At 53.5% G+C, this 57,671-nt stretch carries 42 protein-coding genes (1 of these 42 running past the window's edge); 28 read left to right on the plus strand and 14 right to left on the minus strand.

The genetic code is table 11. The annotated features are described in order from the left end of the window. Positions 1–455 precede the first annotated feature (455 nt). On the plus strand, positions 456–2,810 hold the full coding sequence (locus NTU47_12260) for a 6-phosphogluconolactonase (GenBank protein ID MCX6134578.1): 2,355 nt from the start codon (positions 456–458) through the stop codon (positions 2,808–2,810). Positions 2,811–2,903: 93 nt separating this feature from the next. Here NTU47_12260 and NTU47_12265 read toward each other — a convergent pair whose 3' ends face one another. Beyond that, positions 2,904–3,317 (minus strand): DUF3788 family protein, encoded by a 414-nt coding sequence (locus tag NTU47_12265; protein ID MCX6134579.1) that lies wholly within the window; start codon positions 3,315–3,317, stop codon positions 2,904–2,906. 19 nt (positions 3,318–3,336) lie between these two features. Between NTU47_12265 and NTU47_12270 the strand changes: the two genes are divergently transcribed. Further along, on the plus strand, positions 3,337–3,465 hold the full coding sequence (locus NTU47_12270) for a hypothetical protein (GenBank protein MCX6134580.1): 129 nt from the start codon (positions 3,337–3,339) through the stop codon (positions 3,463–3,465). Positions 3,466–3,614: 149 nt separating this feature from the next. On the opposite strand, the gene NTU47_12275 is transcribed toward NTU47_12270, so the two are convergent. After that, positions 3,615–6,863, minus strand: coding sequence for a PDZ domain-containing protein (locus NTU47_12275; GenBank protein ID MCX6134581.1), 3,249 nt, complete (start codon positions 6,861–6,863; stop codon positions 3,615–3,617). A 246-nt stretch (positions 6,864–7,109) separates the two neighbouring features. Next, positions 7,110–9,551, minus strand: coding sequence for a hypothetical protein (locus NTU47_12280; protein ID MCX6134582.1), 2,442 nt, complete (start codon positions 9,549–9,551; stop codon positions 7,110–7,112). Between the two features lie 393 nt (positions 9,552–9,944). On the opposite strand from NTU47_12280, the gene NTU47_12285 reads away from it, so the two are divergent. Continuing rightward, on the plus strand, positions 9,945–10,445 hold the full coding sequence (locus NTU47_12285; GenBank protein MCX6134583.1) for a hypothetical protein: 501 nt from the start codon (positions 9,945–9,947) through the stop codon (positions 10,443–10,445). 673 nt (positions 10,446–11,118) lie between these two features. Here NTU47_12285 and NTU47_12290 read toward each other — a convergent pair. The 9 genes from NTU47_12290 to NTU47_12330 all read right to left on the minus strand — a co-directional run bounded on the left by NTU47_12290 (position 11,119) and on the right by NTU47_12330 (position 22,584). Beyond that, the gene (locus tag NTU47_12290; GenBank protein ID MCX6134584.1) at positions 11,119–12,036 is read right to left on the minus strand and encodes a sulfatase-like hydrolase/transferase; all 918 of its coding nucleotides are present in this window, start codon (positions 12,034–12,036) and stop codon (positions 11,119–11,121) included. A gap of 69 nt (positions 12,037–12,105) precedes the next feature. Beyond that, positions 12,106–13,020 carry a tartrate-resistant acid phosphatase type 5 family protein gene (locus tag NTU47_12295; GenBank protein MCX6134585.1) on the minus strand — a complete coding sequence of 305 codons (915 nt, stop codon included), beginning with the start codon at positions 13,018–13,020 and terminating at the stop codon, positions 12,106–12,108. Positions 13,021–13,140: 120 nt separating this feature from the next. Then, complete coding sequence (locus NTU47_12300; protein ID MCX6134586.1) at positions 13,141–13,425, minus strand: putative quinol monooxygenase; 285 nt, start codon at positions 13,423–13,425, stop codon at positions 13,141–13,143. A gap of 77 nt (positions 13,426–13,502) precedes the next feature. Next, positions 13,503–14,774 carry a hypothetical protein gene (locus tag NTU47_12305; GenBank protein ID MCX6134587.1) on the minus strand — a complete coding sequence of 424 codons (1,272 nt, stop codon included), beginning with the start codon at positions 14,772–14,774 and terminating at the stop codon, positions 13,503–13,505. A gap of 176 nt (positions 14,775–14,950) precedes the next feature. After that, the gene (locus NTU47_12310) at positions 14,951–16,006 is read right to left on the minus strand and encodes a YncE family protein (GenBank protein ID MCX6134588.1); all 1,056 of its coding nucleotides are present in this window, start codon (positions 16,004–16,006) and stop codon (positions 14,951–14,953) included. A gap of 136 nt (positions 16,007–16,142) precedes the next feature. After that, positions 16,143–17,177 (minus strand): tyrosine-protein phosphatase, encoded by a 1,035-nt coding sequence (locus NTU47_12315; protein MCX6134589.1) that lies wholly within the window; start codon positions 17,175–17,177, stop codon positions 16,143–16,145. 103 nt (positions 17,178–17,280) lie between these two features. Then, on the minus strand, positions 17,281–18,396 hold the full coding sequence (locus NTU47_12320; GenBank protein MCX6134590.1) for a phytase: 1,116 nt from the start codon (positions 18,394–18,396) through the stop codon (positions 17,281–17,283). A gap of 108 nt (positions 18,397–18,504) precedes the next feature. Continuing rightward, on the minus strand, positions 18,505–21,321 hold the full coding sequence (locus NTU47_12325; GenBank protein ID MCX6134591.1) for a TonB-dependent receptor: 2,817 nt from the start codon (positions 21,319–21,321) through the stop codon (positions 18,505–18,507). A gap of 183 nt (positions 21,322–21,504) precedes the next feature. Continuing rightward, the gene (locus NTU47_12330; protein MCX6134592.1) at positions 21,505–22,584 is read right to left on the minus strand and encodes a GntR family transcriptional regulator; all 1,080 of its coding nucleotides are present in this window, start codon (positions 22,582–22,584) and stop codon (positions 21,505–21,507) included. 248 nt (positions 22,585–22,832) lie between these two features. On the opposite strand from NTU47_12330, the gene NTU47_12335 reads away from it, so the two are divergent. The 22 genes from NTU47_12335 (at position 22,833) to NTU47_12440 (ending at position 50,500) form a co-directional block, all read left to right on the plus strand. Next, positions 22,833–23,876, plus strand: coding sequence for an alcohol dehydrogenase catalytic domain-containing protein (locus tag NTU47_12335; protein ID MCX6134593.1), 1,044 nt, complete (start codon positions 22,833–22,835; stop codon positions 23,874–23,876). A 48-nt stretch (positions 23,877–23,924) separates the two neighbouring features. Then, positions 23,925–25,277, plus strand: a complete 1,353-nt coding sequence (locus NTU47_12340) for an MFS transporter (protein MCX6134594.1) — start codon at positions 23,925–23,927, stop codon at positions 25,275–25,277. A gap of 16 nt (positions 25,278–25,293) precedes the next feature. Next, the gene (locus tag NTU47_12345) at positions 25,294–26,202 is read left to right on the plus strand and encodes a PfkB family carbohydrate kinase (protein MCX6134595.1); all 909 of its coding nucleotides are present in this window, start codon (positions 25,294–25,296) and stop codon (positions 26,200–26,202) included. A gap of 20 nt (positions 26,203–26,222) precedes the next feature. Further along, on the plus strand, positions 26,223–27,413 hold the full coding sequence (locus tag NTU47_12350; protein MCX6134596.1) for a metallophosphoesterase: 1,191 nt from the start codon (positions 26,223–26,225) through the stop codon (positions 27,411–27,413). A 129-nt stretch (positions 27,414–27,542) separates the two neighbouring features. Further along, positions 27,543–28,733, plus strand: coding sequence for a metallophosphoesterase (locus NTU47_12355; protein ID MCX6134597.1), 1,191 nt, complete (start codon positions 27,543–27,545; stop codon positions 28,731–28,733). Positions 28,734–28,807: 74 nt separating this feature from the next. Beyond that, on the plus strand, positions 28,808–29,821 hold the full coding sequence (locus NTU47_12360) for a Gfo/Idh/MocA family oxidoreductase (protein ID MCX6134598.1): 1,014 nt from the start codon (positions 28,808–28,810) through the stop codon (positions 29,819–29,821). A gap of 40 nt (positions 29,822–29,861) precedes the next feature. Further along, positions 29,862–31,049, plus strand: coding sequence for a scyllo-inosose 3-dehydrogenase (gene iolM, locus NTU47_12365; GenBank protein MCX6134599.1), 1,188 nt, complete (start codon positions 29,862–29,864; stop codon positions 31,047–31,049). A 21-nt stretch (positions 31,050–31,070) separates the two neighbouring features. After that, a complete protein-coding gene (iolN, locus tag NTU47_12370; protein ID MCX6134600.1) occupies positions 31,071–32,165 on the plus strand; it encodes a 3-dehydro-scyllo-inosose hydrolase in 1,095 nt (364 codons plus the stop codon). Between the two features lie 4 nt (positions 32,166–32,169). Next, positions 32,170–32,967 carry a 5-keto-L-gluconate epimerase gene (gene iolO / locus NTU47_12375; GenBank protein MCX6134601.1) on the plus strand — a complete coding sequence of 266 codons (798 nt, stop codon included), beginning with the start codon at positions 32,170–32,172 and terminating at the stop codon, positions 32,965–32,967. A gap of 59 nt (positions 32,968–33,026) precedes the next feature. Beyond that, the gene (locus NTU47_12380; GenBank protein ID MCX6134602.1) at positions 33,027–34,574 is read left to right on the plus strand and encodes a sugar ABC transporter ATP-binding protein; all 1,548 of its coding nucleotides are present in this window, start codon (positions 33,027–33,029) and stop codon (positions 34,572–34,574) included. 87 nt (positions 34,575–34,661) lie between these two features. After that, positions 34,662–35,636: a ribose ABC transporter permease gene (gene rbsC, locus NTU47_12385; protein ID MCX6134603.1), complete on the plus strand. Its 975-nt coding sequence runs from the start codon at positions 34,662–34,664 to the stop codon at positions 35,634–35,636. Next, positions 35,633–36,577: a sugar ABC transporter substrate-binding protein gene (locus NTU47_12390; GenBank protein MCX6134604.1), complete on the plus strand. Its 945-nt coding sequence runs from the start codon at positions 35,633–35,635 to the stop codon at positions 36,575–36,577. The genes rbsC and NTU47_12390 overlap by 4 nt, the downstream gene beginning before the upstream one ends. Positions 36,578–36,949: 372 nt before the next feature. Further along, on the plus strand, positions 36,950–37,987 hold the full coding sequence (locus NTU47_12395; GenBank protein MCX6134605.1) for a hypothetical protein: 1,038 nt from the start codon (positions 36,950–36,952) through the stop codon (positions 37,985–37,987). Between the two features lie 221 nt (positions 37,988–38,208). Next, complete coding sequence (locus tag NTU47_12400; protein ID MCX6134606.1) at positions 38,209–38,724, plus strand: PepSY-like domain-containing protein; 516 nt, start codon at positions 38,209–38,211, stop codon at positions 38,722–38,724. Positions 38,725–38,833: 109 nt separating this feature from the next. Further along, on the plus strand, positions 38,834–40,117 hold the full coding sequence (locus NTU47_12405; GenBank protein ID MCX6134607.1) for a TolC family protein: 1,284 nt from the start codon (positions 38,834–38,836) through the stop codon (positions 40,115–40,117). Between the two features lie 15 nt (positions 40,118–40,132). After that, positions 40,133–41,131, plus strand: coding sequence for an efflux RND transporter periplasmic adaptor subunit (locus NTU47_12410; GenBank protein MCX6134608.1), 999 nt, complete (start codon positions 40,133–40,135; stop codon positions 41,129–41,131). An 8-nt stretch (positions 41,132–41,139) separates the two neighbouring features. Next, positions 41,140–44,190 (plus strand): efflux RND transporter permease subunit, encoded by a 3,051-nt coding sequence (locus NTU47_12415; GenBank protein MCX6134609.1) that lies wholly within the window; start codon positions 41,140–41,142, stop codon positions 44,188–44,190. A 145-nt stretch (positions 44,191–44,335) separates the two neighbouring features. Next, positions 44,336–47,098, plus strand: coding sequence for an anaerobic glycerol-3-phosphate dehydrogenase subunit C (locus NTU47_12420; GenBank protein ID MCX6134610.1), 2,763 nt, complete (start codon positions 44,336–44,338; stop codon positions 47,096–47,098). Between the two features lie 180 nt (positions 47,099–47,278). Further along, on the plus strand, positions 47,279–48,058 hold the full coding sequence (locus tag NTU47_12425; GenBank protein MCX6134611.1) for a polysaccharide deacetylase family protein: 780 nt from the start codon (positions 47,279–47,281) through the stop codon (positions 48,056–48,058). A 9-nt stretch (positions 48,059–48,067) separates the two neighbouring features. Further along, positions 48,068–49,081 carry a Gfo/Idh/MocA family oxidoreductase gene (locus NTU47_12430; protein ID MCX6134612.1) on the plus strand — a complete coding sequence of 338 codons (1,014 nt, stop codon included), beginning with the start codon at positions 48,068–48,070 and terminating at the stop codon, positions 49,079–49,081. Between the two features lie 72 nt (positions 49,082–49,153). Then, positions 49,154–49,588 (plus strand): PspC domain-containing protein, encoded by a 435-nt coding sequence (locus NTU47_12435; protein ID MCX6134613.1) that lies wholly within the window; start codon positions 49,154–49,156, stop codon positions 49,586–49,588. Positions 49,589–49,600: 12 nt separating this feature from the next. Beyond that, positions 49,601–50,500 (plus strand): DUF5668 domain-containing protein, encoded by a 900-nt coding sequence (locus NTU47_12440; protein ID MCX6134614.1) that lies wholly within the window; start codon positions 49,601–49,603, stop codon positions 50,498–50,500. A gap of 25 nt (positions 50,501–50,525) precedes the next feature. Here the strand turns inward: NTU47_12440 and NTU47_12445 are convergent, their stop codons facing one another. Further along, a complete protein-coding gene (locus NTU47_12445; protein MCX6134615.1) occupies positions 50,526–50,750 on the minus strand; it encodes a hypothetical protein in 225 nt (74 codons plus the stop codon). A gap of 143 nt (positions 50,751–50,893) precedes the next feature. Beyond that, positions 50,894–51,940, minus strand: coding sequence for a lipopolysaccharide heptosyltransferase II (gene waaF, locus NTU47_12450; protein MCX6134616.1), 1,047 nt, complete (start codon positions 51,938–51,940; stop codon positions 50,894–50,896). A gap of 66 nt (positions 51,941–52,006) precedes the next feature. Here waaF and NTU47_12455 point away from each other — a divergent pair, with 66 nt between their 5' ends. The 3 genes from NTU47_12455 to NTU47_12465 all read left to right on the plus strand — a co-directional run. Further along, positions 52,007–53,512 (plus strand): magnesium chelatase, encoded by a 1,506-nt coding sequence (locus tag NTU47_12455; GenBank protein MCX6134617.1) that lies wholly within the window; start codon positions 52,007–52,009, stop codon positions 53,510–53,512. Between the two features lie 99 nt (positions 53,513–53,611). Next, positions 53,612–54,715 carry a VWA domain-containing protein gene (locus NTU47_12460; protein MCX6134618.1) on the plus strand — a complete coding sequence of 368 codons (1,104 nt, stop codon included), beginning with the start codon at positions 53,612–53,614 and terminating at the stop codon, positions 54,713–54,715. A gap of 218 nt (positions 54,716–54,933) precedes the next feature. Beyond that, positions 54,934–57,671, plus strand: the 5' portion of a protein-coding gene (locus NTU47_12465; protein ID MCX6134619.1) for a histidine kinase. Its footprint extends 637 nt past the window's final position; the window shows 2,738 of its 3,375 coding nt (coding positions 1–2,738); it begins with the start codon at positions 54,934–54,936; its stop codon lies beyond the right edge, outside the window.

The following is a 57,671-nucleotide window of genomic DNA, read 5'->3' on the forward strand; positions in this document are numbered from 1 at the left end:
ATTCGGAGGACAGCCTGAAATCGATCTTCCTGATCTTCGTGATGTACTTCACCTACTGCCAGTTCTGGATTTACGTCGTCCTCAAAGCAGTCTACGTGGAGAAGTTCCGGAAAGAAAAGGGATTTTGGGACAAGACGATTCGGTTTGACGCCAAGCCGCAGTGAGATCAAGCTCCGCAGTTTCACGGTCTTGGAGACGAGCAAACAAAACCGTAAATTTGGATAGAATCTACCTCAAGATCACCCGGCAATCACATTTGGATCAGTCCCGTCAGGGACGAAATGTCAATGGATTGACAAACGAGCCATGTTCTGTGAACTCCGTAAGGAGTGACATACACATCTATTGAAAGAACATGCGAGACGGGATACCAGAACAAGTCCAGACCGGAGAGCGGTCAGGACCGCATCACCAGACTTTTGAACAAGAGATATCCAGAGGAGCAATACGAGACGATGAAAACGTACGATGGAAGTTCCACTGTGGAGGCTGTCGAGCTGGAACGCAGCGGCAGGAAGCAGTACTGGTACCAGCCGACGGAGAAGATCCGGATCATTGAAGTCGAGAATTTTCCACTGCTCGGAAAGCTGACCGCACTCCGGTTCATCGAATGGGTTCTCAAGAATCCGGGCGGGGTCATATCCCTCCCGACGGGAAAAACGCCCGAGCACTTCATCAAGTGGGTCTCTCGGATTCTTTCCAAGTGGCAATCGAAGGAGATCCAGGCGCTGCTCGCCGAACACGGCATCGACAGCACAACGCGTCCCGACATGAAGAGCCTCAGCTTCGTGCAGATCGACGAGTTCTATCCCATGGACTCACAGCAGCACAACAGCTTCAACCACTACGTCAGGAAATACTACTTCAAAAACTTCGGCCTCTCCCCGGAGAAGGCTCTGTTGATCGACGCAACGTCGCTCGGGATTCCCGACGGACAGACGATGGAAAGCGTGTTCCCCGACGGGGTTGTGGACCTTTCCCTCCGTGTTCGGCAGACACACACGGAGCTCGAAGCGCTCCAGCGTGATGTCATCAGCCGCGTCGATCTGTTTTGCATGGAATACGAGCGCAAAATCCGCACATTGGGGGGAATCGGATTCTTCCTCGGCGGCATCGGTCCGGACGGTCACATCGCGTTCAACGTCCGGGGATCGAGCATCTATTCCGTCACACGGCTCACTGCGACCAACTACGAAACACAGGCAGCAGCCTCTACGGACCTGGGCGGGATCGAGATATCCAGGAAACGCCTCGTCATCACGATCGGACTCACGACCATCACCTACAATCCCACCGCGACGGTGCTGATTATTGCGGCAGGGGACGCCAAGGCCTCGATCGTCAGCAAGGCCATCCAGGAGCCGAGACATCCTGAGAATCCGGCTTCGGTCTTGCAGGATCTCGAACATGCCAGGTTCTATCTCACAAAAGGGGCAGCGAGCAGACTGAGCGAGCGGACTTTTATTGATTTCTGCGCCCGGCCCACCATCAACAAACGCCAGTCGGACGAGGTCGTAATTTCACTCGCAATTTCCCGCAACAAAGCACTCGACGAACTGACAAAGAGTGATTTCGCGGCTGACCGCTTCGCGCAGGAGCTTCTCAAGAAGACCGGCAAATCGCACGAAGAGCTGGCGGTCGCGGCACGGACCCGGCTGATCAACAAACTCGAAAAGGGACTCCAGCCCATCACAAAGACCACGTTCCTTCATACCGAGCCGCACCACGACGATATCATGCTCGGATATCTCGCGTACCTTTCCCACCTGGTGCGCGACCCGAACAACAAGCACCTCTTCGCAAACATGACGTCGGGCTTTACCGCGGTCTCGAACCACTATTTCCTGACCATCATCCGAAAACTCCGGAAGCATCTCGAAGAGAAGCACTTTGCGGTTTTGCTGGAAGACGGGTATTTCGATCCAAAAGACTACGCCAAGAAGACGGAGGAAATGTACCTCTTCCTCGACGGCACCGCGGCGCTTGTTCAGGAACGGAAGGATGAAGCCGAGGCGCGACGCGCACTGAGGAATTTCGTCGAAGTGTACGGAACATCGGATATCAGAGCCCTCAAGCTGCGCGCCCGGAACATGGAAGAGTATCTGATGACGCAGTATCCCGGCGCGAAGGACCCGCCGGACGTTCAGACGCTGAAGGGCATGCTGAGGGAGTGGGAAGTCGAGCTCCTCTGGGCCCACTTCGGCATCGAACCTTCAGCCATCTATGCAATGCGGCTGGGATTCTATCAGGGAGATGTCTTCTCTGAAGAACCCGAAGTGAACCGGGATGTCATTCCGCTCTTCGACCTCATCAAGAAGACGAAGCCCAATGTTATCTCGGTCGCGTTCGACCCCGAAGGGAGCGGACCGGATACGCACTACAAAGTTTTGCAGGCGATTGCGGAAGCAGTGAGGCTGTACCAGGAAGAGAGCAAAGATTCTTCCCTCCGCATCTGGGGGTACCGGAACGTGTGGTACAGGTTCAAACCATGCGAAGCGGATGTCATCATTCCGGTCTCGTTGAACACGATGTCGTTGATGCACTCGTCGTTCATGAACTGCTTCGGCTCCCAGAGTGCTGCGTCATTCCCGAGCCATGAACACGACGGTCCCTTTTCTGAGTTGGCTCAGAAGATCCAGGTCGAACAGTACGCGATGATCAAGACCTGCCTCGGCAAGGAGTTCTTCCTCCAGCATCCGCACCCCCGCCTGCGCGGTGCGCGTGGTCTCATTTTTCTCAAGGACATGGCGCTGGACGAGTTCTATACGAGAGTGCGCGAACTGAAGAAGCTTACAGAAGCAAAGAGCTGATAATGGCCAATGGTCAATGACGAATGGACAATGAACGGGACCGGCATTGTCAATTGACAATTGATCGTTCGCAATTGACCATTCACAATTATGTCAGTTTTCAATCTTCGTTTTCAGAAGCCTGAGAATTGTGGCAACTTCGAAATTGCTCTTGTTGAATTCAATCAGCGTCCCTTCCGGATACTTCCTGGCGCTCTTGAGCATCCTGCCTACATAGGTTGGAAACGCGCCTTTTTTGATCTCCTCAACGGCCCGAGTTCCAAAGACCATCTTGAACGAAAAATCGCGGTTCTTGGGGAGGAGATAGAAAAGTCGCCTTTTCTTCTTCAGGCAGATCAGATACCATCCCGACGTTTTCGAGAACTTCCATTCAAAACTGATTCCTTGATGTTCGAATTGGAGCGATATGATCGTCTCTTCGAACAGCGTGTACGAACGGCCCAGTCTCTTCCTGAGTTCACCGTCGCTTGGATGCTTCGTGTCGTTCATGAAAACATCAGTGGGCATAATGGGAGCCTTCTCCCTGATGGCTGGCGCACACAACCTTGATGCAGTGAATAATGTCATCCTGAGGGAGCGTTTTGATCTGGGACTCACCTTGTTCGCGACTGAAGGATCTGAACCAATGGGCGGCCAGCGCGTGGAGCCGCTGTAATCCAGATCCTTCGCTTCGTCCTTCGACTTCCACGAGTTGACGCCAGAAGGTCGCTCAGGACATTGCTCAGGATGACCGTCCTTTTTTTCGTTTACTCGGATCCTACGCAAACCCAGCAAAGAGCAGGTCAACAGGATCTCGTTTCCTGCTTACCTCTTTTCGTACGGCGGCTGCTTTGGCGGCACAAACGGTTTCGCGTTCAGCAGTTTCATCACTTCCTCTATACCCCGCTCGAGCTGCGGATCAATTCCCTTCGCCAGCTCCGCAGGATCGTCCTTCACTTCGATGTCCGGATCAACACCGTGTCCTTCCTTGAACCACGTCCCATCCGGGTTGTACATCCGGAATGTCGGCACGGAAACATTGCCGCCATCAACCAACGCCGGGGCTCCGGTGATACCGATCAGTCCGCCCCACGTGCGCATCCCGATGAGGGGCCCTAATCCTGCTTTGCGGAAGTAATCCGGGAACGCGTCTCCTCCCGATCCGCTCCATCCGTTGATGAGCATGACCTTGGGTCCGAAGTTCGCATAGACGGGCCATTGCCAGTTCTTGCCGTCACGGACAGCCCAGAACGCGAGGGGCTTGCGGTTCAGCAGCTCGATGAAACGATCGGGAATCTGACCGCCGCTGTTGAAGCGCTCGTCGACTATCAACCCCTCTTTGTTAAACTGAGCGGCGAATTGGCGGACCAATTCCGTCTGACCGTCGGTGCCTGTGCTCGGTACATAGATATACCCGATGCGGCCGTTCGTCGCATCCTGCACGCGCTTTCTGTTCATTTCAATCCACGCGAGATGGCGTAGACGCGTTTCATCCGCGATTGTCTGCACCAGCACTCTGCGTGCGCCGTCCAGGGTCGGCTTTGAGTTGACTGTTAACTCGATGGCTTTGTTGTCGAGACCGGAAAATGCAGCCCACGGCGCCTTCGTCACATCGATGGGAAGGCCATTCACTGCGAGCACATAATCTCCCGCGTGAACATTGACGGCCGGTTGTGCCAGCGGTGAGCGCACCTCGGTATCCCATGGAGCGCCTGCGATAATGTTCTTGATCCGATATGCCCCGTTGGCAAGCTCCCAGTCAACACCCAGGTAGCCGAAGCTGCGGACGTCGCCGTCATCAATGTCCCCGCCTCCGCGGTAGGTGTGGGATGAATTCAGCTCCGACATCAGCTCGCCGATGACGAAATTGACGTCCCATCTGGTTACGGCGTTGTCAAGCATCCTGCCGTAGCGCGCCCGCATATCGCTCCAGTCAACGCCGTGCATGGTGGGATCATAGAAGAAGTCCCGATCGAACCGCCAGACGTCGGTGAAGATCTGCTTCCATTCCCCCCTGGGATCCACAACCATTTCGAGCTGCGATGTCGGCATCTTCTTGTCGAGTTTCTGGTTTTCTCCCACGTCGACAATCGAATAGCTTCCAGACTTCCCAACCAGGATTTTCTTTCCATCAGCGCTCACATCAAACATATCAACATCATCCAGGACGGTCTTCTCTTCGCGCTTGTCGAGATCGTAGTACAACAGTGACCTCTTCTTGTCGGCAGAGCCGGTGTTGGGCGTCCGAACGAAGAGAATCTTCCCGGAAATCGCGTGAATGCTTCCGAAATTGCCCGCTGCGGGGGGAAGAACAACGACACGCCGCTCAAATCCGGCAAGCGTCACCTTTGTCTCCTTCGATTTCTCATCCTTCTTCACCTTCTCCTTGTCTTTCTCCTTTGGTTCCTCCTTCTTCGGCTCTTCTTTCTTCACCAGCGTCGAGTCGTTGCGCGGCGCGAGCGGGGACGGGGTCTCATCGGACAGTGTTGCGACTGCGAGATTTGTTGTGTTCGGATAAATCCAGGTATTGTCCACGTCGGAGTACATCGGATTCAGCGTGCGACCCGTCAGGAAGAACAGGTACTTCCCGTCGGGATCAAACGACGGATTTGAGTCCTGATAGTATCCCGAGGTGACCTGCGCGGCTTTCTCCTCCTTCGTATCGAAGAGGAAGATCGCGTGGCTTCTATTCTCCAGCTCGCGGCCGTACGCCAGCCAGCGGCTGTCGGGCGACCAGCTGACTTCGAATCCATTCAGCGCCCCCTGATAGTAGTACATCTGCTTGTCCACCTGAATCGTCTTGTTCTTCTCGATATCAAAGACCTGAATTTTCATTGCATTGTCTATGAATGCTACCATCTTGCTGTTGGGCGACCAGGAGAGACTGTACCGGAACCCGGGGCCATAGGAGGTAAGCTTCTTCTCGGAACCGGGCGTCGTCAGATCAAGAAGCATCAGTTCATATTCCCCCGATTTGTCGCTCCAGTATGCCGCGAACTTTCCGTCGGGAGACCAGGCAGCGGATCGTTCGGCAGAGCCCGGAGTTCTGGTCAGATTAAGAACGGGACCGTATTCCGCAGGGACGGAGAAAACTTCGCCCCGAGCTTCAAAGAGCGCCCGTTTGCCGTCGGGCGCAATGGATGCGCGCTGAATCGCTTTGCTGACATTTTGTGTACGCGGGAGAAGTGTTATTTCATCTGTCACAACCTTGATCGGAACCTCCCTGGTTGTTTCCGCGGCGAGATTCAACACGTACAGCTTCCCCCCCATTTCGAACACAATGTCCGATGGTCCGAGCGACGGAAAGTGAATATCGTATTCCGTGAACTTCGTGATCTGCTTCGTTTGCTTCGTCTGCAGGTTGTACGACCAGATATTCGATCGTGCCTCCGGGCCGCGATCGGAGAGGAAGTAGATGGTTCTCCCGTGCCACATCGGGAACTCATCATTGGCCGGATCCGCGGCAACGACTTCGGAGGTCTTCTTCTCCAGGTCAAACACGATGATGTCCGAAGACCAGCCTCCGCGATACCGTTTCCAGGTTCTGAAGGCCTGCGTCAGCGATGTGTACGCGATGCTCTTTCCATCCGGCGAGAGCGATGCCATTTCGCCGTAGGGGACCGGAAGCTGCTCCGGCATTCCGCCGGCCGGCGATACGCTGAAGAACTGGTTGTACCGCTGACGGCCGCTGTTCATCGAAGAGACAAACAAGAGTTTGCCTCCGTCGGGGTACCAGTCGACGAGGCGATCGTTCATGCCGTGATATGTCACGCGCGTGGGGAGTCCGCCCATCGCGGGGATGGAATAGACTTCCAGATTGCCGTCATAGTTCGCGCTGTAGGCAATCTGCGATCCGTCAGGAGAGAAATGGGGAAAGAGTTCCTGGCCCCTCGGCGAGCTGAGTTTCAGTGCCGTCCCTCCATCCTTTGGAACGACCCACAGGTCACCGGCATACGAAAACACGATTTGCGTCTGGGAGACATCGGGATACTGCAGCATTCTCGCATCCACCTGCGCCATCAGCACAGGCGAGACCAGACAGAGAAGAAACGTCAACACAAGGGAGCGGACCATACTCTGAATCTCCTTGCTAAGTACGTGGAGGGTGAACCATGGTAAGGTGTCGGGAGTTACATTCGTTCGCAGAACTTGTTGCGATGGGACATGATCTTCCAGTACAAACAACTAACTTCTTCATTCATTATTCGGTGTTGGATATTCGAAATTCATGGGAACGAATCTCTTCGATCCAGGCAATGTCCAATATCGCGCAAGGAATGTCGAACGATGAAGTTGGGTACGCGTGAAGCCCGCCTCTACCTACTTCATCAAAACCATTCTTCTCGATTCAATGAAAGCACCCTGTTCGCCACCAACGGGCCGAGCCACGAAACGATAATAGTACACTCCGCTCGGAAGGGCCGAACCATCCCAAAACACTGTGTGACTCCCCGCTGAACGGACTTCGTTCACCAGAGTGGAGATTCCTCGACCGAGAACGTCGAACACCTCCAGTTTCACGAAGCTATGAGCTGACCCTTCGACTCCGCTCAGGGCAGGTAGCTGATAGCTAATAGCTGTTGTTGGATTAAATGGATTCGGATAGTTCTGCAGCAGCGCAAACGTCCGCGGCGTCTCTTCCTTCGCCGTCACCGCAGTCACCGGGTTCAATGTACGGCTCCAACGGACAGCATCAAATCCCAGCACCTGACCGTCACTCGAGCTGACGTCTCCAAGCCGGACAGATCCCCCGCTCCCCTTCGCAAACGAGTACGTTCCAAGTGAAACCCAGGTATCTTTGTGCTCATTCTGGTTGATCGACTTCAGGACCGTTCCTTCATTGCTCGTTATGGAATAGCGCGCATCCGTCGCATTGGGGAATGACGGTATGAACGCAGACACTTCATACTTCCCCTCTTCCGGAAGTACAGGTGTCCACGTGGCAAAACACGCGTCAACGGATGCGACACCGCGGGTGTAGACGAACCACGCGTGTCCCTGATACCCGACGTTCTTGTCTTTCCAGTAACTCATCGAGGAAGGAGCTGCCGTTTGCATCCAGAAGCCGTGACCGAATTGCTGGTCGTCGATGACGGTGTCGCTCGCCGCCAGCGGCTCGTAGCGCGTCGCAATGCACCATGCCACGCCGGTAAGGTTTTGGAAACCGTTGTTATATCCCGGCCAGTCGTAGCTCGAGTTCTTGCCATAGTAATTCTTGTATCCCCGGTTCTTGTTACCCCAGGGGTCGTTGAACACAAATGTATGCGGCTCGGCACCAATTCCATGAGCGAGCACGAGATGGCCTGCGGTCGTCAACATCACGCACATGCTGAAAGGATGGCCGTCAGAAACTTCAGAGAAAGCGATGCTGTACGGTGTTCCTTCTGATTGTACGGCGGTGAAGCCATGATTCCTGAAGTAATCTGCCATCCTCGAATGCGGACTGTACGAGCCATTCCACATGTAACCATAGCCGCCCCAGGATGTTTTGCCGTTTGCGTCGTCCGCCGCCTGTATATACTGCGCCTGACGGAATTGATACTGAGCGCTGACGTAATTTCCCCAATTATTATAGTGGAAGCTCGGTGTTGAACATGAAGTCGGCCACGGCGGAAGCACATTGAAGTACGCAAGCAGCATGATCGCTTGAGTCGGCGCACATGCCCAATCGCCATTGAACCAGTCGGGCGTATCATATGCCTGGTGAACATATGGGATGTCAAGTTGCGATGTGTTGTGCGTTGAACCCTCCAACGAGAAAGGCTTGATGGAAAACCGGCCGGAGGCGGAAAGAGCCGTTTCCTTTACAGTTGTCAGTTTCCGAGGGGCCTTTCCGTTCACAACAAGGTCGGCCTCGCCGATGGATCGCCGTGCGTACGTGTGAAAAACGACCCTGGCTCCACCCTCTGTAAATGAAGGATCCATCTCCGTGATGCCCGGCGTCGATGTGAGCCTCTGCACTTCTGCCCCATCGAAGCTTGAAAGGAAGAGGTCGGTGTTCACCAGCCGCGGACCTTGAAACTCCTTCCGATAGAAGATCACCTCGCGGGAATTTTCCGACCACGATGGATGAGCCCCTTCTCCGAGAACATAGGTCCGGCCTGTCTCAAGCTCGTGGACCCTGACCGCCCCGTTCAGGCTGGAATAGAGAAGTCTGCCGCCATCGGGTGACCAAATGGGATAGTAGTATCCTGTGGTGCCGTCGGTGATTTGTGTCTTCGTCAGAGTTGCGAGGTTGAGAAGCCAGAGTTGATCATCGGCGTCATTGAATACAACCTGACGGCCGTCCGGCGAAATTGGAGCGATGTTGGCATAGGTCCCGAGAGAATACGTCTCTTCTTCTCCGGTGCTCGCAAGCACCAGCTCCTCTCCACGCGTGAAGGCAACACGGCCATCGGCTGTGAAACTCACCTGACCCATCTGATGCCCCGGTGAACTCAGCGTCAGCACAGTTCGGTTCGTGAGATCGAGTACAGCAGGAGTCTGCGAACCGTCCTCATTCACAAGCTTCAAACCCACACGCGTGCGGTCATACGACAGCGTCGTGTAGTTCCCGCATCCCGGAGCGGATACGAGCTCCTCAAGAAGACCATTCTGGACAATATAGAGTGCCGACGCGTAGTTATTCGAACAAAGTGTCCCAAACGGAGTGCTCCTTGGATCTGTGAAGTACCCTTCTCCTTCCCGGGGATCTTGCCCGAAAAGCGATGCAGGGATCAGAAACAACAGGAAGGCCGTGTATCTCAACGTTGACTGAAGCATGGTTCAATATCCTGTTCAATAGAGCGTGGAGTCTTGGTGCGCATGGAAAACGTACGGAGTAAGTCAGCCAAGTTCAACGATCTGTCTCATTTCGATCATTTCACGACGAATGAATTGCCGTCGCTCTTATCCTGAGAACTCCTCACTTGAGGGACAACTTCTTTGTGGATGGAAATCCAAGAACGAACAATCCGGAATAATGGGGCTTTCTGGTGCAGAAGGCTGGAGAACCTGCAGTCTCACTACGATCCACCAGTCTCAGAGTGATACTCCGCTTACAAGGAAATACTGTGAAATTGGGCTCATATGGCATATTCTGTTCTGGCACGCTCCTTGAGATATACTGATACAGATATGAAAACAATCACAAAAAATACTAACTTGGAGTCAACAATGAAGAAGTCAATCGTAGTTATCGCCCTCGTAGTCCTGAGCTTCGCAGTTGCACAAAACGCTATGGCGCAGGCAACGGCTACACAGAATGTCAGTCTGGCTGTCAACGCAGTTTACAAGATTGCGACCTCTGGCAACCCCGGCGCAATGACCATCACCACAGGTACTGCCGGAACGAACGCACTGACCTCAGTCACAGACGCTTCGACCAACTATAGCATCACACAGAATTTCGCTTCCACCGTGAAGATCACAGCAAACCTCGACGCAGCCCTGGCAGCCGGCTACACGCTGCAGATCAACCTGGCGAGCGTCAAGGGAACGAGTGCTGGAAACGTTGATATCTCTGCCACGACCCCGGCCAGTGCGGCGAGTGTTGTGACTGCGATTGCCCTGGGTGCCGATGCAGCCAAGACGATCACCTACACCTTCGGTGCAAACGCTTCCGCCGGCACGCTTGCCTCGACGGCGAAGGTTGTCACGCTGACTCTGACCAACTAAGAGTTCCGCTCCACCAAGTTGCCTCCAAGCTGCACAGAGAGGGTCGTCAAGCTTCATCTGACGCCCTCTTTGTGTTTTTATGCTGCCCCCCAACGGATGTCAACCCTCCGCATAGCTACAGCCTCTTCCTTTTTCACCGGGAAGCTAGTGCTGTGTCTCGGAAGAACCTTGAATAAGTCCACAGCACGACGCAGAGATCTGAGCAGACATCAGCTCAAACTATCACGAAAAGGCACACACCCTTCTGCTCCCCTCTCACAACCCACGTGCTTTCCCACGAGAGGGGACGTGACGTTCTTGTATCGCGCACAAACAGTCCCCTCTGTGTGATGGCCGGCGTGGTGGGGAGAGGGGATGTAAGGGGTGTGTGTTTTGCTTTTTGCTGAGATTTCACGAAAAACTCGATTGGTGATCCTCGGGTTGCATTTTGTGAGGTAAGAAGTTCAACCGTACGACTTATCCAAAGAACATGCGAGACGCGACACTAGAAGTATGTTCCGAAAAGACAGTCGCGTGACCCCTTGGGTTATCTGTGATGCGTCCCGGTTTTCGGCTGCCTGCCGCAAGCGGGGATCCCGTACGATGGGAGAGGCGAAGGACTAAAGGAAGGAATGAGTATTCTATTTCTTCATTCTGCGGGTGTGGTTGCGTAATCGATCTGAGGCGTGCTGCTTCATCGTTGAGGGTTCTTCGATAGTGCAGACTCAAGCACAGACCCCACCGAGTATGGCGTACGGAAACCGAGAAGCTTCCCAACCGTCGGCGCAATATCCACCAGCTTGTGCGCGGACGAATCAACGACTCCCGCCGGCGTGTCGGGTCCGATGACGAGCAGCATGATATGCCTGCAACCTTCGCATCGATCGCCGTGGTCGGTGTAATCTGTGGTGTGGCGGCCATGGTCGTTCGTGACGATCATGGTCGTTTTGTCACGGAAGAGAGAATCTGCCTGAATTGCATTCCAGATCGACGCCACTACGGTGTCTGCCTGACGAATCGCCCCTATATACTTGTCAAAAAACCCTTCGTGCGCCAATGAATCTGCAGCCGGCACGTTCACAATCATAAGTTTGGGATGGTGATTCGCCAGCACGAACGTCGTGTTTTGCAGGGCGACGAGGTTATCATACTCAGACGAGGATTTCTTCACTGACGCCCCATAGTGCGGGCCATATTCTTTGTGTGTGCTGAACGCAAGCATTTGCAGCTTGGACTTGCCCAGCACAACCCAGCACTGATCAACGGGTGCACCCGTTTGCTTCCTGAAATACTCGAACATCGTCGGGTTGTACGGCAATTCGGTCCCATTGTTCTTCAGAGTTTCGCGCGTACCCGCAAGGATACTTGCATGTCCCGAATTGGTCATCGTGGTGCCGTCATTCCAGAATGACGTATAGAGCGTGCCGAGCGGGCGCAACCGATTCCAGATGATCGGTATGTTGGCATGTGTCGAATCGCCAAACGTCTCCGAATACCTGGTACCATCCACAACGACGAGGACGACGAATTGCGTCCGTTGAGCCAGCAGCTGTGAGCAAACAAGGAGCCAGAGTAGGAGAAGTTTGTAGAACCGGGAAACGAGGGATGTCATGGATTTCTTTCTGATGCAAGTTCGCATATCCCCTAAGCTCACAAGCGTAGATCGCTTGATACCACAGGATTATCTACCTGGAGCGGGTGCGGCAATCTTCACGGTATGAAGAATCGTGCTGCTCGTATCAACAAAGCTAACCTGAAGCTGCTGCGCAGTAGCCCGCACGGAAACAAAACCGAGTACGCTCGCCCCGAATACAACATCTTCCCGGCTATGGACTTCCGTTCCGTGATCCGCCCCTCCTCCTAATACAACAAAATCCATCCCATCGCGCTTCAGGTGTTGCAGGAAATGCTGATGCGCTGAGACGTACAATGGAATGTCGTGAGCTTTCAGGATCGGAAGCAGCTCCTCTATCAGCTCTTCTGTGTTGCCCCCCTTGGGCGTCGCTGAATAGACCGGGTGATGACCGACGACAATCGTCCAGCGCGCACGTGAAGCGGTGAGGACAGAATCCAGCCACACGAGTTGTTTCTTCGCGTCCTGTCCGGCCAGGCGATAGACGTTGGGCTCAAGTCTGTACTTCCTGATGAACGGGGAAGTATCCACATGCACGATGAGGAGCGACGTTGTGTCATCGATCAGTTCGTTCCGTGCGTAATACCGGGATGTGAATTTCCAGCGCTTGCTGAATGCGGTGTACCCGAGTTCCCCCTCGACGCTTCCGCGGTAATCATGGTTTCCCAGTGAAGGATACCACGGGATCTGAAGAGCAGGGTGGGAATAGACATCCTCGAATTCGGTCTTCCATCGCGGGTCGGTCGCGCTGGCAATCCCGTTCTCGTGAAAATTGTCCCCCACTGTCACAATAAACCGGGCCTTGATCCGTTCAGCTTCCTTCCCCATCGCGGCAGCCACCGCCTTCTGATCACCTGAGGCCAGTCCTCCCTCATCCCCCACCATGATGAAGCGGACGGAAGGTGTTTGCGTGGTCTGCGACCATGCGCCCGCGAACCCCAGCAGAAGGGTAGCGAACACCATCGGGAGCATCCTCTTTTTCCCTTGAAGGACCATCTTCACCTCATATGCTGCTTGATGAAACAGAGTCAATGAACGGCATTCACACATACGCCGCGGAGCTCGAAATCCCGGGCTCGCTCCTTAGAGAACTTCCGACATACGGTGCACGTCGAGGTCAAACATCCCTTCTATTGGCGCGAAACACTCTTTGAAATGCGCCGACTTCATATGAGCATCCAGGTCGGTCTGGCTTTCCCAATTCTCGAAGAAAATGAAAACTGAGGGATTCTCGTTGTTCTGATAGAGCGTATACTCAACACACCCTTTCTCTTTTCGGGTGGGTTCTACCAGCCTGGAAAGCTGTGTCCGGACTTTTTCCGCCATATCGTTCCTGGCCTTGATTGTTGCGACGACAGTCAACAGCATAGTATGTTCCTCTTGGAAGATGATTCTCAGACGGAATCGTACGCTCCTCTCTGTCCTGCCGATGCTTCACCGGATGGTCAGAAGGCGTACTGCATTCTTAATGTGAAGACGTTGTCCGCAATGTCCTTCTCATAGCCAACAAGAAAAGGCGCGGTTTCATTCTGGACAATTTCGTAGTAACCCGTGAAACTGACATTGGCATCCCAGGTGTAGATCCAGCCTATGGCAAAGGTCGAGTATCTGATGTCTCCCGCCCCGAGGAGCGCCGCCTGTTGCCGCCCAATATGAATTCCTTCCACATCACGATTTGGATCATAGACATCGTACTTCAGGACCAGCCTGTTTGTCTCACCGAGGTTCTGGATGTAGATGAGATAATACCCCATGAAACTCCTGAGATACAAGTTATCCGTTGCCAGGGCAGTCGGAGACGAAGAGCTCATCGGGCTGAATCCGGGCTGCATGCCCGAGATGAATTCACCTCTGAGAAAAAAGCTCCCCAACAGCGGAACGGATGATGTGAGTTCCAAATCGAAACCCATGTAATCCCGGTTTGCCCATTCATCGACCGTGTTGGCGGAACAGAGAACCGGGGAATTGACAGTGTATATGGTCTTACCGGTCGGTTTCTTGACTTTACCAAGATATCCCGATACGCCCAAATCAAGTTCGGCCGGAATCATTGAGAGAGGGTAGTGCACGCCGAGTCTTCCGATAAAATCCTTCTGGTTGTCAACTTCTGGATTGATGCCGTTCCCTGCAAACAGCCCCCCCCTGAAACTGAAATGCGTCAATGGTCCCGACTTCGGTGTTATTTCAATTGCAGCGCCAAGATCAGCATCGTTTGGAAAAAGTGTTTGGAATAACCTCGATCGTTCCGGTGATTCTCTTTTCCCTGAAGAGTAGCCTATCTCGAATCCGAAGGGCCTGTCGAATGCTCCGGCTCGTAGTGCAAACGTTCTCAACCAGGGGTCTTGAAGGTAGGCATAGGCATCTTTCAGGAAGATGTTCTTTGCGTTTGATTCGATTTGAAATACAAACCGGGTTGACTCATTGTCATAGATCGTCTTCAATTGCACTCGTCTGATAAGAAAGCGATTATGCATCCCGGCGGAGAAATTTCCCCCGGCATAGGAGTCGATCCCATCAGTGGCGGCGGATTGGAATTGAGACTGGATGAAACCGGTCATAGTAATCTTCTTGAGCTCGCTCACAACCTTTTTCAAGGCGGCTGCAGATTGTTGAGCGCTGTCAACTGCCGCCGTACCGGATTGTCGGGCAAGAAGGACAGGAACAAGGAGGATGAACAGAAACAGAAGCTTCGCGAACCGGCTAGTATTGACTTTCATGGTTTTCGAATCTCCATACTGAGCCACGGAGCATGAGCCGTGATTCTGCCGCGATAAGTGAAGGTCAACGCATGGTTGTCACGAAGATCCCGGACCCCGACAGTGACGAGCTTATGTTCTGTGAGTGTCCGGGATCAGTGTCAGTCCGTTCGGAGGTCGGCTCGATCTCTACGGATCTATTTCGTTACTTTGAGAACCACAAATGTGTTGGGCAGAATCGGCCCTCTTGGCGCTGGAACTTGGGCAGTCGGAGCCGGCGCCGGTCCAAATTCTGCCGTGGGAAGATACAGCGTATGTGTTTCGGGATCGACCGTAATGGTCTTCGCACCGAGTTGCGTCGCTACTGTTTCCAGCACGGAGAACTTCGACGGCGACTCTTCACGGATGACAGTCATCGTTCCCTCGCCATTTGATGTGAACACCAATCCCGTTCCAGGATCGAATGCACAGCCATCAACCTTGGCGCCGATCGGCAGCGTTGCGATAACCGTGCCGTTATCGGAATCGAGCACGAACATCAATTTATTGTGGCAAACCGAGAACAGGCGATGATGTTCAACATCGATCGCAAGACCTGTGGGTTCGTCACCGCCTTTGAGAGGCCACCGTCCGAAAATCTTCAACGTTGAAGCATTAAAAGCCACGACCTCGTTCTTGTCTTCGAGGTTTACAAAGATATGGCCTTTGCCATCGGTGGCGGAGAATTCAGGCTTTCCGCCCAAAGCGATCGTTGAAATGACCGTTCCTTTCTCGGCATCGATAACGGAAGCATTCTCACTCTGTCCGTTATACACAAACACACGATGAGAAAATGCATCGTACAGAATCGCGTCAGGTTTCTTTCCGACCGGGATTGTACCGGTAACCTGCAGAGTCTTCATGTCAACAACGCTCACCGTCGACGATGTCCCGTTGGTAATGAAACCGCGATTGAATTCATGCGCGATCGCCATCCCATGAACACCCTCAAGTTTCAAGATCTCACCGGTGACCTGATCTGTTTTCGCGTCGATGACAACAAATCTGTCAGCATGCGACACAAACAACCGGTGAGTCCGGGCATCGAATGTCAAGTAGTCCCAGCCTCCCTCGCCACCGACTTTGATTTTCTTGGCGACATGATATCCGGATTTGGTTTGAGCGTGCGCGGTGATCGATCCGACCAAAACAGCGATCATGAGTGCCAGTGTAACGAACCGCCTCTGACATCCGTAGCGTCTATGCGTCGTCATGCTATTGTCCTCTCTAAGTAGTGAAGAACCAGTCATGCGAATGCTCATTGCATTCCTGTGATGAGATACTACCCGCCGGTGAAATGGGGGCGAAAATCCGACAATACGATCCGCTTACCTTCTCTGGGTGCAACCATTATCGCGGCGTCCTAAGCCACGCGCTCCAGAGAAGAGGCTGGCCGTTTGGATTGTTGCGAGCGTAGTCATAGAACGCTCGGACAAACTCGCTGCGGTCTTCGGCAACGCCCGCCTTACCGGCATCATCAGCAGCCGCAAGAAGATCATAGTCACCAATTAGCAATGACTGGCGTTGCACGATATCCACAAGAGAAACTTTGCTTGCATTGCGAAGCATGTCATACAGCGCCATGAACGTGGTTGTTCGGCCTTTTCCGGCCCGGCAATGAAAGTGCGCCCAGGCATCCGCAGGCAATGCCCGAACATTGGTAATGAATCGATCTACCTCTTCGTCCAACGGACGTGAATGATCTGACACTGTGATTCGCTTGTAAGCCGCACCTGATGAGGTGACAACGTCTTTCTCCGTGCCAACACGAGCGACCGTGACATTTTCGACGGGACTCGCCGCATCCCCACCCTTTTTGGTTTTCGAATCACTGAGAGAAAGCGTGCTCCCCACCGGAATTGCTGCAACGCGCACGGCTTCACTGGCCTTTATTTCTTTGTTCGTCTTGCCGACATTAGCCCAGTTGTTCGTTGCATACCAACTGATGGGCTCTCCATTCACGAAAATGTGGTCTTCCTGACGCAGATCGAACACCGTTACCGGCCCGCGTAGCTGCTTCAGCATCAATTTCAGGCTCGCTTCCGTGTATTCACCGCTTCCGGATGCGCGCAATTCCTTCAGTCCCTGCACGTTTGGCGCTTTCCCTTCGGTCGCTTTGATCGGATCATCGCTCGAACGAAAGTTTCTTGGCATTCCAGCCCGGTCCGCAACAGCCACATCCCAAACTAGCAATGGATTGGATGCATCCTCGGGAGCCTTTGGTGGATGCTTCTGTTGAAGACCTGCTTGTTGTTGGGGCGCAACGGCGAGTTGCTTGCCGGCCGTCGTTTGCGCATGCGAAGGCACAATGTTCAACGTGACCGCAATGATTATCGCGGCGCCTACAAACCTCGCGCAAACTCCGCTGCAGCTTTGCTTTTTCATCTTGTCGACCTTTCTAATCAAATAAATAACCGGACATGAGAACGCTTATCGCGCTCCCATGTCAAGTTACGATCGAAAAGTGAAATGGAGATGAAAAGACGCACTACTTTGCTTTCTTGACTCCGTTGGGAGCGATCACCAGGTCGGTTCCTGCAATGTCTGCCCACGAGTAATACTGAAACGTCTTATCATCAGCCATCGCCACAAATAACCCCATTGGGAACTTTGGACCCAATGGTACATTGGTCACATCCGAACCATCGCTGTTCGTCGTCGATACATCAACAACCTTCACTTCCTTCTGATCGTGCGGATTCCCGGGCTCACCTTCACGCTTGTAGATATGGAACTTGTTGGCGCTTTGGTTTGAAACGAGGATGTAGCCTGTTCCATCGTTGACCTCGTATATCGATATCCCTTCGTTATCTTCCAGATATCCTGCGACGCTGATCGTCCCGAGCTGTTTTTCGGCCCCCGGCATATCGGGATCAGCATAGTACTTGCGAACGCAAGACTGCTCGTCAGAATAGTACACGTAGCCGAGTTTGTCGTCAACGGCGATGGATTCGATTTCTTTCTTGCCACTGTAGAGACCAAACGCCCTTACCTTCGTTCCTTTTATGCCTCCCTTGCCGTCATCTTGCAGCAAATACTGCCAGAGATATCCGTCCAGCGGTCCGCTTTTTCTGCTCACAATTGCGTAGATAGCACCGTCTTTGGCCCTTTTGTAGATGGAGATACCCATCGGCCCCCGTTCCTTCTCTCCCGTGAACACATCAATCCCACCGTTGTCAATCGCTTTCATCTCGGGAACCTGGAATATCCGAATCTTATTGGACTCGCGCTCGGTGGCGACTGCGATGTCGACTGGTTTGCCGTTGAGTATCAAGCCGTACTCTACGTCCACATTATTTGGTCGTTTCAGTCCCCTGACTGTCTTTTCCGGAACGATCTTTCCGTCGAGATCAAATACGTACAGAGCACCGTCGGCATTCTTGTCCGTACCGATAATGAGGCTCTTGGCCGGATCAACAGGATTAACCCAAATGGCAGGATCGTCAGTATCCCATTTCACTTGCTCCGTGACGACCACGGGTTTGATAACTTTTTTCTGATCTTGCGGAGTTGGCGTCACCTTGGTGCATCCAAGCACAAACGCTCCCACAACAACTCCGAGAGTGAGAATCCAAATCATCGCATTCTGTTTCGATCGTTTCATCACTGAGTCTCCCTTGATATATGACCTCTGTAGGTGATCCCCCTAATACAGCTTGACCACCGCTGCATCCGGTGGTCAAGCCGAGTGAAACTGTATCGCGCGCCTTGTTTACATCTTGAATTTCAGACCAACGTGCATCCACCACGAGTAGAATTCCTGCTGCAGCGGATGGCTTTCATCACCCTGATAGTATATCATGGGTTCTTTGTTCAGGTTGATCCACTCAAAGTACACTTGCAGCCCTTTGAAGAGGTCCTGGCTCGCTGAGAAGTCCATCTGCATGTGTTCTTTGTAGATTCTGTCGCGTTGCGCATCAATTCCAATGGCCTCAGTGAACTTGCCGTTGTAGCCTATGCTGTAGCGGCCTGAGAAACCATATTTCTCATAGCTGATAACGAAGTTGCCAACGTTTGCTGCCTGACCCGGCAACTCCGACCTCGTCAGACGGTTGCCCACATCCGCCGTGGATTTGGTATAGGCATAGTTAACTGCCACACCCAACCCGTCCAGGAACACTGGCAGGAACCTCAGCTGCGTTTCGAAATTGAATTCGAAACCTACGAGCGAAGAATTTCCGCCGTTCACCGGCTGTGTGAGCCAATATCCGTCATAGGCACCACCGGCTATTTTCGTGGTTTGCGTGAAAATGATGTCGTTCAAATGCTTGTAGAAGACGCCGGCTGTAACCAGGCCGCCCCCCTGGAAATATTGCTCTGCCAGGAGGTCGAGGTTCGTGGCCGTAGTCGGCAACAAGCCCGCATTACCCTGCAATACTATAAGATTGTCGACATCGACCTGTTGATAGGGAACAATGTCGAAAAAGTTTGGACGGGCAAGCGTGTTTGTGTACGACACCCGGACATTGCTCATCGGCGTCAGTTTGTACCGGAATTGCAGCGAAGGCAGGAAATTGTTGTAATTGAGTTTCCCCTCTACCTTCGTCGTCGACAAATACGTGCCGCCCGGACCAAGAAGGATCTTGTTGCTTGAATTTGACACGTCGGTAAACTCATGCCGAACGCCCGCGATGATCATCAAGTCGTCGATGTTCCAGGTGTTCATTGCATAGTAGGCCATCGTATTCTCGTCTGCAGTGAAGCTGGCCCCTTCAGAATTGATGTGGTCCCACGTGTTGTTCTTGGGCATGAATCCGGTGGCTACGTCTTTCAGAGGAGTGAAATACGCCCTGTTCTTGTCGCCATCAATGACACGGCCTACCCTGTAGGTTCCGTCGAGGATAGTGGCCTCATCGCCGATGAAGGGGGTCATGAGCAGATTGCTGGAACCTTTCCAGTTATAGATCCATCGATCCTGATTCTTCACTTTCTCACGAATATGAACCTTGGCGCCAAATTTCAAAGCTGACGGATGATCCGCAAGCTTGAAATCATACTTCGCATTCACTCCACCCATGTAATCCCGGTCCGTTGCGTTGTCGTTGTTGAATTTGATCTGGTCAAACTTGAAGTTGTCGGGATTATATTGATCGAATGTGGTCCCCGTGCTGGTATTCGTATACTGGGGTCTGCTCGGATTGCTCAAATCGAGGGTTAGGTTCGGTGTCGTTATCATGATAAACTGGGGATCGGTTTCATCATGCTTCTTGGTGCCTCCCTCGTTATAGGCGACAGTGTAATCAAGGTTCAGATTTCCCATCTTGTGAATCGCGCCCGCAGAAAGTGCAAAGAGATTCTGTCTCTCGAGGCGATCCTTGAGTGTGGTGTACAATTTTGCTTTTGTGACGCTGGTCGTGGTTGTAAATGTTCCCTTCGAAGGGCGGACATAGAGGCTGCGGCGATATTCGTAGTCATCACGGTTATTGAACATGCCGCGGATGAAGTACGAATTGTTCCCGCTGGGCTGGTAATCGAGATTGCCAGCCACATTGAATCTCTCACGCGATACACGGTAGTTCCTCAAATCTATGTCCGTCAATACTTGATTCGTGGTCACACCACCGATTGTCTTGACATCCCAGGTGGTTTCGAGGTCCCAGTTTTCGCGCTGCCAGCTGTCATAGTTGCCTGTTATTGCTATGCCCAAAACGTTATCCGGGCCGAATTTTGTGCCAACCGTAAAACCACCCTGCCATAAGGTTTTTCCCAGGATGGCGCTGGTGCCCGAGCCTGCGGTGACATTGATAAACGGTTTGTCAGAGTCAAAAGCGCTTTTTGTCTTGATGTTTACAGATCCGCCGACCGCATCACCGTCCATGTCCGGGGTCACAGTTTTCGAAACCTCGATGGAGGCTGCCTGACTGGCCGAGATCACGTCCATGCCGACGTAACGCTGTCCGGCGTCGGGAGCGATGATCTTTTCACCGTTCACGGAAATGGAAGTGAGGCGGGCATCCGTGCCGCGGATTTGAACGTACCGGCCTTCCCCCTGATCGCGCACGATCGAGACACCGGGGATGCGCTGCAGAATCTCAGCGGTGTTCAAATCGGGCAGGCGCTGCATTTGCTCCTGCGAGACTACGTTTAATATATTATCCGAAGTCTTCTGAATATTGAGTGCCTTGTTTTGCCCCACCCGCAACCCGCTGATGACGACACCCGTGAGTTCGACAACGGTGGATTTCATAGCCACATCCTTGGTGAGCGAACTGCCGGCGGAAACTGTGACGGGTACCGTTTGTTCCTCGTACCCGATGTATCGCACGGTCAATTCGTACTCGCCCGCGGGAACGTTGAATATCCGGTACAGTCCATTCCGATCCGTCGAACCACCAAGAGCCGTTCCTTTCAACATCACATTCGCTCCCGGCAGGTATTCCTTTGAATCTGCATCAGTAATTCGACCGTTGATTTGCCCAGTCTGCTGAGCCCAACTTGTGCCCGGCATCATGAAGATACCTGCGAGCACAAGCAGGACGAGGATCCAATGGGGAGAGGTCCTCAAAATCGGTAAGGTGGTTGTAGCCATAATCATTTCCTCCCTGAAGGAATGATAGGTGGTGGGTTCGTGGATGTTGATTGTGTAATTCTGTTTCTCGATTACTCTCTGCAAGAATCTTGAACAGAAATGGCAGGTTGTTGTTTTGTACCACCGGGGCGGGTTTGTCGGATCCGGTGCTCGCCGCGGTGGTGACACGGTGCGACTCGCTCTTTAGACTTGAGCGACAGAATCTCTCTCTATTAAATGCGATGCCAGCACGATGGACTTCGGACCCTCCTTGGAACCGCGAATCCTGGTGCTGATAAGTTTCATGCTTTCCTCGCCCATTTCATAAATGGGCTGGTGCATCGTCGTGAGCGGGAAGTTATGGTAGCCGAGATCATCATAGCCCACGATGGAAAGATCTTCGGGGAAAGAGATTCCCATTGTTCTTGCGACAGCGTAGAACGTGAACGCAATTCTGTCGTGCGCCGCAAAGATGGCGGTGAATTTCTTTTTCTGCTTCAGGATCGACTGTGCATACTTTGTGAACTGTTCATCGTTGAACGGTCCAGGATGACTGACGACAATGGACGGTTCGTACTGAATACCGTGGTCGCTCAGAGCCTTCCGGTATCCATCGAAGCGCAGGCGCTCAGTGCTGACGATGTTGCTGTACACAAACGCAATCTTGCTGTGCCCTTTGTTAATGAGATACGTTGTCATCTTGTACGCGCCGTCAAGATTGTCCGTGGTCACGTGATCGATCTCGAGGTTGGGCACTGAGCGATCGGCGAGCACGACCGGAATATCACGCTCTTTGAATTTCTGAACGATCATCTTGTTCTTCGCGTCCGGTGAGGCGGTCGGAACATAAATGACGCCGCTGACAGAGTTTTCTATCAGCCTGTTCGCGTGAAACTCCGCCTTGATAAAAAGGTCGTCTGAACTACACACCATCAGGCTGTGCTTGCTCTTCGCCGCTTTGTCTTCCACTCCACGAGCGAGTTCAGGGGCATACCCCGACCTGATATCCGGCACGATAATTCCGACGATTGTTTGCTTTTGAGTGGTAATCTGCGGGATCGTAACGAATGTCCCCAGCCCCTTTTTCCGGCTGAGATAGCCCATACCCACGAGGTTCTGAATCGCCTGCCGCACTGTTGCCCGTGCGAGACCCGTGAGCTGCGTGAGTTCCTCTTCAGTGGGTATCCTGTCTTGCGGCTTGAAGATCCCCTCCTGAATCTGTTCGGCGAGCCACGTCTGCAGCTGGAAGTACTGAGGTATCGGGCTATTCTTGTCGACGATCATTCTTCGTTTCTCTTCATTTGTCTAGACAATCATACAAGGTTATATTTCAATTGTCAAGTACTATTTCCACAGGTAAAACGTATTATCGATTATTTGGCCTTTGTTTCCATATTTGGCAATGTTTTCTTTCGTTTTGTGAAGATTACTCTTGACTCGCAAATGTCTCCTTCATATCTTTGTCTAGACAACTAGACAAAGCATCAGCAACAAACGTTCCTACCTATAGCAGAAAGCAACGCGGAGGAAAAATGAACACAATGAAAGCACTTGCGTACAAAGCCATTGGCAAGATCGAACTTGAAGACAGGGCCGTTCCTAAGATCTCAGCACCGAACCAGGTTCTCGTGAAGGTCATCGCCTGCGGGATATGCGGGACGGATGTCAAGATCCTGGAAGGAAAACACGCCGTCGGCGTAAATGCAGTCCTGGGCCACGAATTCGTCGGCACCGTCCAGGAGATCGGCAGCGCAATCACCACGATGAAACCCGGAGACCGCGTTGCAGTCGATAATAGTCTTCGCTGCGGCGTGTGCGAGTTCTGCCGGTCAGGCATGAGCAGCCAGTGCGAATGGCTGAAGGACAAATCCATCGGAATTTTCCAGGATGGAGGATATGCCGAATATTGTGTGCTCCCCGAAAATGCCTGTTACAAAGTGCCGGACTCAATCGATGACATCACCGCTACACAAGTGGAAACACTTGGCACCGTCCTTAACGGAATGAACATCGTGCAAATGCAGCCGTGGGACTCCGTCGTCGTGCTCGGCTTCGGACCGATCGGCTACCTGTTTTCTGCGCTGGCTGATAATGTGGCCGCGCGGGTGATGTGCACCGAGATCGATCCGTTTAGAATCAACGTCGCAAAGCAGCTCGGTGTGCCGGTGTTCAACCCGAACGAGATCGACATCGAGAAACAAGTGAAGACCTTCACAGACGGAAAGGGTGCCGACATCGTTATCGATGCGGTCGGAACTCAGCTCGAGAACGCACTGAACTATGTCGCCCCCGGGGGCAAGGTCCTCGCATTCGGCATGGACAGCAGCGTCAAGGCAACAATCACACCGAACACCATCACGCGGAAAGCAATCAAGGTTCTCGGGTCTTACATAGGTCAGAATACCTGCCTGCCCGCGATCAAGATCCTCCAGTCACACAAACTCAACATGGCTCCCTTCTTCACGGAAGTGATTCGTCTCGAAGATGGTGTGAGCGCTTTTGGAAAGCTGGGTCTCGATTTCGCGACGATGAAGCACATTCCAAAGAAGGCAATGAAGATCGTCATCAAGCCGTAGCAATGTGAATACTAAGGCTTCCTCTTCCTCGAACGACAAGGGGATAACATGAACAGGGTATTGAAGTTCTTTGCTACCGGTCGAGACGCGCCTCTGATCGAAGATCAGACACGTGTGAGTGCTCTTTATAAGAAGCATCGATGGCGGATCATGACGGCGATTACATTCGGCTATGGAATAGCATATACGTGCCGTCTCGCGTTGTCCGTCGTAAAGAAACCATTGATCGATGGCGGGATCTTCAATGCTCAGGAATTAGGACTGATCAGTTCGGCAATCTTCTATTCGTATGCATTTGGCAAACTGACAAACGGGTTTCTTGCAGACCACGCCAATCTCAAGAGGTTCCTCTCCTTCGGCATTTTGATGTCGGCTTTAATAAACATCGCCATGGGCTGGACTCCGTTACTCTGGGTCTGGGTGGTTCTCTGGGCCTTGAACGGCTGGTTTCAAGGGATTGGTGCTCCGTCCGCGATGGTGTCGATAACAAACTGGTTCAGCAACAATGAAAGAGGAAGATGGTATGGGTTCTTCAGTATGGGGCACCCCACCGGCGAGGGGTTGACATACGTTGTCATCGCAGGCCTGGTAACTTTGTTCGGTTGGCGTGCTGGTTTCATGGGCCCCGGACTCACCTGCGTGGCTGTCGCATTCATCATGCATTACCTGCTTCAGGATCGCCCGAAAACACTCGGACTACCTCTTGTGGCGGACTGGAGAAACGACCACGGAGCACCGGTGGTTGACACGGGACAGAAGGCGCCAAGCGTCTGGTCTCTTCAAAAATCCATTTTGAAGTTGCCCTCCATTTGGATTCTTGCCTTGGCGAGCAGCATGATGTACGTGACACGATATGCTGTGGTCAATTGGGGAATTCTCTTCCTGCAGGAGACCAAAGGCTACTCTTTAGTGGAGGCAGGTAGTCTCCTTGGGCTCAATACAATCGCTGGCCTTATCGGAAGCCTCAGCTACGGATACATATCCGACAAATTCTTCCACGCCAAACGTCCCCCTGTGACCCTGATCTGCGGTCTGTTGGAGCTTCTTGCCTTGAGCATCATTTTTCTCTCGCCATTAGCGAGTGTCACGTTGCTGTCATTCGCATTTATCCTCTATGGGTTCTCCATCAGCGGGCTGCTCGTTTCACTCGGCGGGCTGTTTGCCACTGATATAGCACCAAAGAAAGCCGCTGGGGCCGCAATGGGGATCATCGGGGTCTTCAGCTACCTTGGTGCTGCCACGCAGGACCTCATCAGCGGTTACTTCATCGAGAAAGGAACCACGATCGTCGACGGGGTCAGGCACTATGATTTCAGCTCGGCAATCATTTTCTGGGTGGGGGCTTCCGTCCTCTCCCTCATCCTTGCGACATCCCTGTGGAAAGCAAAAGTGAGCGACTAAGAACGAAGGAGTTTTCATGGCAACTGTGAAAAAGAAATATGACATGGTCATTTTCGGCAACTATACGAAGGACACCATCATCACACCGTCAGGTACGCGGTATCTCGACGGCGGAGGGTTCAACTATGGCGCCCATGCAGCGCGGATGCTTGGATTGAACGTCGCCGCGGTGACGCGCCTCGCGAAGGAAGATGAACGGGTTGTCAACAAGCTCAAGAATATCGGTATCGATGTGTTTCCTTTTTATACTCCTTCGTCGACACATATGGTGCTGGAATACCGCTCCGCAAATCCCGACGACAGGATACTTCGCTGCGCAAAGACTGCCGGTTCGTTTACACCGGACCAGTTTGAATCGCTCGAAGCCAGAGCGTTCCTGATGAATGGCTCTATCCGCGGGGAAATCCCGTTGGAGGTTGTGCGCTCGCTTCGAAAAAAAGACGCCCTCCTCGTTGCAGACCTGCAGGGCTTCATACGGATCATCGCACCAGACACCACGCTTCTCCACGCCCCGTGGCCGGAAAAAGAAGAACATCTGAAATTGGTCGATGTGCTCAAGACCGATGCCGTCGAAGCCGAATCACTCACCGACGAATCGGATATCAAGAAGGCCGCTACCGCTCTCGCGAAGATGGGTCCGAAGGAAGTGGTTCTGACGCACAAAGATGGAATCCTTGTGCTGGCAGATGGAATTTTCTACGAGGCGCCGTGGCGAAACAAGAGCTTGATCGGCAGAAGCGGCCGCGGGGATACCTGTATTGCTTCCTACATCACGAAAAGGCTGACGGAACCCCCGGAAGTGGCCATCATCTGGTCCGCCGCTACAACAAGCCTGAAGATGGAAGCCGAAGGCCCGTTCCTCCGCGGTGAGAGTGATGTTCGTGATTTCATGGCGAAAGAGTACCAATCAGTCGGTCTTGCCTAGGTCATTATCCGGAGTCGAAAATGAAAAAAAGGTCTCTTCAGGTTCTATTCATTCTTCTCTTCGTCACCGCCGTTACCGTCCCCGCGCAAGCGCAGAAATCGGCTGACGCGTTCTCGTTTATTATCTCCAGCGATCAGCGGGAGCATGCGACTCCCGCATTCCGGACGCATGAATTCACGCTGGGCGGCTATGAGGCGATCAAGAAGGTTGGCAAAGGATCATTCATGGTTGTGCTTGGCGACCTCGATCCACCCACGGCGACGCGCGAGCTCATCGCGTCGGTGCTCGGCAAGGACTATCTCTGGTATCCCGTGGTTGGCAATCACGATACGGAAGTGGAAGCGAACACCGAGTACCTGCGTTCGATGAACCGGGGCCCCAACGGGCTTCCGTACATACTGCGAAAAGGTCCGGCCGGTTGCGAGGAGACAACATACTCGTTCGACTGGAACAATGTGCACTTTGTCGTCCTCAACGTGTACTTCGACGGAAAGAGCGACAGGGGGGGCGACGGCAATATCGTCCCGGAGCTTCTCGCGTGGCTGGAGAACGATTTGAAGCAGAACAAGAAGCCCCGCGTGTTCGTGATTGGCCACGAGCCTATCTTCCCCTTCCTTGACATCGACAACGGAACCATCCGGCATCTCGCAGACGCACTCGACAAGTATCCGGACAACTCGTTGAAATTTCAGCGCCTGCTGGTCAAATATGGCGTCACGGCATACTTCAGCGGACACACCCATTGCGCATCGTACGCAAACGTCAACGGGTTGTGGTTGATCAATTCAGGCCATCTCTACGGACAAGAAGGAACATTTACTGCCAGCACGCTCTTTCCGCGCCTTGCCGAGGAAGTTACGAAGCAGCGATCCAATGGAATGAGCCTTGCCGACGCGATCAAGGCCTTCTACAAGGCGAACGTCAATGAAATGAAGAAATTCGTTTACTATCTGGGATTCGGAAACGGCAAGTCGTACAAGGATCTTACCGACGAGCAGACGTTGACCAGGTTGTCTGAATACTACGATGAGTGCAGCAAGGGAACCGCGGGAATTGAGAAGTACTCGAAGCTCTTCTGGACCAACACCGAGTGGAGAAAGAGCACGTTTCTTCGCTTGAATGTAACGAAGAACTCCGCAGTCCTTGAGATGTACCGTGACAAAGGCTTCGGCGGCGATTACGCGCTGAGGCTCACGCAGAAGTTGTACTAGTGTATCCGGAGCACTGGTGCTCTCCGGTGCCTTCTTGAACACGACTGTTCGACAGAATGAAGCCGGAAAGATCTGCCGGGCCACGATATCGCTCTATCATCATTCCAGAAACACCAGGGAGTACATACAATGAAAAGGCAAAGTTTCCTGCAGCTGCTGTTGGCAATCTTCGTCGGCAGCCTGTTCCTCTCCTGTTCGTCCACATCTGACAAGGATTTCGCATTCATAATTTCCAGCGACCAGCGCACCCACACAACTGAAGCTTTTCGCACCAAGGACTACACGCTTCCAGGATACGAAGCAATCAAGAAAGTCGGGCAGGGCTCGTTCATGGTCGTGCTTGGAGACATTGACACTCCTTCGGCGACTCGTGACCTGATGGATAAGGTGTTCGGCAAGGACTATCCATGGTATGCCGTACGCGGCAATCACGACAAAGACGATGCTTCGATGGAATATTTGCGATCATTGAACCGGGGAGACAAATCATTCCGGAATCTCGTCAGGAAAGGCCCTTCCAACAGCGAAGAAACCACCTATTCATTTGACTGGAACGATGTCCACTTCGTGGTTCTCAATCTTTTCTATGACGGAAAGAGTGACAATGCAAAAGAAGCAGACGTCATACCCGAGCTTCTGAATTGGCTGGAGGACGACCTCGCCCAGAATAAGAAAGAACACACTATCGTATTCGGCCACAAGCCGCTCGTTTCCGTCCTTGATATGGACAACGGGACTCAGCGTCATGTTGGAGAAGTGCTCGACAAATTCCCGGACCACTCATTGAAATTTCAACAGCTCCTCCTCAAGCATCATGTGACGGCATATGTCAGCGGACATACTCACGCTGCATCGTACGCGAGCATCAATGGTCTATGGCTTCTGAACGACGGTCATATCTACGGCTATGAAGACACGTACACTCCCGAAATACTGTTCAAGGCCATCGCCCAGGCCATTGAAAAAGGAAAGAGCGCCGGCGTCAATCAATCGAAGTCGATAACGGACTTCCTGGAATCCGACAAGAAGGAACTCAAAAACATCATCTATACTCTGAACCCGATACCAGGGAAAGAAGACAGCGACCTCACGGACGCAGAGACCGTGAAGGCCTTGAATGAGTTCTACACCAAGTATCAGAGTAGTGATGCGACAGCAAAAGAGTATACGGCAACATTCTGGAAGAACTGCGGGTGGAGACCAAGTACATTCATGAGAATAAAGATCAGCGGTGGAATCGGCATCGCCGAATTCTACCGGGATCAGAAGTTCACCGGCGACTACACGCTGCGGCAGACGCTGACACTGTTTACAAAGTAGAAAAGATACTTCAACAATTGTTTCACCACGCGGACATTCGTTCAGGGTTCGCCAATCAGAAAAGGGAATACACCGTGAGAAAGAAAATCAACGTTGGTCTTATAGGCGCTGGAAGACTTGGAACCATGTATGCCGATTTCCTCACCACGCGGGTTACAGGCGCGAACCTTGTCGCCGTGGCCGACATCGTCCCCGAGCGGGCGACGAAATGCGCAGAGAGATTTGGCATCGACAAGGCTTACTTCAGTCATCAGGAAATCAACTCGGACAAGAACCTCGCAGCAGTCATCGTGACCGCGACCACTGCAAATCATAAGGAGATAGTGCTGGACGCCGCGTCCAAGGGAAGACCGATCTTCTGCGAAAAACCGATGACGTTGAGCCTGAAAGACGCCCGTGAAATGAAAGCTGCCATCGAGAAGCACGGCGTATTCTATCAGCAGGGATATATGAGAAGGTTCGACAAAGGGCTCGCAGCCGCAAAGAAGAAGATCAACGAGGGGGTCATCGGAACTCCTGTCGTATTTCGCGGCTCTTCAAGAGACCCGTACCTCCCTACCCTCGAATACCTCTATCCGCACAACAGCGGCGGGCAAATCCTCGATATGGCCATCCACGACATCGACATCGCCCGCTGGTATATGGGGGAGATCTCATCTGTCTATTCGATCGGCGGCGTGCTGGCGTATCCCGAAGTCAAGGACACCGGCGATACAGACAATGTTATCATGTCCATGAAATTCGAGAGTGGATGTCTCGGGGAAATTGACATCAGCAGAAACGGCATCTATGGATACGATATCCGGGCAGAAGTCCTGGGAACAAAAGGGACGCTCAAGATCGGATATCTTCGCGAGACACCAATACTCGTGATGACCGCCGAGGGCGTAACGCACGACGTAGTCCCCTATTTCCCCGAACGTTTCTGTGAGGCCTACGTCTCACAGTTGAATGATTTCCTCAACAATCTCCAGAACGACCTGGAGCCGATGATCACGATCCAGGATGGAATCGCCGGATTGCAGGTTGCGGTTGCCGCGACAGCGTCCCTCAAGGAATCCAGGATCGTCAACGTCAAAGATTTTTAGTACACACACTGAACGACATCACATTTCGACAGGAGCTGTCATGAGAACTGTATCACTGTTTGCAGATTGGGACCCAAGGCCGGGCTTCGCTCTTGGGAAGAAAGACATCGACAAGAAACTCACGTACCTCGGAAGCCGCGTATGGCGGAACCCGACGGTCAAAATCGTGAACAAGGAAGTCCGCGAACCGGGACCGACGGAAGTCCTCATCGAGGTCAAAGCGTGCGGCATCTGCGGCAGCGATGTGCACATGTACCAGAAGGACAAAGACGGCTATATCTTCTATCCCGGCCTGACAGCGTTCCCGTGTACACTCGGGCATGAGTTCTGCGGGTCCGTCGTCATGGCAGGCGACAAGGCGATCAACAAGCGAACCGGCCGCAAACTCGAAGTCGGCGAAGGGGTTTGTTCGGAAGAGATGATGTGGTGCAGCTACTGCCGGCCGTGTGCCGATGGCTTCCCGAACCATTGTGAAAGCCTGCAGGAAATCGGCTTCTCGATCGACGGCGCATATGCGAAACACATCGTGGTTGACGCCCGGTACCTGTGGAGCATCGAGGATTTCAGAAAGCTGTACGGCGAAGAAAAAATGTGGCAGCTCGGAAGCCTCGTCGAGCCGACGTCTGTGGCCTACACGGCAGTCATTACGCGTGGCGGCGGAATTCAACCCGGCGAGAATGTTGTCATCCTCGGCGCCGGACCGGTTGGAGCAGCAGCGTGCGCCATCCTGCGCAGAGCTGGCGCCAATGCGGTCATCCTTTCAGAACCTTCGGCAGCACGAAGGAAGATGGCCCTGTCAATCGGCGCCACACACGTCATCGATCCGAAAACGGATAATGTCGCGGACGCGGTCCTCGATATCACGAACGGACATGGAGCGAACCTAATTCTCGAAGCAACCGGGCTTCCCAGCGTCGTATGGCCCGATGTCGAGCGTATCATCTGGGAAGGACGGGCGATCAATGCAACCGTCGTCGTCGTGGCTCGTGCTGATGACAGAATTCCGCTCAACGGCGAGGTCCTCCAGGTCCGGCGCGCAAACGTCGTCGGCTCCCAGGGGCATTCCGGCCAGGGTGTGTTCCCGAACGTGATCAGCTGCATCTCATCCGGGATGGATGTCTCTCCAATGATCACCAAGAAAATCACGCTGGATGAAGTGGAACCGAGTCTGGTGAAGCTGCAAACCGACCGGGACGATGTGAAGATCACTGTCACGAAATTCGACTAAACAAAATCTGAGGAATGAATCATGGCAAACTGGATCAAAGCAAACCGGGGAGATATCTCCTTTGAAGACACCAGCGTCGGCAGACTGAAGAAGAGAATCTGGGACGCGAGCGACAAGGAAATCGATCAGATCCTCGCCGACTATGGTATCCCTACGCCGTCAGAACTGGCGAAACCGGGAACGTACATTCAGACGACGATCCGCAAACACGTCGTGGAGAACCGTAAGAAGAATGACATTCTGTTTATTCCTATCGGCTGCACCGAACTCCACGGCATTCACACCGTCACCGCACTCGATACGTTTATGGTCACACAGCTTCTCGAAGGCGTCCGGCGGTACACAGCCAAGAAAGGCGCACCGGTCAACCTCACCTGGACACCCTTGAATTTCGGCGGGCACCCGCATCACCACGTCGGCATGCCGGGCACGATTCACCTTGAAGACGAAGTGCTCAAGAAGATGCTGATCGATGTCATGGTCGGTTTCTGGAACGACGGATTCAGAAAGATCGTCCTGATCAATAATCATGGGCATTCCTGGCTGCTGGAAGCTGCCATCCAGGAGCTCCAGAAGACGTGGAATTTGCCCGGCATTTTCAGGACCATTGATTGGCACCGGGCTGTCAGAGAGTTCTTCCGCACGAAGGCGCGCGGCGGAGACTGGGATGACGATTTCGTACACGCTGATGAAGCTGAGACTTCGGTTCTGCTCCTGCTCGCGAAGGAATACGTCGAGATGTCGTACGCGGAAGAAACAACCGTCACACCATATCTCCCCGACGGGCACTTCGATAAGGCAGTCGATCCGTTCGGACGTCCCTCCCGCTGGTCAGAAGGTCAGGGTCACTTCCCCACGGAAATGGGTTCGATTCCGGAAGGCGTAGTTGGCCGTCCAACGATCGGAAAGGCAGAAAAAGCGAAACGCACAGTCGCAGCAGTTCTTACGTATCTGACGCTCGTTCACGACGAGTTGTTCGAAGCCTTCCCGTCTGGCAAACTGCCCCCGATCGAAAAAACAACCATGCGCACTGAAGAGGAAATGGTACCATACCTCAAGGAACCGTTTACTCCGGGGTGGCGACCGATCTATGCAATTAGAAAAATGGGACTGTAATACGATGAAATTTAGTATCGTTCTCTCAACGCAGCCGTCCACGTTCTCGGCACTTGCCTATAAAGGTAATCTTTCCGAGAACATCGCCAAAATCAAAGCGTTTGGCTTTGACGGCGTTGAGCTCGCTGTCAGGGATCCGGGTCAGCTCGATGTTGGTTTCCTGACCTCCCTTCTGAAGGAACACAACCTGCCCGTTCCCGCTCTTGGGACCGGGCAGGCATATGGAGAAGAAAAGCTTTCGTTCACCGATCCGAGGAAAGAAATCCGAGAGCAGGCCATCGCCAGAATCAAGTCGCAGGCAATGCTCGCATCCAAGCTCGACGCGATGGTGATTATTGGATTGGTGCGCGGGAAGAAAGACCGCGAGATTGCTGCCGAAGTGGCGGAGCAATGGCTCGTCGACGCGCTCCATGAATGTGCTTCTGTCAACAAGAACGTGCAGTTTGCCATTGAACCGATCAACCGATACGAGACAGACCTGGTCAACACGGTTCAATCAGGTCTTGCCCTGCTGGAGAAAGTTGGCAGAAAGAATGTCGGTCTCCTCCTCGATACGTTTCATATGAACATCGAAGAAGCCTCGATCACAGAAAGTATCCGCGCGGCCAAGGATTGTCTCTTTCACGTTCACGTTGCGGATTCGAACAGATGGTATCCCGGCGCCGGGCACGTCGATTTCAGGTCGGTCCTCGATACGCTGAAAGATATCGGGTATTCCGGTTTCGTCTCTGCCGAGATCCTCCCCTTGCCCGACTCTGATCTGGCCGCAAAGCACGCAATCGAGTATCTGCGGACGCTATAGCCGGGCTTGCCATCGGTATCCACTGCACCGTTTCACACAATCACATTGCATAACAATCTGTGTCATCGTCGATCGACAGAATCGGGCACGGCACCCCCTCGATGCAGCGCAAACTTATGGCTGATGACGTTATCCTGAAAATGCAGAGGATCAGGAAAGCCTATCCCGGCGTTCTCGCGCTGGACGATGTCGATTTTGAACTGCGGAAAGGTGAGGTTCACGTCCTCCTCGGAGAAAACGGGGCCGGGAAATCTACTCTCGTCAAGATTCTCAGCGGTGCTCATCCTCTCACAGGGGGCGAGATCTCACTCTTCGGGGCGAAGGTCTCAATAGAATCTCCCAGGCATGCGCAAGAGCTCGGCATTGGGATCATCTATCAGGAACTGAACCTCGTCCCCTCCCTCACTGCTGCGGAGAATATCTACCTCGGACGGGAAAAAACAAATTCGCTCGGACTTATCGACACTGCATCGCTTCATGAGAACGCCAGGCTGATCCTGAAAGAACTCGGCCTGCACATCAACTGCGCCGAACCGATCAAGAACTTCGGAATCGCCCAGCAACAAATGATTGAAGTGGCAAAAGCTCTTTCACTGAATGCCCGGATCCTGATCATGGATGAACCGACTTCGGCTCTTTCCGAAACCGAGATAGGCCAGTTGTTTGAGACAATCCGCAGGTTGAAAGCGACAGGAGTGTCGGTCATATATATTTCACACCGGATGGAAGAGATTTTCGAAATTGGTGACCGGGTGACGGTTCTTCGTGATGGAAAGTCCATTGGGACGAAGAGCATTGCTGAGACTTCAAGGGCGGAACTCGTGAGAATGATGGTCGATCGTGAATTGAAGGAACAGTACCCGCGGCAACGATCGCAGATCGGCGAAGAGGTTCTGCGGGTGGACAACATCAGTACGAAACTCGGATTGAACAACATCAGCTTCTGCCTGCACCGGGGCGAAATACTGGGAATTTCAGGCCTGCTGGGATCCGGCAGAACGGAGCTCGCACGCGCCATTTTCGGAGTGGACAGGACGATCTCCGGCCGGATTTTCGTCAGGGGAAAGCTGCAGAAGATCGGCTCTCCCCGCGCGGCGATACGTCAGAGGATGGGATTTCTCACCGAGGACCGGAAGTCACAGGGACTCGTGCTGAATCTGTCTGTAAAAGAAAATATCACCCTTGCAAGTCTCGATTCGTGTACAAGACTCGGGGTGATCAGTTTCAAACAGGAGGAAGACGTGGCCGGCTCGTATGCACAGAGCCTGCGCATCAGAACACCGGATATGCAGCAGAAAGTCGTTCACCTCAGCGGCGGAAATCAGCAAAAAGTAGTGCTGGCAAAGTGGCTTTGCAGCAAGGCCGAGATTTTCATCTTCGACGAGCCGACGCGAGGTATCGACGTCGGAAGCAAAGTGGAAATCTATCAACTCATGAATGCACTCACCGCCTCCGGCGTTGCAATCATCATGATCTCATCCGATCTTCCGGAAATCCTGGGGATGAGCGACAGAATACTCATCATGCATCAGCACACCGTGGCCGCGGAAATGGCGGCCGATGAGGCAAACCCGGAAGCGATCATGCGGTATGCTCTCGGCGCATGACAGGATCTTCATCAGTGCAGATCTCGTACCATCCGTGTTATCAGCGTTCTATTCCTGGCTATATCGGGTCTGCTTGAAAGGACTATTGTGACAACGAGAGAACTGATCGTACAGAACAGCAGGCAGTTTGGTACCTTGATCGGGCTGTTCGTTGTCACGCTGGTATTCGCGATACTGAGCCCCTACTTTCTCACTGTCTCTAACCTGTTGAATATCGCCGAGCAGACGTCCATCAATGCAATCATCGCCGTTGGAATGACGTTTGTCATCATCGCTGCAGGCATCGACCTTTCGGTGGGATCCATCGTGGCTCTTTCGGGCGTGGTACTTGCCGGAATGTTGCATGGCGGACAACCGGCGCCCGTCGCTCTTCTCATTGGACTCTGCGTGGGAGCGGTGTGCGGCTTGACGAATGGACTTTTTATCAGCTACGGCCGTCTCCCCGCGTTCATAGCAACCCTGGGTATGATGAGCGTGGCACGCGGCACTGCACTATTCTACACCGATGGCAGGCCGATTTCGGGATTCTCCGCAGAGTTCAGGTTTCTGGCGACTGGCGAGATTGCCTCAATCCCCGCACCGGTGGTCATCATGGGCATTATCTACGTGATCGCTCATTTCGTTCTCCACCGGACAAAACTTGGCCGATATGCCTACGCCATCGGAGGAAACGAAGAGGCCGCAACTCTCTCGGGCATCAACACGAAACTCGTCAAAACAGCGATCTATGCCTTGTGCGGCTTCCTGAGCGCACTTGCAGCGGTGATCCTGACGGCACGGCTGAATTCCGCTCAGCCGATCGCCGGGATGATGTACGAACTTGACGCAATCGCCGCAGTCGTCATCGGCGGGACGAGTCTGATGGGGGGCGAAGGAAAAATGTCCGGCACGCTGATCGGCGCCTTCATTATGGGCATTCTGAGAAACGGTCTCAACCTCCTCGGGCTTTCATCATTCACACAACAGATCGTAATCGGTTCCGTGATCATTCTCGCCGTACTCATCGACATGACGCTGCGCAAAGACCGGAAGCTTACACTCGGGAAAGGCATCTTCTCATGAAACAACGCGCGCTCTTGATTCTTCTTCTTGCATCGGCACTCTGCATGCAGCAGTGCAAACGTACTGAGGAAGGTGGCAGACCCACCATCGCATTTGTAATGAAGACTCTGAACAATCCCTTCTTCATCGATATGCAGGAAGGCGCGCAAGCGGCGGCGAAAAGACTGGGCGTGGAGCTGGTTGTTCAGGCCGCGGAGCGCGAAGTAGATGTCGAGAAACAGATGCAGATTATTGAGAATCTCATTCAGAGGAAGGTCTCGGCGATATGCATCACGCCGAGCGGTTCAAAGGAGATCGTCCCTGCGATCCTGAAAGCGAATCAGGCAAAGATCCCTGTGCTGATCATCGATACACGGGTTGATCAGAAGACTTTGGCCGAGGCGGGTGCCGCCACGATGGCGTTCATTGGTTCAGACAACAAAGACGGCGGGAAGATCGCAGGCGAATTCATAGCAGCCCAGCTCGGGGGCAAGGGGAACGTGGCAATACTGGAGGGGATCCCCGGCCACGAAACGGGGGACGCGCGTCTGGGTGGCTTTCATGAGGCCATTCAGAAATTCAAGGGAATCAAGATCGTCGCATCCCAAACCGCGAACTGGGAACGGGATCAGGGCTACAATGTCTTTCAGAACATTCTCCAGGCACACCCTGAGATCCAGGCCGTGTTCGCGTGCAACGATATGATGGCCCTCGGAGCCGTCGAGGCAATCTCTTCGGCCCAGAAGCGAGGCAAGATCATTGTGGTCGGTTTCGATGCTATCAAGGACAGCCGTTCAGCGATGCTCAATGGAGCAATGCACGCATCAATCGCCCAACATCCTGAAGAGATGGGAAGATTGGCCGTCGAGTACGCATATCAGGCAATGAAGGGACAGAGCATTCCAACTGATATCCCTGTCAAGATTGAATTGATAACGAGAGATCAATCGTTCAAGAAGTAGATGCGACGTGTGAACGTGTAGATGCGTCAGGAACTGATCGCCGACGGGCTCAGTATGACCGCGGCAGCGGCAGATGTGTTGAAGCAGTTGAGACGGGAGAGTAGACTTGATACCACTTCCTTCCATTCATTGTCTTCAACAAGCGGGATTCAAGCATGAGCTATTTCGGCATCGCGGACAACGGGAGTGCGCCGCCGGAGGAATCGGACAAAGATCCTCTCTGATGCGGGCGCGTCGACGAGCAGAACAAAGCTGATGTCGATACGTTAGTACTCTATTGCTTCGCGGGCACAGGTGAAGCACTCCCTGCGATTCCCTGAACGCAAACCGGATTTGTCAAATTCACTCCATCTACTCACTCAAGGAGATTCCATGAAAACACTTCAGCATGTTCTGGTTGTGTGCCTGGCCATCAGCGTGATGAGCGTGTCCGGCTTGGCGCAGACAACGAAAGGATATAGGGTTGTTGACAAAGTGAAAATTGGAGGAGAAGGGGGATGGGACTATCTCATCGCTGATGCCGCAGCGAATAGACTATACATGTCGCACACCACTCAAGTTGTTGTGTTCGACACAAAAACCAATACCGCCGTTGGCACGATTCAAAACACGATCGGCGTCCACGGTATCGCTCTTGCCCCGAAGCTTGGCCGCGGTTATACAAGCAATGGACGCACATCGTCCGTGACAGTCTTTGATCTTGCGACATTGAAAGTCCTCGATTCTATCAAATTGGCCGAGAAGAATCCCGATGCGATACTCTATGAGCCGTTTTCCAACCGTGTCTTCACATTCAACGGCGGCAGTTCCAACGCGACAGCCATAGACGCTGCGACAAACAAGGTCGTGGGCACGATTGCGTTCAAGGGGAAGCCCGAATTCGCCGTAACCGATCTCAAAGGTAAGGTATATGTGAACATCGAGGACAAGAGCCTGGTCACGGTATTCGATCCGAGAACTCTGAAAGTTCTCGCTGAGTGGTCTCTTGCTCCCGGCGAAGAACCCAGCGGCCTGGCAATCGATCGCGAGAATAACCGACTCTTCTCCGTGTGCGGGAACAAGATGATGATCGTTCTCGACGCCGTAACGGGCAAAGTGGTGACTTCGCTGCCCACGGGCTCTGGAACAGACGCGGCAGCATTCGATCCACAGACCCATCTGGCGTTTGCTTCAAACGGAGAAGGCACACTCACAGTGATTCGCGAGGAATCGCCGGATACGTTTTCAGTACTCGAAAATGTGCCAACTCAACCGCGCTCTCGAACAATGGCACTCGATGAAATAACGCACAAGATCTATCTCTCCGGCGCTCTGTTCAAACCTGCCCCCGCACCAACCGCAGATCAGCCAAGGCCAAGGCCGGCGATGGAACCCGGGAGTTTCATGGTTGTTATTCTCGATCGCCAATAGGGCAATCGTTGAACAGCACCCGGGCATGGGAGCACTTTGAAGGCAGAAATACCGCTGGGAGGGCACGTGCCTGACATCAGCCTGCTGCATTCTGGGATCAATGATCGATGATGCGCGAGGAAAGCCTTTTCATCTTGATTTCATTTATTTCTCCTATCTTGATAAGAGGTGCAAGAGCACCAATTGTCCGATGTCCAACGATCAGTTACCGGGAGGCGTGAATGAACAAAACAAGTCGATTGCACTTCGCCATTGTTGCTCTGATGGCCTTCGTCTTCGTCGCAGGAATGACGTGCGTCAGTGCCCAGGAGAAGAAGCTCAAGCCGAAACAACTGCCGGCAGCGGTGCAGGCTGCATTTCAGAAGGCCTATCCGGCAGCCAAGATCAAAGGAGCGAGCTCTGAAGTCGAAAACGGGAAGACCATCTACGAAGTTGAGAGTGTTGATGGTACGATCAACAGAGACCTTCTGTATTCAGAGGATGGATCGGTCCTAGAGATTGAAGAGACGATCGCGTTGAAAGCCCTCCCGGACGAAGTTTCAAAAGCACTCAAGGCGGAAACCGGCAAGGGCAAAGTCCAGAAAGCAGAGAAATTGACGAAGGGCGGGACGATTCAGTACGAATTCGTAATTTCATCTGGAAAGAACACGCGGGAAGTCGTCATCGATCCTTCCGGCAAGATCGTCAAAACAACGAAGATGAAGTCGAAAAACAAGGAAGAAGAAGAAAAGGATTAAGTGAGTCATCATAAGGACTGAGGACCATGCAAACAAGAATCCGGGGAATCGACGATTCTGATTCCCCGCTTTTTCTTCCTGAAGCCCAGTGATTAAAGGAATCAAAGAGATGAAACGCATCCGGTTCGGGATAGTCCTGCTGGTGTTTGCCTGGGGAGCTTCTCCGGCGCAGGAACAGCTGACGCTTCAACGGTGTGTGGAATTGTCGAAAGCCTTTAGCCTCAAGTCCCGCTCGTCAGAGATGGCGATGAGGGCTTCAGGCCTCGCCCACGATGAACTCATGAAGTCGCGGCTACCGCAGCTGAAGGTGCGTTCGGAGATCAGCTATGCTCCCTCATCAGGCACGTTTGGATACGACCCGGCGATCACTGATGGCGGACAAGTGGGAGGCAGAATCTCGCTTGAGCAATCACTCTACGACGGAGGTGTCCGAAACCTGAAGTCAGGACAGCTGACGGCGGAGCAGAGTGCATTGACCTGGGAGAAAGATCTTGGAGAGCGAGATCTCAGGCTCACGGTGGAACAGTACTTCATCGAAGGGCTCCAGTCTCAACGAGCAATTGAACTCCAGCAGGAAAGTGCGCGTCAGCTGAAGGAATACCTCGAATTGGTCGAGCGGCTTTCAAAAGGGGGCGCAGCCAGTTACACTGATGTGCTGAAGACTCAGATGCAGCTTCAATCCACTGAGAGATCGATCCAGAAAGCACGCGCAACGCTGGCTTCGACAAAATATGCTCTCGCGGAGTTGATGGGCGGCTCTATTGATACGAGCTTCGCTCTGGTCGGGTCCTTGGGAGCATTGTTCCCGGATAGACAGGCTGATGGCACTCCCCTGGATATCTCGAAAAACATGGACATCGCACTTGCCGAACTTAACGTCAATAAAAGCACGTTTGAGACGGAATTGGCGAGGAGCGAGCGCTTGCCGGTTATTTCCGCAGTTGCCGACGCGGGAGTGCTGACGTCGTTCGATAACCTTCGCCTTTCAGCGCCCGAACGCGCCGGTGTGTACGGGTACATGGTCGGCATCACGCTTGAGGTTCCCCTGTTCACCTGGGGAGCGACTGATTTGCGCGTTCAACAGCGTGAACTCGCAACACAGGCTCTCACGCTGCAGCTGGAGGGAGTCAAGAGATTTGTTGCGACGGAATACCAGAAGACGCAGCTTCAGCTGTCAAAATCGGCCGAGCGCCTGCGGTCTATTCGTATGAGCCTGAAGGCGGCAGATGAGAACTTCGTTTTGACGAAAGCCAAGTACGCAGCGGGCGGCGTCTTGTCGCTGGAGGTTTTGTCAGCACAGCAATTGCTGACCGATCTCAAACTTGAAGAACTTGAAACGATCGCTGAGGCAGAATTGTTGTCGGCGAAACTTGAACAGATACTATCACGGTAATCCGAGAGAGCACACATGAAAACACTTCTTCTCAGCCTTCTGTTCGCACTTTCACTGACTGCAATCGGCTGTGCCAGGAAAACGGCCTCTGAAGATGAGGAAGGAGGAAACGTCAAAGCGACCGTCGCGGTGAAGACAACCTCTCTGTATCGGGGAGATATGGCGACCATCGTCGAATCGGTTGGAAAGATTGACGCCCTCAGGAAACAGAAACTATTTTCCCCGGTTGCCGGCAGGGTGATTTCGCTGACGGCGCTTGAAGGGGCGGCTGTTGCAGCTGGAGAGGTTTTGGCTGTCATTCAAACAAAGGAATCACAGGCCGCAATCACGGGTGCAGAAGTGCTCGTGCGCTCGGCGAAATCGCCCGAACAGAAGGCAGAGGCTCAGAAAACCCTCGATCTGGCAAAGTCCACTGAGAATAGCGTGGCGATTCGCGCGTCGTCCAGCGGCACGGTCTCCACGCGCTCCATCAGCGAAGGCGAGTTTGTGTCAGAAAACGCTGAACTGTTCACGGTGATCGATTTTTCAACCCTGGTATTCATCGCAGATGTGCCCACCAGGGACCTCTCGTCACTCTCGGTCGGACAACGTGCCACAATCAGCCTGCAAACACTTGCTGGCAAGGATCTTCAGGCCGCCGTGGAAGCCATCAATCCGCAAACCGATTTCACGAGCCAGACGTTGAAGGTGCGATTGAGATTCACGGGGCCGGCATCCAGCCTGGCGAAACTTGTGAAGACAGACATGACCGGGATCGCGAGGATCGTGACCGGCCTCCATAGACGCGTGTTCATCGTTCCGAAATCTGCCGTCCTGCGAAACGACGAAACGAATGCATACTCCATTGTTACCTTCAACGCGGATTCGCTTGCGTTAAGCCTTCCTGTTGAAATTGTCGGTATGACCGACTCGACAGCCGCGATCACCAATCACGGCTTGAAAGAAGGAATGAACATTATCACCGAAGGAAATTATGCTCTCGCCGATTCTACACGTATCACCGTCGTGAGATAGGATCTCCCATGCACTTATTTGATTACGTCCGTCGCCACGCGAAGGCTATTCTCTTCACTATCGTCATGTTCACCCTCTCCGGTGTCGCGCTGACCTGGGTGATGCCCGTTTCGCTTTTTCCCGATGTCACGTTCCCCAGAATCGTCGTACTGGCAGACAATGGCGAGCAGCCGGTTGAGCGAATGATGATTGAAGTGACCAAGCCATTGGAAGAGGTTGCGAGCTCTATCCCCGGAGTGCGGACCGTTCGCTCAATTACAGGGCGCGGGTCAACGGAGATTTCCATCGGGCTCGACTGGGGGAGCAACGTTCAGCAGACGCTTCAGATGCTGCAAGGGCGGATTTCCAACGTTCGCAACGAGCTCCCTCCGACCGCCTCAGTTCAAGCAGAACAGATGTTTGTCGCTGTCTTCCCGATTCATGCCTACAGCCTTACGTCTGACAAGCTGAGCCTCGTCGAGTTGCGTGATATCGCGCTGTATCAGATCCGGCCTGCCCTGCTCCGCGTGAAAGGCGTCGCCAAAGTGGAAATCACCGGCGGCGACACTCGGGAGTTCCTCGTAACGCTTTCCGAAGCCAGACTCGCGGCCTACCGCCTGAATCCAAATCAGGTCAGTGAAGCGATCAACAAGACCAACGTAATCTCATCGTCGGGCCTGGTTGAGAACAACTACCAGCTCTATCTCTCGCTTGCATCCGGCCTTGTCAAGTCGATCAGCGATCTTGAATCCATCGTGGTGTCAATCCAGAATGGCGTGCCAATACGGGTCTCTGATGTCGCCACCGTCAAACCTTCTGTCGCTGATCGCTACATACGTACAACGGCTCGTGGACGTGACGCGGTCTTGATAAGCATCATCAAGCAACCAACGGGAAGCACTGTTCAGATCGGCCAGGATGTCGACAACGAGGTAGCAAAACTTACACTCCCATCTGAAGTGGTTTTTGAGAATTGCTATGACCAGGGAGACTTCATCATGAGGTCAATTGCCGGGACGCGGGACAGCATCATCATCGGAGTGCTTCTCGCGATGACGGTCCTGGTGGTGTTCCTGAGAAGTTGGCGGGTAACGCTCGTGATCGCTCTCATTGTGCCTGCCACGATCGCAACGACGATCGTGTGTATCTACGCGGTTGGATTGACTCTCAACATCATGACGCTCGGCGGGATAGCGGCCGCAGTGGGCCTGATCATCGATGACTCCATTGTTGTCATAGAGAACATTTTCAAGCAGTACGCCAAACGAAAGCGGAGGGATGCCTCTCAGGGCCAAACGATGGCGGACGCGAGCACCCATTCGCTTCGGTTCATGATGCCGGCGATCATCGGCTCGACTGCGAGCACGATCGTGATTCACATTCCACTGGCGTTCCTGGGAGGTGTGACAGGGGCATTCTTCGCATCGCTCTCGATCACGATGGTGTGTGCGATGCTTATCTCGTTCCTCTTCTCCATTACGCTCGCCCCGCTGCTCGGATCGCTGATTCTCCGGGAGAGCGATTTCGTCAAGGAAATGGAAAAGGAACATCGGCCGTCGCGTGCTGCCGAGTGGTATGGGAGAGTTTGCGAGAAGCTTGTTCATTACCGATTGTTGTTTATTCCTGCGGCGATGGTTCTTATCCTCATTACATACGTACTCTTTGAGAGAATCGGCAGTGGGTTTATGCCCGAGATGGATGAGGGGACTTTTGTTCTCGATTATAAGACGCCAGCCGGGACATCGCTTACAGAGACGAACAGGATGTTGATGAAAGTTGAGGATATTCTCATGTCGGTCCCGGAAGTCGATACGTATGCACGGAGAACCGGAACCGAGCTCGGATTCTTTATGACCGAACCCAACAGCGGCGATTTTCTTATCAAACTGAGGAAAGAAAGGAAACGGGGGGTTGAAGATGTCATTTCCGAAGTGCGGTCGAGAGTGTCATCGTCCGAGCCGGCTATGGAAATTGAATTCGTACAGATCATGATGGATGTTATCGGCGATCTCTCGAACAACCCTTCACCAGTGGAAATCAAATTGTTCGGCGAAGATCAGCAACTCCTGCAGTCAAAAGCACAGGAGGTAAAGTCTTTGATCGAGACCGTGCCTGGTGTCGTCGACGTGTTTGACGGAATAGTGATATCCGGTCCCTCCTTCGTCGTGGATATCGACCCTGCGAAAACGTGGCGGGCAGGTCTCAATCCGAGCGACGTACACGAGCAACTGGAAACAATCATTCGGGGTCGTACTCAGAGCAACATACAGAAGGGGGAGAAGCTTATCGGTATCCGTGTTCGGTATCCGGATATCTACCGGACCGATGTGGACAAAATCGAGGGGCTTCAGTTGATAAACGCGAATAACGTCCCTATCCCCCTCCGCAACATTGCCACGTTTCGAAAAACAGTTGGCCAGTCAGAGATCCGCCGCGAGGGACTGCGCCAGTTCATCGCAGTCACGGCTCGCACGTCAGGCCGTGACCTGGGAAGCACAATGGAGGAAATCAAGAAGAAGCTGGCTGCCCGACTTGTCTTGCCGCGAGGTGTTACATACGACTTCGGAGGCGTGTATCAAACGCAACAAGAATCATTCATCGGCCTCTTTCTTGTCGCACTTGCGGCATTCATGCTGGTGTTTGTCGTCTTGTTGTTCGAATTCGGAGAGTTCGCCGTTCCGTTCTCGATTTTTGTTATCAATGTGCTATCGCTGTTTGGCGTTTTCTCCGCTCTCTGGCTGTCGGGAGTGACCTTCAACATATCGAGTTTCGTCGGTGTCATCATGATCATTGGTATTGTCGCGGAAAACGCAATTTTCGTGCTCCATGCAGTCAAGGCCTTCCAGGCAGAAGGAATGGTTCTTGACGAGGCCATCGTGAAGGCAGGGCAAGTCCGAGCTCGGCCAATTCTGATGACAACGCTCGCTGCGGTGTTCGCTCTCTTGCCTCTTGCATTGGGAATCGGCACCGGAGCTCAAATGCAGCAGTCGCTTGCAGTCGCTGTGATCGGCGGATTCTCCGTTTCAAGCCTTCTGCTCTTCTTTGGTTTGCCAATGATCTACAGGCTGATGAAGCGCTAACATGTTGGTACACACATACTAGGACAATACCAGAACTACGCTACGTATGGTTTCTTCGACAATAGAAGGCCTAAACAACAGTTCATGTCCCCTCTGGCTCACCGAGCTACAATCTGAGCTGCGCGGGCTTGTTCGGTGGGACGATGTGACCCTCCACCTCTATAGCACCGCCGCCTGCTTCTACGAGGTCACACCGCTCGCTGTTGTCATCCCCGAAACCATCGACGACATCCGGACGGCGGCCAGGATCTGTTGGAAGCATGAAATCCCGATACTCCCCCGCGGCGCTGGTTCCAGCCTCTCGGGTAATGCGGTTGGCAAAGCGGTGGTCCTGGATCTCTCTCATCATTTCAAAGACATCGAACTCCTTAGCGGCGGCCGTGTTCGTTGCGGCGTCAGCGTTGTGCTGAACCAGCTGCAGGACCGGTTGAAGGATCAACAGCGGAAATTGGGACCCGATCCGAGCAGCGGGAATGTATGCGTCATCGGCGGCATGCTCGGCAACAACAGCGGCGGTCCTCATACGATCAAGCATGGCAACATGGTCCACCACGTCGACGAGATAAGCGTCGTTCTGGCAAACGGGCAGTTGTTCAAAGCAAAAAACATCCTCCTCGCAGACATTCTCAACCTCGTTGACTCGGACCGGCACTACTACGAACAAGTCAGAAGTTTGATGGAGAAGCACGCTGCCGACATCAGCGCAAGCAAGCCTCTGTCCACGAAGAATGCCTCGGGATATCAGGTCTGGGGGGCTCTCACAGAAACGCATTTGAACATGGCTTCCCTGCTGGTCGGCAGCGAAGGCACACTCGGCATCTTCACCGACGCCGTCGTCAGGACGCTGCCCCTCGTTAAACACAGGGGCATTATCTCCTTCTACTTCGCAGATCTCGCGAGCATGGGAACCGCTGTGCGGCATCTGAGAGCTCTCGGTGCATCAGCCATTGAATTTGTGGATCAATCGTTCATCAAACTGGCTTTGACCTTCAGGCCGGAACTGAAGGAGTTCCTTCCGGCGGACGTACAGTATCTGCTGTACGTGGAGTTCGAAGACGACAACATCGATCGGGTGAATGATGTGCTGCTGGAATCGAAGGCGATGGTGTGTGACCGGCAGAAGCTTGCCGAAGTCGGTTCCTTCTCCACGAACGAAGAAGAAATCGAGAAGGTGATCCGCGTCAGGAAGGCAGCAACTGTTATTCTCAACAAGATTCAGGGGAAAGAAAAACCGGTCCCGTTTGTCGAGGACGCAGCGATCCATCCCGACGTGTTCACGGAGTTTCTCATCGACCTTTCCGCTCTCCTGCGGCAATACCCGTTCAAGTACGCGATCTTCGGACATGCCGGGGACGGCAACCTTCACCTTCGCCCAATCCTGAATTTCAAGGACCCTCAATCGTTCCGGCACGCCGAGGACCTGATGGAGAAATTCGTCGGGCTCGTCGTGAAACACAAAGGCACACTCTCCGGTGAACATGGCGACGGGCGATTGAGGACACCGTTCGTTGATCGGACGTTTCCAAGACTCATCCCGCTCTTCAAAGAGCTTAAGGCGCTCTTCGATCCAGCAGGCATCCTTAACCCGGGCATCAAAGTAGCGAACCTGAGAACACGATGGGTCGAGAATCTCCGATATTCGCCAGCCTATCAGTATGTGCGGACGTCCTCGGGGCTTGACTCGGATTTGTGGAGAACAGAAATCGAGAAGTGCCACGGATGCGGAACCTGCCGGGAGTACTGCCCGGTCTTCATTGCAACCGGCGATGAGGAAGCAACCGGAAGGGCGAAGGCAAATATCCTGCGTAAGCTGATCTCCGGTCAATCAGAAATGGCGGTTTTTGACACCGGGCAATTCTACAGCATCATGGACTATTGCGTGAATTGCGGGCAGTGTCTCACCGATTGTCCGACCGGTGTCAACATTCCCGGGATGGCGATGCTTGCGAAAGAGAAATTGCACGAGAAGCGCCCCTACAAGATCAACGAGTTTATCCTGCAGAGGGGAATGCAGGTCAGCTCTTTGGCCGCATTGATGCCTGCGCTCAGCAACACAGCCCTTTCGATTCCGCTCGTCCGCACACTCATGGAGGCCACGGCCGGCATTGACAGCAGAAGAAACCTCCCCCCGTTCGCTGCCCGCAAAGAGGATCCTCGTTCCGCGGGTGTCGCGACCGACAAAAAGGTAGTCCTCTGGTCTGGCTGTGCTGCGCAGTTCAACGATCCGGATGGGGAGCTTTCCAGCTGCATTAAGATGCTCAACAAGTTGGGGTACGAGGTTATCCTCCCTGACTGGAAGTGCTGCAACGTCGCCAAACTCTCATACGGCAACTTCCGGGACTCCAAGTCCGACATAGAGTACAACGTGAAAACCCTTCTTCCATGCGCGCAACGTGGCATTCCAATCGTGTTTACGAGCGCGTCGTGTGGTTATGCTTTCATGCACGAATACCGGGCCTTGTTTCCTGACAACGAGTCCATCAGGAAAATCGTCGAATCGAGCTTCGACGTCCACGATTTTCTCGCTCAAATCATCATTGAAGGCGGTCACAAGAAGTCCTTCATTCCACTCAGGCAGAGCGTCGCGTATCATGCCCCCTGTCATCTCAAGACACAGAAGAACAAATACGGCCCAACGGATCTCCTGAAACTCATACCGGAACTGACTCTGGTGAAGATCAAGGATAGCTGCTGCGGCATCGCGGGCACATTCGGAATGAAGAAGGAGAACTTCGACCTGTCGATGGAGATCGGGTCGAGGCTGTTCGCTGAAATCGAGCGGGCGCACCCTGAAGTCGTCCTCTCCGGCTGCGGGACCTGCCAGATTCAAATCAATCAAGGTACTGGAATTGAAGTGGTTCACCCCATGACACTCATCAATGAGGCATTTCAACCTGCGAGTTCCTGACTGACGGCCTCTCTTCATCATCGCCGTTGCAGCGGACTCAATTTGTCGGCTTTCTGTGAAGACTTCTCAAGATCCTCCGTCACGGACACGGAGAGAAGATCCTCCCGGGTTTTTTGAAATTCGCATCCCATTCCGCTATATTGATCAAAGCCTTTGTACTTCACTTACCCGGACATCATCGTGAAACTTGTCGCTCTCGTTTTTGGCTCCCTGACACTGTGCGTTTCAGCGTCCTCTCAGCAGGACCCAGGTAAGCCACTGGACACTCAAGCCGGCGGCATCATCCGGACTGATCGCTCACAAAAGGAAATCCATCTTGTTTTCACGGGACACGAATTCGCCGATGGGGGTGAACATGTCCGCGGCGTCCTCGCGAAACACCGTATCAAGGCCTCCTTCTTCTTCACAGGGGATTTCTACCGCAACAATCAGTTTGCCGGTCTCATTGCCGCCTTGAGAAGAGACGGCCACTATCTCGGAGCACACTCCGACAAGCATCTTTTGTACTGCTCGTGGGAGAATCGTGATTCACTGCTCGTCTCCAGGGATTCTTTCCAACTCGACCTGAAGGCCAACTACGCGGAAATGAAGCGATTCGGCATCAGTCAATCGGATGCCCGCTTCTTCCTTCCGCCGTATGAATGGTACAACGATTCCATCAGCACCTGGACGAAAGAGCTTGGCCTGGTTCTTGTGAATTTTACCCCCGGCACATATTCGAACGCCGACTGGACACATCCCGAGCTCGGCAAACAATACCTTGGATCGGATTCCATCTACGCACGGATCCTTCGTTACGAATCAGCGAAACCCGACGGCTTGAATGGATTCCTTTTCCTGACTCATATCGGGACCGACCCTCGGCGAAAAGACAAGTTCTATCTTCGCCTCGACAGCCTCATCACAGCGCTGGGGATCAAAGGATATCGTTTTACGCTTCTGGACAAGTCAATCCGATAGGACTCGCACATGACGGACACACGAATCAGAAAAATTCGATACGGGATCATCGGTTTCGGGCTGTTCGCTGAGCGGGCTATTGCCGGCGCCATCAAAGGCTCACCGAATTCCGAACTCGTCGCAATCCAGAAGCGATCACTCGTTCTGGCCCGCGAAAAGGCCGACTCCCTCTCCATACCGCATGCATTCTCCTCTCCTGCCGAACTTGTCGCCTGCCCAGACGTTGATGCCGTCTTCATCGTGTCCGCGAACTCTGCGCACCACGATGAGACTATTACGGCGGCGAAGGTAGGGAAACACGTCCTGGTTGAAAAACCAATAGCGATAAATGCGATCGAAGCGCAGCAGATGGTCGAGGAATGTGCACGGAATCATGTGAAGTTGATGGTCGGTCAGGTGGTCCGATTCTCTCCCGTCGTACGCCATCTCCGCGAGCTCGTCCGGTCAGGCAGCCTGGGACGGATCATCTCAGCAAGGGCAGACTATCTCTTCAATGCTCGTCTTTCCAAACGGACATGGATGTGCGATCGTGCTCTCGCCGGCGGAGGGCCCGTGTTCGACATCGGCGTTCACTGTCTCGATACGCTCTCGTTTGTTCTTGATGATCAGGTCCGGGCAATCCAATCTCAGCTCTCTCCGTTGCCGACTGTCACAGCGACTGAACGGACAGCGGTGCTCGCGCTCCAGTACGCCAAAGGAACTCTCGCCTCCATCACCTGTTCGTTTGAAGCACCAGCGCGCCACATCCACATCGAGATCGTCGGAACGGACGGGCTCGCATCTGCGGTTGATTTCACGCTCAGCGCCACGCGACTCAAACTGAACATTACCCATAGAACCGACACGACCGAAACAAGAGAGCAAGCAATCGATTTCGAAGTGCCAAACCTCTATGTCGATGAAGTCACAGCGTTTTCAGAATGCATTCTCAACGACACGGAATCACCTGTTCCCGGAATTGAAGCATTGCACCATCAGAAAGTGCTTGATCTGGCACTGAGTGGAGGAGGAAGCGTTTCCTAATCCCGACAATAATGCGCACACTGTAACATTCCAGCCAAATTTCCCGTAATGCTTCAAGAAGGGAGATCGGCCATGAAACGTCTCTATCGTTCCAGAAATCACAAAGTGATCGGCGGTGTGGCGGGAGGAATCGGGGAATACCTTGACATCGACCCTGTTCTCGCGAGAATCTTGTTCATTCTTACCTTTTTCGCGGGAGGAGCAGGATTCATCGCGTACATCATTGACTGGATTATCATACCTGAACAACCCAGGGAAAACACTATGACCATGCCACCCGATCCTCAGCAAACGAACGTGCCTCCACAACCACCGCAGGCTCCGAAACCCGAAGAATCACAACGGCGCGGGAGCATCGTCGGAGGCCTCGTACTTCTTGTCCTGGGTCTTCTCTTCCTCGGACAGAACTTCCTTCCCGATTTCAATTTCGGTGACTGGTGGCCGTTGATTCTGGTTGCCATCGGCGCAGGATTGCTTTATAAAGCTGTCCGACCAAGCCATTCCTAAGCGGAGGTAGTCATGAAATTGAGCACCCTGTTCTGGGGAATTCTCCTTATTGCCATCGGGGGACTGTTCCTTCTCAATAACCTTGGCGTGCTGAACGTCAACTGGGAAACGATCTGGAGACTGTGGCCGATGGTACTGGTATTCTGGGGCCTCTCCATCCTGGTCGGAAGACAACGCCCACCGTGGTATGTTGTGGTTCTGATGATTTTCTTGCTGCTGTTCATGATCGCCGCGGCTGCGACATCGACGTGGTTCCACAGCGATTTTGACATTGTCTCGGGGGATGGGTTACAGCAGAAACTCGAGGAACCGTTTGCGCCAAAAACTGAGAAGGCCACATTCCGTCTGCAGTCAGGCGCGGGACGCTTCTACATCCGCGACACTACAAGCCAATTGATCAAGGCAGAGACGGAAACAAGCTTCGGGAAGTATGCCCTCACGCGTGAGCAGTCGGATAACTCTGCCTATGTCACGCTCGATTTCCGCGGCCGGAATAGAGGATGGAATTTTGGCAACGGCAGGAACAGGGTCGATGTTCGACTCAACCCGGAACCCATTTGGACAATCAATCTTCATGTGGGCGCGGCGTCGGGAAGTTTTGATCTGAGCCCATTCAAGGTTGAAGAGCTCACGCTCGATGCAGGTGCGTCGTCGATGAAGGTTCGCTTCGGGGACCGCGCGGAGGAGACCAGAGTGAAGGTCAAAACGGGAGCTGCTTCGACTTCCATTGAAGTACCTGCATCCGTAGGCTGCGAGGTACGCCTTCAGACTGCCTTGTCGGGGAAGAGGATACGAGGGTTCGAGAAGATAAGCGGAAACCGATATCAGACTTCCGACTTCGAATCCGCGGCAAAGAAAATCTACATTGATGTCTCAGCGGGAGTGTCCCAGATTCGAGTGGATCGATACTGAGGCTCTCACAGGTCGTACCGGGCATCTATTTACCGCAACAGCTGCTCGGTACGATCTTGTTATTCACCTGATCCCGGCACACCTGCCCCTTGTCATCCCATGCCACGTTACCGCTCCCGCACGCGGGGTCCGAAGCGGGGTTGCTGTCATCGCTGCTGCAATTGAGGTTAAGGGCAGCGGTCAACGCAAAAAAAAGCAGAAATGCGGTCAGCTGCAGGATCTCTTTCCATCTCATTGAGCTGTTCTTCATTCATCTCTCCGTTTCGTTGTTCTCCATCGCTTTGGATTGTCGGAACACCCTCCGCCGCAACACCCGACGGTTCATAGATACCACTAAATCCCGGAAATCTCAATGTGCCGTCAGCACCGTTCGAGCCTCCGCCGCGTTACAGACTATTGACTGAGAAGGTCGCGCGCACGTGCATAGACGTTATCCGGATCGATCTCTGTCATACACCGGAAGTGCTTCTCGGGACACTCGCTTCGCCCGATGTGTGAGCAGGGACGGCACGCAAGCCCCGATGTATCGAGCACTACTGCGCGCGGGTCACTCGGGAAGAACCCGAACTCCTTGACTGTTGATCCGAACACCGCGACGATTTTCTTGTGCATCGCCGCAGCGATGTGCATCAACCCGGTGTCATTCGTGACTATGACGTCGCAGAATTCCATCGCGGCCGCTGTTTCAAGCAGCCCCAGCTGACCGCAGAGGCTTGTCGCCCGCTCCGCCCCCGCCTGATTATTGATATCCCAGACTATCTGATTGCACACGGCCGTGTCGGCAGCTCCGCCAAAAAGGAGTATTTTCGCGTCCAGTTTCTGGGCACACGCCGCTCCGACGCGTGCGAATCGATCAGCGGGCCAGCGTTTCGTGAAGTGGCGCGCACCAGGACAAAGTCCGACGACTTTTTCGAATCGGTTGAGCTTCAACGTCGCTATCTTCCCCGAAACGCCGAAAAGAATCTCGTCGGGGATATGCAGTTCCAGCCCCTTGCCGTCATTCGTCACACCCAGATCGTTCAATGGCTCGATGTAGCGATCGACAACGGAGACGATTTCCTTATACAGGTTCTTCTTCAGGTTCACAAGCATCGAGCGCTCGAATACCCTTTTGTTGACCACCAGGCGCCGCGGACCCCGCAGACTTCTGAGGTACTTGCTGCGGAGGCTGTCGTGGATATCGACGATGAGGTCGTATTGTTCATCCCTGATTTTCTTCTTGAGCGCCCGCAGTCCATCGAATCGCTCACGGGCGTCAAATTCATACGTATGATTCAGGTTCTGATTCGATCTCACGAGCTCCGCATACTCCGTCCGGGTCACGTAGTCGATCTGCCCCTGCGGAAACCGTGCGCGTAAAACCCTCAGGAGGGGTGTCGAAAGGACGATGTCTCCGATGGAACTAAATCGGATGACCAGTGTTTTACTAGATGTATCCATCACATAGAAAGTAGCACATAATTGGTGGAGATACAACGCACTCTGAACGAAGGAGTAGAGCCACATATGAGATTTCCTGGAACCATCGGCGACTTGCGCCGCAGCGGCTATACCGTGCAACCGGTCAAGGATGAAATCCGTAACAACCTTATTCGAAAACTCGAGAACCACGAACCTCTTTTCCCCGGCATCATCGGCTACGATCAGACGGTCATACCTTCGCTCGTGAATTCCATCCTCGCGAGGCACGATATTCTCCTTCTCGGATTGCGGGGCCAGGCGAAGTCCCGCATTGTCCGCCAGCTTCCCTCCCTTCTCGATGAATACATACCGTTCATCAAAGGGTGCGAGATCAACGACAATCCGTACAAGCCTGTGTGCAAACGCTGCTCTGAGCTTGTGAAAGAGCGGGGCGAAGAAGTCGAGATCGACTGGCTTCACCGGGAGCAGCGCTTCGGTGAGAAGCTGGCAACGCCCGATGTCACCATCGCGGATCTGATCGGCGATATCGACCCGATCAAGGCCGCGGCACAACGTCTCCACTACTCCCACGAAGGTGCGATCCACTGGGGCATTATTCCGCGAACGAACCGGGGGATTTTCGCCATCAACGAGCTGCCCGACCTGCAGCCCCGCATTCAGGTGGGCCTCTTCAATATCATGGAAGAGAAGGACATCCAGATACGCGGCTTCAACGTCCGCATACCGCTTGATTTGATGATCGTGTTCACCGCGAACCCCGAGGATTATACGAATCGCGGAAATCTTATCACGCCATTGAAAGACCGGATCGATTCCCAGATTCTCACGCACTATCCGCACTCGATCGAGGACGCGATCAGGATCACCGAGCAGGAAGCCTGGATTCATCGCGACGGACGGGACGTGAAGATCCCCCACTACTTCAAGGAAATCATCGAACAAGCAGCATTCGAAGCCAGGAAGAGTGAATTTGTCGATCAGAAATCCGGCATCAGCGCCCGTTTCACCATCTCTGCGATGGAAAACCTCATCAGCAACGCCGAACGGCGGGCTATCCTCGTCGGGGATCGATGCATTGTGCCGCGTATCTGCGACCTCGCGCATGCGCTGCCGGGAATGACGGGCAAAGTGGAGCTCGTATTCGAAGGCGAACAGGAAGGACCTGTCAAAGTGAGCCGGGCCCTCATCGGAAAAGCGGTGCGCGAAGTCTTCAAACAGTACTTCCCCGACCCCCTGCAGAAACGTGTAAAGCATCAGGGGGAATCCCGCCAGCACGAGGACTCGGAGTATGCGAAGATCATCAGCTGGTTCGAGTCCGGGAACAAGATCGAAATCGCCGATGAGATGCCGCTGGATCGGTACTATGACGAGCTGGACAAAGTGAAAGGCCTGCGCGATCTTACAAAAAAGCACATGAAGCTTTCCGAATCTGACAAATATGAACTTTCATCGGCCATGGAGTTTGTGCTCGACGGCTTGCACCAATCGTCCCGCATTGCCAAGGAAGAGGTCGACCGGCTGACGGCCTACAAAGATCTCCTCGGAAGCATCTTTGCCGGCAAGGGCAAGAATATTGAGGAAGAGTTTTGAGTTTCGACCTTCAGGTTCCAAATTAGCCGACGTTCGGTTCGCTCTTCGCTCCCGGCGTACGAACTCAATACTGATAACCACAAACCGCATTCTCTGAACATGGTATTTCGCTACAGCAAATGGACCCCGGGATCGTTGACGGACGAGCAGCGGCTCCAGTCGCTCACGTCCATCTTCAGCTACCTCCTGATTCAAACCAGCGGGGATGTAGACGAGGCCCTGAGCTGGCTGCAGCAGCTCGCAGAGCAATACGGGCTCTTTGACAAGTCGCTGTCGCTCGATGACCTTGTCAACAAGCTGAAAGAACAGGGGCTCATCGAAGACGCCAAGGACGCGCACATCCTCACGAACAAGGGGGTTCAGCGGATACGGCAGGATGCACTCCGTCACGTGTTCAGCTCCCTGAAGAAAGCCCCTGAGGGGTCGCATGATACACCGTACACCGGGAAAGGCATCGACCGGCTGAGTGAAACGAAGAAATGGTCGTTCGGCGATCAGCCGACCAATATCGACTTGAGCTCAACGGTGACCAACGCGATGAAGAGGGACGGCATCGATGACTTCACATTGAAGGAAGAGGACCTCGAAGTATACGAAACGGAGCACACGACCAGCTGCGCGACCGTGATGATGCTCGATATCAGCCACAGCATGATACTCTACGGCGAGGACCGCATCACGCCGGCGAAGGAAGTGGCGCTGGCGCTTTCCGAGCTCATTCGCAGCAGGTTCCCGAAGGATTATCTCTCGCTTGTGGTTTTTGGAGACGAGGCAAAAACCGTCAGTCTCAACGAGCTCCCGTTCCTCAATGTCGGCCCGTACCACACGAACACGCGTGCCGGGTTACAGCTTGCCCGGAGCCTCCTGCGGCGATGCGGCAATGTCAACAAGCAGATCTTCATGATCACCGATGGAAAACCGTCGGCGATTTTTGACGATGCCGGCAGGCTGTACAAGAATTCGTTCGGCCTCGACCCGCGGATCGTCAACAAGACCCTCGATGAGGCGGTTCAGTGCCGCAGGGAAAAAATCGTCGTGAGCACGTTCATGGTCGCACGCGATCCCTACCTGATCAACTTCGTGGACGAGTTTACCAGGAACAATCAGGGCCGCGCCTACTACTCCGACTTGAACAAACTTGGTGAGTTCATCTTCGTCGATTACCTTCGAAACCGCCGCAAGCGCTTCGCTTCCCAGCGTTAATCCCCCCCTTTCCGACGAACTCGCTGCTCCGACCGCTCGTCGCCGCAAATGCAGGCCTATCCATCCTCCTTCTCCTGTTGCTGTTTTCACTTTAGTTCCTTAACCTTTGTCCGGCCGTCAATCGGATCTCCTGACTCGACGGCATAATCCCGCACCGTACGATTGTCGGGGAAACAGGGTTCTGACCCGATCCCCTTCATGCCATGTAGCGAATGCTTATGCGCTCGTCTCGTCCTCCAGCCAGCATTTGGATTCTTCTGACCATTGTGTGCGTACCACTCGCACTTGCTCCGGAATTTGCGACCGCGCAGACTCTTCCATTTCAGGATTCTTGGCGGTGGGCGCATTTCACGACTGAGAGCGGCCTCCCTTCCAACCAGGTCTTCTGCATCACAGAAACACCTGGTGGTACAATCTGGGCGGGTACTGAAAATGGCGTCGCATGGTTCGATGGCTATGTCTGGAATTCACTGGACAACAGCTACGGGATCCCCGCGGATCTCGTTTCCGTCATCGAGCCATATGGGAATGATTCTGTGTTCTGCATAGTCAAGGGATCTCTCTACCTCGGCAGCAAAAAAGGCTTCAAGCATCTGGTTCCAAACAACTCGACACCGAATTCATTTCAGTCGATCGTGCTCACGAAACAGAATCAAATTCTGATCCTCGGTGGTGACAGCCTCTTTGTTCTGAATCCGGGCAGCGTGAGGCCCGTTCCAATTCCAGCCCGCCCAATCTCGACTGGCACCAGAAATCTCTGGCGAACTCGTTCTGGCAGCCTTTGGGTCAACACTGTCCGCGGCCTTTACAAATCGGCCGGCGATGCATGGACACTCGTGATGCCAGTACACGGCTATCCATCAATTATCCAGGCCGTGGTCGAAGACCAGAAGGGAAATGGAATTGCTGCCGTTGTAGAGCCCCGGGAATTCCATGGTATTCGCGAATGGAAACAAGGTGGCCTGGCCCGCCTGAGTGCGACTGAACGCTCGGGGGGACAACTCGCAGTTGACGTTTCTCCGTCGGGAGATGTCCTGGTTTGTTATGCGACCGGGGAAATCCGGCAGAGGCACAAGGGGGAGTGGTCTTCGGTTGAGCCTCGGCCCAAAGAATTCACATCAACGCATGCTCTGAAATTCGGGAAGAGCGGCGACCTCTGGGTCGGGACCGAGCAGGGCCTCTATCATTTTCAGGCTGCTTCGGATCGTTGGACATACTGGAGACACCCTTTCGGTGACCAGCGGAACGGCGTGCACGAAATTACGCGCACAGCCGACGGCTCCATTTGGCTCGGGACATTTAATGGACTCGAGATTCACCGGCCTGATGGTCGCGTGCAGTATATCGAGAGCATTCTCGGCACCACGCTTGGGACAATCACCTGCATAACGGAAGATCGCGATCATAACGTGTGGGTCGGCAGCGGCGCAAATTTTGCCGGAGCATTTCGCTGGAATGGAAGAATGTGGAAACATTTCGGTTACGCAGATGGACTGAACACAGCCCGTGTCCACAAAATCCGGAAGGACCGCCGCGGCGACTTGTGGTTCCTGGGTCTCGCCGCAGCATACGAAGACCCCAAGAACCAACCGGGCGCGTTTCAATACAAGGGCGGAAAGTTCATACGCTGGAGCGAGAAAGACAGCGTGCACGAGGGGCTCATCAGCGGCCGTGTCTATGGGTTCGCTGAAGGGTTCGATGGCAGCTTCTGGTTTGCAACGCTGAGGGGGCTCAGCCGATGGAAAAACAACGCGTGGAAGCATTGGACGAAAGAAAACGGTTTAATCAACAAGTGGGAGCGAATTTTCGCTTTGGCTGTCGATTCTTCGGGAAGCGTGTGGTTTGCAAATGAAAAAGACGGTCTTGGGACAGTCTCGAATGACGGTAGTGTTCGCTACCTCACGACTTCCGATGGCCTGATCAATGACCAGATCCGGGATTTAAGGGTCGACGAAAAGGGCGTGCTATGGATTTCAACAGCGCGAGGGCTCTCGTGCTACAACAAGGGAGTGTGGTCAAGTTTTACTGTCCGAAACGGCCTCAGCACGCCGGTCCTCTGGGATATTTTTGCATTCAAGAACCGGGTGTATGTCGGCAGTCCCGGAGGTGGTGTAAACATCCTGAATCGGCCGGATGATTCGCGCCCCCCAAAGATAGTTCTGATGCCTCCCTCATTCCAAGGCTCGACTGCAATTCTGCGACTGAAGGCTTTTCCCTATTTTGGCGATGTTGATCCCGATGACGTCGAGATTCGATACCGAATCGACAATGAAGGATGGTCCGGTTGGTCCACTCAACGTGAAATCGAACGCAGAGACCTCGCCAGCGGGGATCACAGTATCGAAGTTCAAGCGAAAGGGCTTTTTGGAGACTTCGCCCCAACGGGGCAAACGCTTACCTTCCCTGTGGAACCGGGTTTGTTAAGCCGTCCGCCAGCCGTGATCGCATTGGTTCTTCTTGTTGGTTCCTTTTCCATTCTCGGCGGCGCCTATCTTCGGCGGAAACGGATACATCAAAAGGCTTTGCGGAAAAGTGATGAGCGTTTCCACCTCGTCGCCACAACCACTGCTGATGTCATCTACGACTGGAACCTCAAGAATGGAGAACTCTGGGTCAATGACTCCAAGCGATCATGGATCCCTGGTCCGCTGGCTGAGCTCGGGAAGGCCCTGGAAACCTGGTTAGAGCATGTGCACCCGGAAGACAGGGCGCGCCTCGAAAAAGCAATGAGCGACGCGGTGTCGAGCCTCTCGTCTTCATGGCAGGCGGAATACAGGTTCCTCAAGCCCACAGGCGGCTACGGGCATATGCTTCATAGGGGCCATTTCGAATTTGACGAGTCGGACAAGCCGGTACGTGCTCTCGGGTCGATCATGGATATCAGCGAACGGAAGCAGGCAGAAGACCTCTCGCGCAGCATCTCGAAGCGAATCATAGAAGCGCAGGAAGGAGAACG

The sequence above is a fragment of the Ignavibacteriales bacterium genome, assembly GCA_026390595.1.
Taxonomy (GTDB): Bacteria; Bacteroidota; Ignavibacteria; order UBA10030; family UBA10030; genus UBA9647.

What these genes read in the sequence shown, in the direction of transcription:
- waaF (MCX6134616.1), bottom strand. Translation starts at nt 51,940, where the DNA reads ATGGATACATCTAGTAAAACACTGGTCATCCGATTTAGTTCCATCGGA.
- NTU47_12405 (MCX6134607.1), top strand. Translation starts at nt 38,834, where the DNA reads ATGAAACGCATCCGGTTCGGGATAGTCCTGCTGGTGTTTGCCTGGGGA.
- NTU47_12340 (MCX6134594.1), top strand. Translation starts at nt 23,925, where the DNA reads ATGAACAGGGTATTGAAGTTCTTTGCTACCGGTCGAGACGCGCCTCTG.
- NTU47_12430 (MCX6134612.1), top strand. Translation starts at nt 48,068, where the DNA reads ATGACGGACACACGAATCAGAAAAATTCGATACGGGATCATCGGTTTC.
- NTU47_12300 (MCX6134586.1), bottom strand. Translation starts at nt 13,425, where the DNA reads ATGCTGTTGACTGTCGTCGCAACAATCAAGGCCAGGAACGATATGGCG.
- NTU47_12305 (MCX6134587.1), bottom strand. Translation starts at nt 14,774, where the DNA reads ATGAAAGTCAATACTAGCCGGTTCGCGAAGCTTCTGTTTCTGTTCATC.
- NTU47_12260 (MCX6134578.1), top strand. Translation starts at nt 456, where the DNA reads ATGAAAACGTACGATGGAAGTTCCACTGTGGAGGCTGTCGAGCTGGAA.
- iolO (MCX6134601.1), top strand. Translation starts at nt 32,170, where the DNA reads ATGAAATTTAGTATCGTTCTCTCAACGCAGCCGTCCACGTTCTCGGCA.
- NTU47_12350 (MCX6134596.1), top strand. Translation starts at nt 26,223, where the DNA reads ATGAAAAAAAGGTCTCTTCAGGTTCTATTCATTCTTCTCTTCGTCACC.
- NTU47_12325 (MCX6134591.1), bottom strand. Translation starts at nt 21,321, where the DNA reads ATGGCTACAACCACCTTACCGATTTTGAGGACCTCTCCCCATTGGATC.
- NTU47_12295 (MCX6134585.1), bottom strand. Translation starts at nt 13,020, where the DNA reads ATGGTGTTCGCTACCCTTCTGCTGGGGTTCGCGGGCGCATGGTCGCAG.
- NTU47_12460 (MCX6134618.1), top strand. Translation starts at nt 53,612, where the DNA reads ATGGTATTTCGCTACAGCAAATGGACCCCGGGATCGTTGACGGACGAG.
- NTU47_12335 (MCX6134593.1), top strand. Translation starts at nt 22,833, where the DNA reads ATGAACACAATGAAAGCACTTGCGTACAAAGCCATTGGCAAGATCGAA.
- NTU47_12315 (MCX6134589.1), bottom strand. Translation starts at nt 17,177, where the DNA reads ATGAAAAAGCAAAGCTGCAGCGGAGTTTGCGCGAGGTTTGTAGGCGCC.
- NTU47_12275 (MCX6134581.1), bottom strand. Translation starts at nt 6,863, where the DNA reads ATGGTCCGCTCCCTTGTGTTGACGTTTCTTCTCTGTCTGGTCTCGCCT.
- NTU47_12320 (MCX6134590.1), bottom strand. Translation starts at nt 18,396, where the DNA reads ATGAAACGATCGAAACAGAATGCGATGATTTGGATTCTCACTCTCGGA.
- NTU47_12285 (MCX6134583.1), top strand. Translation starts at nt 9,945, where the DNA reads ATGAAGAAGTCAATCGTAGTTATCGCCCTCGTAGTCCTGAGCTTCGCA.
- NTU47_12270 (MCX6134580.1), top strand. Translation starts at nt 3,337, where the DNA reads ATGGCTGGCGCACACAACCTTGATGCAGTGAATAATGTCATCCTGAGG.
- NTU47_12390 (MCX6134604.1), top strand. Translation starts at nt 35,633, where the DNA reads ATGAAACAACGCGCGCTCTTGATTCTTCTTCTTGCATCGGCACTCTGC.
- NTU47_12410 (MCX6134608.1), top strand. Translation starts at nt 40,133, where the DNA reads ATGAAAACACTTCTTCTCAGCCTTCTGTTCGCACTTTCACTGACTGCA.
- NTU47_12280 (MCX6134582.1), bottom strand. Translation starts at nt 9,551, where the DNA reads ATGCTTCAGTCAACGTTGAGATACACGGCCTTCCTGTTGTTTCTGATC.
- NTU47_12355 (MCX6134597.1), top strand. Translation starts at nt 27,543, where the DNA reads ATGAAAAGGCAAAGTTTCCTGCAGCTGCTGTTGGCAATCTTCGTCGGC.
- NTU47_12440 (MCX6134614.1), top strand. Translation starts at nt 49,601, where the DNA reads ATGAAATTGAGCACCCTGTTCTGGGGAATTCTCCTTATTGCCATCGGG.
- NTU47_12330 (MCX6134592.1), bottom strand. Translation starts at nt 22,584, where the DNA reads ATGATCGTCGACAAGAATAGCCCGATACCTCAGTACTTCCAGCTGCAG.
- NTU47_12345 (MCX6134595.1), top strand. Translation starts at nt 25,294, where the DNA reads ATGGCAACTGTGAAAAAGAAATATGACATGGTCATTTTCGGCAACTAT.
- NTU47_12400 (MCX6134606.1), top strand. Translation starts at nt 38,209, where the DNA reads ATGAACAAAACAAGTCGATTGCACTTCGCCATTGTTGCTCTGATGGCC.
- NTU47_12415 (MCX6134609.1), top strand. Translation starts at nt 41,140, where the DNA reads ATGCACTTATTTGATTACGTCCGTCGCCACGCGAAGGCTATTCTCTTC.
- NTU47_12265 (MCX6134579.1), bottom strand. Translation starts at nt 3,317, where the DNA reads ATGCCCACTGATGTTTTCATGAACGACACGAAGCATCCAAGCGACGGT.
- iolN (MCX6134600.1), top strand. Translation starts at nt 31,071, where the DNA reads ATGGCAAACTGGATCAAAGCAAACCGGGGAGATATCTCCTTTGAAGAC.
- NTU47_12445 (MCX6134615.1), bottom strand. Translation starts at nt 50,750, where the DNA reads ATGAAGAACAGCTCAATGAGATGGAAAGAGATCCTGCAGCTGACCGCA.
- iolM (MCX6134599.1), top strand. Translation starts at nt 29,862, where the DNA reads ATGAGAACTGTATCACTGTTTGCAGATTGGGACCCAAGGCCGGGCTTC.
- NTU47_12395 (MCX6134605.1), top strand. Translation starts at nt 36,950, where the DNA reads ATGAAAACACTTCAGCATGTTCTGGTTGTGTGCCTGGCCATCAGCGTG.
- NTU47_12435 (MCX6134613.1), top strand. Translation starts at nt 49,154, where the DNA reads ATGAAACGTCTCTATCGTTCCAGAAATCACAAAGTGATCGGCGGTGTG.
- NTU47_12290 (MCX6134584.1), bottom strand. Translation starts at nt 12,036, where the DNA reads ATGACATCCCTCGTTTCCCGGTTCTACAAACTTCTCCTACTCTGGCTC.
- NTU47_12310 (MCX6134588.1), bottom strand. Translation starts at nt 16,006, where the DNA reads ATGACGACGCATAGACGCTACGGATGTCAGAGGCGGTTCGTTACACTG.
- NTU47_12455 (MCX6134617.1), top strand. Translation starts at nt 52,007, where the DNA reads ATGAGATTTCCTGGAACCATCGGCGACTTGCGCCGCAGCGGCTATACC.